Here is a 57,671-nt window from a genome sequence, read left to right on the forward strand (position 1 = left end):
CGGCAAACAGAGTAATATTTTACCTTGTTGATACTGTGAATTTTGTTTTAAAAAGCCGAGTATTTGCAGCTCTTCACCACGCATTACATCAAATAAGCCATTTTGCAGCGTACATTTTGTGCCAGGGAATGCCTTAATAATATGCCCATCGCAATCAAAGCTAATAGCCGCATTAAGGAGTTCTTCGGGATTAATTGGGCATTCTAAATAAGGGGTTTTGTGCCAGCCAATACTTGAGGTAATTTGCCCTGCAATATATATAGGTAAACTGCCATATTGTTGCTTCCACACCGCAACCGTGTCTATTAAGGTTTGTTCAAAATTTTGATTCGCCTTAACCACACCCAGGCCATCACGCTGTGCTAATAATGTAAGTTTTGACTGTGCTTTCACTTCGCACAAATAAGCGCGTAAATGACTTGTGCCCCAGTCAACGGCAATAAAAAGAGATGAAGTAGCCAAACTTTACAGCCTCCCACCGTCAATTTTAATACTTTGCCCGGTAATCATACTGCTTTCGTCGGCGGCTAAAAAGAGTGCCAAATTAGCAACATCTTCAGGTGTTACTAACTTTTTAAGCGCCATGGCTTCCATCCACTTAACTTGCTCTTCTTCGGTAAACCAACTTGCTAGTTGACGGTCGGTGGCAACCCACCCTGGTAAAATAGCGTTAACGCGAATACCAAACTCGCCATAATCGCGTGCAAGTGCCTTAGTCATACCAATTAACCCTGCTTTTGCTGTTACATAACCGGCCATTTGTGGCTGGCCCATAATCGCGTTAATAGAGCTAAAGTTAATGATACTACCCGCCTCATCACCTTTCATAAAAGACATAGCAACTTGAGAAGCAAAAAAAGCAGGGTTTAAGTTTATTTGTAAGCACTGATCCCAGTCTTGCACTGTAACGTCTTCGCTTGCTTGGCGGCGGTCGTTCGCTACATTATTAACTAGTACATTAATGGCACCAAAAGCGGCGCATGCATCTACAAGTGATTGCTGAAGTGCATGCGAATCAGTTACATCTACTTGTCTGTACCATAGTTTTGCATCGGGTAAATCACTAATGAGCGATTGTGCAGCCTTATCATCAATATCAATAAACGCTACTTTTGCATTTTGGTTTACAAAGGATTTAACCATTGCTCTGCCAATGCCTGATGCACCACCGGTAATAAAAACAACTTTGCCAGAAATACTATGATATTGAGCTAGGGTGTCCAAATTAAACTCTCCAAACAACAACTTACAATAGTGTTTTGCTTATTAAAAACGCCAATAGACGTTATAAAGAACTAAAACGCTGTGCTAAAATAATTAGCCAATTAAAACTTTATATCATATCCTCAAGTACATTAATATGATATATGATATATAATAAAGCAATATATCAACTCGGAATCCTGCGCAATGAAAAGCCAACCTCGTCAAAATTTAACACAACAATTAACCCACGATTTGGGTTTTGCTATTGTGCGTGGTGTTTACCCTGTAAGCGAAGGCCTGCCTTCTGAAGCCGATTTATGTATAAAATACGATGTGAGTCGCAGTGCTACTCGCGAAGCCGTAAAAATGCTCTCTGCTAAAGGACTTATTTCATCTCGTCCTAAGCAAGGTATTCGCGTACTACCAGAAAGTAGCTGGAATATGTTTGACACCGACGTACTGCGTTGGATTTTAAGCAGTAAGCCATCTTTATCATTATTAAAAGAGTTTACTCAAGTACGTGTTGCGCTTGAGCCACAAGCAGCCGCGCTTGCAGCAGTAAATGCCACTGCTGAACAGCTCGCTGAAATTGATAACGCCTTAGCTCGTATGGCTGAAGCTGACGAAGGCTTAGACGACCCACTAGAAGCTGACATTGCTTTTCATACCAGCATATTAGTGGCCAGTAATAATCGCTTTTTTGTACAGTTAACTGAGTTTATTAGTACTGCGCTTAGAGTAAGTATTCGCTACACAAACCACATTAAAGGTGTACCGGGCGCAGACGTGGCTAAACATGCTGATATTTTAGAAACCATAAAGTCACGCGACCCTGAACGCGCAAAAAAAGCAGTAGAAACAATTTTAGAAGAAGCACTACAGTTAATTGAATCTAAATTAGTTTAATGCAACTTTAGCTAAGCATATTTTATAAATATTAAGTCCATCAAGTTTACTCTTTGCAGTACATTCGATGGACTTTTTTATTACCTATAAGGCTTAAATTATACCAATTCGCTTAATTAAGTGATCTATTTTGAGGATGAAAAAACGTGTTGATAGCTAGGCAAAAAATTCGCTATTCAGTTGTTCTAAATGAGAATTTTTTAACGCAGGTAGCGACACGTTTAGCCCCTAAAAATGATTAAGTATTATTGCGGATTGGTATTTCAGGCATTAAAAAATCCGATATCAGTCACCTGATATCGGATTTTTAATTATTTAAATCAGATTAATAACTCTGGTTATTAACTGAGATAAAACACCTTTTTAGGCTCGAATTATAATCCTAATTTCTTCTCAAGATAGTGGATGTTAGTACCACCATTTTTGAAGTTTTCATCTGCAAGAATTCTCTTATGCAAAGGAGTATTAGTTTTAATTCCGTCAATTACCAGCTCGTTAAGTGCATTGCGCGCGCGAGCAATAGCTACGTCACGGTTTTCACCGTAAGTAATTAACTTACCAATCATTGAATCGTAATGTGGTGGAACCGTGTAGTCAGCGTAAATATGGCTGTCCCAACGAATACCTAAACCACCAGCAGGATGGAAACGTGTAATTTTACCCGGTGAAGGAATAAACGTTTCAGGATCCTCAGCATTAATACGACACTCAATAGCATGACCACGAATAACAACGTCGTCTTGAGTGAATGATAAAGGCTGACCCGCTGCAATTTTTAATTGCTCTTTTACTAAATCGATACCAGTAACCATTTCAGTTACAGGGTGTTCAACCTGAATACGTGTATTCATTTCGATGAAGTAAAACTCGCCGTTTTCGTATAAAAACTCAAACGTACCCGCACCGCGGTATCCAATTTCGATACATGCACGTGTACAGCGCTCGCCAATGAATTTACGCGTTTCAGCAGTAATTCCTGGTGCAGGAGCTTCTTCAACTACTTTTTGGTGACGACGTTGCATAGAACAATCACGTTCACCTAAATGTACTGCATTACCTTGGCCGTCTGCTAATACTTGAACTTCGATGTGGCGTGGGTTTTCAAGGAATTTTTCCATGTAAACCATGCTATTACCAAAGAATTGCTTAGCTTCTTGCTGTGTTAATGCAATTGAATCAATAAGTTCAGATTCGCTGCGAACAACACGCATACCACGACCACCACCGCCACCAGCGGCTTTGATGATTACCGGGTAACCGATACGCTTAGCGATTTGCATGTTGCGTTCTTTATCATCTGATACCGGGCCGTCAGAGCCAGGAACACATGGAACGCCGGCTTTACGCATTGCTGCAATAGCAGACACTTTATCACCCATAAGGCGAATAGTGTCGCCACGAGGACCGATAAATACAAAACCACTTTGCTCAACTTGGTCGGCAAAATCAGCATTTTCTGCAAGGAAACCGTAACCAGGATGAATCGCTACAGCGTCAGTTATTTCAGCCGCAGCAATAATGCGCGGAATATCTAAATAACTTTCAGTTGCTGATGGTCTACCAATACAGATGGTTTCATCTGCAAGCAATACATGCTTAAGATCGCGATCTGCCGTTGAATGCACAGCAACCGTTTTGATCCCAAGCTCTTTGCAGGCGCGCAATATACGAAGTGCAATTTCACCTCGGTTTGCAATGACTACTTTATCTAACATTAGAGTTGGCCTTTTAGGTTACGCTATTATTCAATGATGAATAGAGGTTGATCAAATTCTATTGGCTCGCCATTTTCAGCTAAGATAGCTCTTACTGTACCGGCTTTATCTGATTCAATTTGGTTCATCATTTTCATAGCTTCGATAATACAAAGTGTATCGCCAACTTTAACTTGCTGACCAACTTCTACATATGCTGGAGCTTCAGGAGACGCAGCTGAGTAAAAAGAACCAACCATTGGTGATTTAACTTGATGACCCGTAGGCTCAGCTGGTGCTGCTGCTTCAACAGCTACAGGAGCCGCTGCAACTGGTGCTGCTGGCGCTGGTGCATATTGCTGTGGAGCAAATTGCGGGTAACCTGGGCCAGCGCTCATGTTGTTGCGGTTAATACGTACTGATTCTTCACCTTCAGTGATTTCTAGCTCAGCAATACCTGATTCTTCTACTAATTCGATAAGCTTCTTTATCTTGCGAATATCCATTACACGACCCGCCTGTTAGTTTGTGTGTTAATTTAAATTAAATTGCGCTTTGCAACCGGCTCACAGCGGCATTCAATGCTGCGTGATAACCCATTGCACCTAATCCACATATCACGCCTTGTGCCACATCAGAAAAATACGAATGATGACGAAAGGCTTCACGTGCGTGCACATTACTTAAGTGCACCTCAAAAAACGGAATATCAACACTCAACAGTGCATCACGTAATGCGACGCTAGTATGCGTAAATGCAGCTGGGTTGATAATTATGTAATCAACCGCTTGCCAAGCATCGTGAATTCGTTCGATGAGTGCTTGCTCACTATTACTTTGAAAATGCGTTAACTCAACATCTAGACTATTAGCAGCACTGGTTAGCTCCTCCATAATCTCACTCAGCGTCTGAAAACCGTATTTATCCGGTTCACGTTTACCAAGCATGTTTAAATTTGGACCATTTATAACTAAAAGGTTAAATTTTGCAGCCATAATACGCGATATATCCTATAAGTAATGAGTTAAGCGGTTACTAACTAGTTTTTCACTTTTAAGTAAGCAGAAAAAGCAATGTAGCAACAATTTCTCACGTTAACCAACTATTATAGTGATTTCGACGTAAATAGCAGCAAAATACTGGTCTTATCAGTGTCGTGGGTACAAATATAAGAAGAATTAAGAAGGTGCCACTTAGTCAATTCAAGTGGCACTATTGCACTATTATTGTGCGCTGGCGCGCACAACTGCTAGGTGTTTAGCAAAGTCCTCAGCATTTAAAAAGCCCGTTACGCGCTGCGTACTAAGCTCTTGTCCTTGAGTATTAAAAAACAAAATACTAGGTAAACCAAACACCGTGTACTCTTCCATTAGCTCAATTGTTTTATTATCACTCTCAGTTAAATCAATTTGAATAAGCTGATAGTGGCTAAACTCACTTTGCACTTTGGCATCAGGAAAGGTGTAATGTTCAAACTCTTTACACGCCACACACCAGTCGGCATACAAATCGACCATAACCATTCGACCTTCGTCGTTTGCTTGTGCAACTGCTTCTTTTAGTTCTGCTAAATCAGCAACCTGTTTAAACTCATTATTTTGCGAGCTTACCTGTACTGTTTGTACTTGAACTGGCCAAAAGTAGTTTTTAGTTAACGTAAAGCCTGTAATAACTAATAGAGTTGCAGCAAACCATAATGCAGTTTTTAACTTGCTTTGTGTTTGGCTACTTTGCCAATGATGTAAGTACAGTGCTGTTGCTAGTGCAAGCACACCTGCCATTAATAATATAATGTCGGCGCTGATTAGTCGCTCAAGTAATATAAGCGGCACAACGAGCATCACAAAACCAAACAAGGTTTTAACTTGCTCCATCCAACCACCCGCTTTAGGAAGCAATTTACCGCCAGATGTACCGAGTAATAACAATGGTAATCCCATACCTAAACTGAGCACGTACAGTGTTAAACCACCTACTAAGTAATCACCACTTTGCGCTACAAATAACAGTGCCGCCGACAGTGGTGCCGTAGTGCAAGGTGATGCAATCAATCCCGAAAGTACACCCATTAAAAATACGCCAACGTAGTTGCCGCCTTTTTGGTTGTTACTTACTTGGGTTAGCTTGCTCATCATACTGCTTGGCAGTTTAATTTCGTACCAACCAAACATCGACATAGCCAATAATACAAACAATAAACTAAAACTGATTAACACAAATGGATGCTGTAAATACCCCTGCACTTGCCCACCAAGCGCCGCAACAACTAAGCCTAGTGCTGCATAGGTAACTGCCATGCCTTGTATATATACAAACGACAACGCAAACGCTTTTTTAGTTGAAAGGTTTTGCTGACCCGCAATTAAGCTCGACAAAATTGGAAACATTGGGAATACGCATGGCGTAAAAGCAAGGCCTACACCAACAGCAAAAAATATGAGTAAATTAGTTATTAAGCTCTGACTGGCTAATTGCTCAGTAAAAGTCAGTTCTTTTTCGGTGTCACCTGAGTTTGTTGTAGGTTCAGTAATTGGATCGTTGAGTGCTGCAAATGTACTTTGCGCTGTTGCCGCTTCATCTGTAGCGCTATTTTGATCTACATTTTTAATCTGTGCGCCACTAATTACACTAAGTGGAATGCTAATCACTTCTGGTGGATAACAAAGCCCCGCTTTTGCACAGCCCTGATAGCGAACTTTAACAACCGCTCCCTCAGTGATATTACTTAACTTACTAACAACGCTCGCGGTATTAAAAAAGACTTCTGTTTTACCAAAAAATTCATCTTCAATAATTTCGCCACTACCCGAGTCACCTACTTGAATGTTTGCGCCCTTGGCAATGATTTCTATTTTCTTTTTATATAAATAATAGTCTGGCGCTATATCCCAACCTACAAACAAGGTGCTGCCTTGCTGATCAAAGTCAAATACAAACGCTTGGTCTACAGGTAAAAAAGTGTGTTGAGGAGGCCCAAGTAGATCACCAAGCACATTATTAGTCGCAGCCTTTACAGGTACGGTTAATAATGTAACCAACAATAAAAAGAAAAAACGCATTAATTCAGTACCTCGTCCATCCAATTAAAATACGCCAAATTTCCCGTAGAAACTTCTAAAACCTGAATCTCTGGCACTTCGTAGCTATGTAACTCTTTTATTGTTAGAAACACATCGTTCATTTTATCTGATTTCGTTTTTATAAGTAGCTTAGCTTCAGTTGCTTCTGCAACTTCGCCTTCCCACATATAAATAGAGCCCATGTTAGGTAAAATATTTACACAAGCAGCTAGTTTTTTTTCTACCAACGCCCTTGCAAGTGTGCGTGCTTCTGCTTCGTCTTTGCAGGTCGTAAAAATCATTTTAAAATGCGTAGTCATTATGAACCTATACTTATTGGACAGTGTCTATCATCATAGTATCTGATAGCCGATACAATGTGTAGACGCTAAAATATCAGTAAAATGACGATACCTATGCCCTAACCTTGAAAAGAGACCTCGTCACCCTCATTTATATTTCATCAACTCTTTTGAGTGTCATTATTTAGAGAGCGCTATGTTTAGATTTTTATTTGTGTTGTTTATTATCATCCCTATTGTCGAAATCGCTTTGCTGATTCAAGTAAGCGACGTGATTGGCGGATTTGCAACAATTGCACTTGTTGTTATTACGGCGATTTTAGGTGCCAAAATGGTTAAAACACAAGGTATGGGGGCGCTGCAAAACGTACAAGCGCAAATGGCGCAAGGGCAAATGCCAGCCAAAGAATTATTTACCGGAATATGCGTTGTAATTGCAGGTGTATTACTCCTTACTCCTGGCATTATGACTGACGTATTTGGGCTACTATTATTAACCCCTGCAATTCGTAACAAATTGGCTGCAGGCCTTGCTAGCCAAGCAACTGTTAGAATGAGCGCAGGCATGCAACAAGGGCCATCGCCGTTTGCTGGGCAGCAACATGCTGAACGAGAGCAAGGGCAAATGGAACGACCAACCACTATTGATGGTGAATATGAGCGAAAAGATTAAAAATTTATCGTTTTTTCTCTTGGAATTTTTCACTCTACCCCCATTAATGAATGCAAATTAGAAAAGCTTTTTTCTGTACTGTTCAGAAACTGTTAGGAGAACTAAAAAACATGAACATTCGTCCTTTACAAGATCGCGTAATCGTTAAACGTCTAGAAGAAGAAACAAAATCTGCTGGCGGTATTGTATTAACTGGCTCTGCAGCTGAAAAATCAACTCGCGGAGAAGTTGTAGCCGTAGGTAATGGTCGCGTTTTAGAAAACGGTGACGTGAGAGCGTTAGAAGTTAAAGCCGGTGACACTGTGTTATTTGGCTCATATGTTGAAAAAGTTGAAAAGATCGAAGGTCAAGAGTACCTGATCATGCGTGAAGATAATATTTTAGGCATTGTAGGCTAAACCTACTTTTCGTTTATAAACATTTAAGAATTTAGAGGAATTTAAAACATGGCAGCAAAAGAAGTACTTTTTGCAGGTGACGCACGCGCTAAAATGCTAACTGGCGTAAACATCCTGGCAAACGCAGTAAAAGTTACATTAGGTCCTAAAGGCCGTAACGTTGTACTAGATAAATCATTTGGCTCACCAGTTATCACTAAAGATGGTGTATCTGTAGCAAAAGAAATCGAACTTGAAGACAAGTTTGAGAACATGGGCGCACAAATGGTTAAAGAAGTTGCATCTAAAGCAAATGATGCAGCCGGCGATGGTACAACTACCGCTACAGTACTTGCACAGTCTATTGTTAATGAAGGCCTTAAAGCTGTTGCAGCGGGCATGAACCCAATGGATCTTAAGCGCGGCATCGACAAAGCAGTTATTGCTGCTGTTGCAGAGCTTAAAGCGTTATCTGTTCCTTGTTCTGATACTAAAGCAATTGCACAAGTAGGTACTATTTCAGCTAACTCTGATAAAGAGATTGGCGACATCATTGCACAAGCAATGGAAAAAGTAGGCCGTAACAGTGGTGTTATTACTGTAGAAGAAGGTCAATCACTTGAAAACGAACTAGATGTTGTTGAAGGCATGCAGTTTGACCGTGGTTACTTATCTCCTTACTTCATCAACAGCCCAGAAAAAGGCACTGTTGAACTAGATAACCCATTTATTCTACTTGTAGATAAAAAGATATCTAACATCCGCGAATTATTGCCAACATTAGAAGCGGTTGCTAAAGCAAGCAAACCACTACTAATCATCGCAGAAGACCTTGAAGGTGAAGCACTAGCTACATTAGTAGTTAATAACATGCGCGGTATTGTTAAAGTATCAGCAGTTAAAGCACCTGGTTTTGGCGACCGTCGTAAAGCAATGCTACAAGATATCGCTGTATTAACTGGCGGTACTGTTATTTCTGAAGAAATCGGCTTAGAGCTTGAAAAAGCAACAGTTGAAGACCTAGGTACAGCTAAGCGCGTAATTATCACTAAAGATGATACAACAATCATTGATGGTGCTGGTGAAGAAGCGGGTATTAGCGGTCGTGTTTCACAAATTAAAGCACAAATCGAAGAAGCAACATCAGACTACGATAAAGAGAAACTACAAGAGCGCATGGCTAAATTAGCTGGCGGTGTTGCAGTAATCAAAGTAGGTGCTGCTACTGAAATGGAAATGAAAGAGAAAAAAGACCGCGTTGAAGATGCATTAAATGCAACTCGTGCAGCGGTTGAAGAAGGCGTAGTACCTGGCGGCGGCGTTGCACTTGTACGTGCAGCTAGCAAGCTGGTAGATTTAGTTGGCGACAACGAAGATCAAAACCACGGTATTAAAGTTGCACTTCGTGCAATGGAAGCACCACTTCGTCAAATCGTAACTAACGCTGGCGAAGAAGCATCAGTTGTAATTAACGCAGTTAAAGGCGGCGAAGGTAACTTTGGTTACAACGCAGCAACTGGCGAATACAACGACATGATTGAAATGGGTATCCTAGATCCAACTAAAGTAACACGCTCTGCATTACAGTTTGCAGGGTCTATTGCGGGTCTAATGATCACTACTGAAGCAATGGTAGCTGAAATCCCAAAAGATGAAGCTGGTGGCGCTGATATGGGTGGCATGGGCGGAATGGGTGGCATGGGCGGCATGATGTAATCATCTAACCCATATACCATAGTATCCTAAGAAGCCCACAAGACTATGTTTTGCGGGCTTTTTTATTGACTTTGCTTCCTATTACATCCGATAATATTTCACTACTTCCAAAAATAACAAGGTATTAATGAAGGGTACCACTGCAAACCTCAGTTTGATTTTATTCATATTTAATATGCATACCCCTCATAAAGTACCCCACACAAGAGATGTAAATGCCATTAACTGCACAAGAAGTAAAAAATATATCCTGTCCTGAAGACAAAGCGCAGATAAAGAAATCAGATGGTAACAATCTGTTTTTACTGGTTAAAAACAATAATTCCAAACTATGGCGGCTCAGATTTAGACATGCAGGAAAGTACCAAGAAATGGCTCTTGGAAAATACCCCTCCATATCTCTCAGCGAAGCTAGAAGATTGGCTGAAGAAGCAAGAGCGTCTTTAATCAATGGTATTAACCCTATGGATGAAAGGCGGGAACGAAAACGCACAAAAGAGGTAACTAAAGACAAGTTATTTTCAACCATTGCAATAAAGTGGTGGGAGCAGCAAAAAGGTTCTTGGTCGGAGGATCACGAAAAAAGAATCAATCGTTGGCTGCTGGTGGACTCTAAAAGCTTAGGTAACCTTCACATTGATAATATTGACGCTGGGCATATTACTGAACTCATGTTAGCAGTTGAAGCAACTGGAAGCCCCAGAAAAGCACCAAATATACTGGCGGTAATCAATCGTGTTTTTGGTTATGCATTAGCGCACAGATTGACACGAAATAATCCTGCACAAGGCCTACCTCTCACCGATATACTAAAACCCTTACCAAAAGTAAAACATAGGGCTGCAATCGTTAAGCCTAATGAACTTGCCCAATTGATTAGAGATATAGATACAACAGAATCAGGCAATTACTGCACTGTTGAAGCACTTAAATTAATACCTAGAGTATTCTTAAGACCAACTGAGATTAGGAACCTGAAGTGGGAATACGTTGACTTTGATGATTCACTAATAAGAATACCAGCCGAAGAAATGAAACGCGGCCGAGAGCATATTGTGCCGATGTCAAAGCAAGTCGTAAAACACTTAAAAGAAGTGAAAACTGTTACAGGCTACTCCAAGTTGGTATTTCCTAACCAAAGAGATGGCAGCAAACCTATGAGTAAAAATGTATTAACTAATCGTTTACGAGATTTAGGGTACCCTGCCGATGTCATGTCAGCACATGGTTTTAGAAGTACAGCATCAACCATACTGCACGAAAAAGGCTGGAACCACGATGTCATTGAAGTGCAACTTGCCCACCTTACTGGCTCGGCTACATCAAGAGCCTACAATCGCTCAATATACTTGGCAGAGAGAACAAAACTAATGCAAGAATGGGCAGACTATTTAGATCAATTGTCTAATATAAAATAACAATGGTACATAAAAGCAATGAAAAAAACAGACAAGTTTAGAGAGTGGCTCTCACTTGAAAATGCAGCTGCGCGTATCTCTAAAGAAATAAATGAAAATATAACTGTAAATGATTTATATCGGCTAGCACTCGATGGTCACTTAAAACTATCTATGTATTTTGTAAATGATGGATATGGTATAGAGGGTGAATTGGGGGGAGTCGATGAAACTGAGAAGCAGTTACCTCAGCAAAAATTTAATACCTTGAACCGCACTGTTCAAAGTATGGCTGGTATTTGGGATTTAACAATGCAAGGCCAAGAGGCTTATGAAATTAAAGAGTATTATGAAGAAAGCAATTCAGGGGTAAGTGTAAAAAACCGTAGTAAAAATGGTATCTTAGTGCAACAAGATGGCGTCACTTGTAAGCTATATAAATACTTTGACTATGAGAAAATATGTAGTCCTGAATACAACGAATCAAAAGAGAGGAAACGTGCCCTTGCGGAAGAACCTGCTAAGATTTTTGAAAATCTTCCCATAGTTCTTGAGCAATTAGTTCGAACTGATAAATATGACATACAATATGTACCTTGTATCAAACTTTCTGATGCTGGTTGCGTTTTGATTATAAAAAATCGTGAAATCACTCGCTTTATCCAATTGATAGAAAATAAGCCGCAAGAAGAAAAACCACTTACATCTAAAGAACGAACTACAAAAAACATTCTAATAGGGGCACTACTGAAAGAGTTAGGTATAACCCCTCCTTATAAAGCTTCTGCCCCCGTTATTAAATTAATCGTTGAAAAATATGGTAAAACTATCGCTGACAACACCGTCCGCGCAACTCTACAAGAACTTGCTGAGCATATAGATTAGCCCCCTTTGTATGAATTAAAAAACGCAATTGAAACTCTACTTTCTTCAATTGCGTTTCAGACCTCTCAAATCAAATAACCTTCTAATCATCCAATAAACGATTAAAAGGTTCCAATGTGTCCCATAAAATAATTCGCTTACCTGAAGTTAAAAATAAAACAGGTCTATCTCGCAGTACCATTTACTTGGGTATGGCTAAAGGCATTTTTCCGAAAACTATTTCACTAAGTGAGCGAGCTGTTGGCTGGCTCGATTCAGACATTGAGCAATGGCTTGATAAGCGCATAGCTGCATCTAAGGTGACTAACAATGAGCCGTCGTAACAACCCCAATCGCATCAAAATTCATCGTAGTTATACAGTGATTGATGTTAGCGAAGCATTAGGAGTTCATCCTAAAACTGTACGTAACTGGATTCGTGTTGGCTTGCCTGTAATTGATGATAGGCGTCCACTTTTGATCCATGGAAGCGACTTAAAAGTTCATTTAAAGCAGAAGCGAAAAACTTACATGTACAAATGTGAAATACATGAAATTTACTGTTTCAAATGCAAAGAGCCTAAAAACCCAACTATAGAATCACTTAAGTTTATATCGAAACCTGCTGGTATGGCGCAGATGTCTGGGCACTGTAAAGAATGTGGCTGCCAAGCAAATAAATATGTTTCTTGGCGCAATGTGAATCAAATTTGGCTTGAACTTGAGGGTAAATTACCGATAGCTGAAAAACACTTAATCCTGAGAGAAGAAGCTCTCTTAAATTGTCCTTTTGATATGGTATTTAATGATGAAAAAAAATAACACTAATAACGCCCGAATTCTTCATGAGTATAGCAAGTATTTGGGGGATGCAAAAAGCTACGACAAATCAACTGTTGACGGTGCCATGAAGTCAATTAATCGCTTTGAAGAATATACAGGGTACCTTGATTTTAATAAGTTTAGGGCAAAGCATGCCATTGGGTTTAAGAAGGATCTTCTTGCTCAAAAATCAACTGTGACTGGAGAGGTATTGAGTAAAGCAACAGTACTTACTGCAATTCGTCACATAAAAATGTTCTTTCACTTTTTAGTTACGCAAAAAGGTTATAGAGCAAAAATCAACTACAGCGATATTGAATATTTCAATTTATCTGAAAAAGATACTCGTATTGCTAATACAAAGCGAAGAAAAAATGTGGCTAAAATTGAGCAAGTTATTCAGACATTAGAAGCAATGCCCTCTAGTACGGAGATTGAGATGCGTGAAAGAGCTTTAATCGCTTTTATTATCTTAACTGGCGCACGAGATAGTGCCGTAGCCTCAGCCAAAATTAAACACATTGATATTACCGAGCAAAGCTTTTATCAAGATGCTAGGGATGTAAATACTAAATATAGTAAAACCTTTACTACTTACTTTTTTCCTGTGGGTGAGCTGCCATCAAAGATTCTGACTCACTGGATTGAATACTTAATAAATGAACTTGGATATAAGCAAAATGATCCATTATTTCCAAAAACCAAATTAGGACACAATAAAAATCAGCAGTTTGAGGCCATTGGGTTACTTAAAGAGCACTGGAGTAATGCTACCCCTATCCGCAAGGTATTCAAACAAGCTTTTGAGGCTGTTGGTTTACCCTACTTTAATCCTCATAGCTTCCGTAACACTTTAGTAAGGCTAGGTGAGAATCTTTGTTTAACACCTGAAGAATTTAAAGCATGGAGTCAAAACTTGGGGCATGAAAGCGTATTAACCAGTTTTTATAGTTATGGTGATGTGCCAGATTATAAACAAGCAGAGTTACTGCGTAAATTAGCCAAGCCAGCTGAAAGTACCTCCCCTGATATGGAAGAGCAATTTAATCAATTTCAAGCCTTTCAGAAAATGATGGCACAAAAGTAAAGTCCATTACATTAACCTGATTATCTGGTATCAAAAAGCAGTTGTATATTGATACCAGTTATCAAGGCAAGTCATAGTATCAATAAAACACGAATCAACATTAACAAAGCGTACATTTTAGGCATAGTCAAAGTGTACATTCATCATTAATGGCAATTGTGTTCATTTTAAGTTGATTTAGATTAAGTGTACGTATATTGTTGTAACATCTAAGACTTAAAGTGAACACTTTCCAAGGAATAAATATGAGTGGCAAACAAATCGGGTATATTCGTGTTTCGACAATAGAACAAAACACCGAACGACAATTAAATGAAACCCCACTAGATGAAACGTTCACCGATAAATGTAGCGGTAAAGATACAAACCGACCTGCTCTAAAGGAGCTTATAAAATTTGTTAGAAAGGATGATACTGTTCATGTGCACGATATCAGTCGAATGGCACGTAATACCGAAAATCTTCTTACACTTGTTAAAGAGTTAACTGATAAAGGCGTAAAGCTTATATTTCACAAGGAATCACTAACGTTCACTGGCGAAGATAACCCAATGCAGCAACTAATGCTGACAATGTTAGGTGGTATCTATCAATTTGAGCGCTCTATGATGCTTGAACGTCAACGTGAAGGTATAGCTATAGCTAAGCTGAAAGGGAAATATAAAGGTAAACCTGTCAATATTGAACTAAATGAAAGTATCTGTGCACTTGCGAATACAGGTATTAATAAATCTCAAATAGCTAAACAGCTCAACTGCTCTCGTACTACTGTTTACAAAGCTCTTTCTAACTAGTTCGACCCCAGCCTAAAACAAAGCACGAATCTTTACTGCTAATTTTGATTTTTCGCATTCTTAGTTAATGCGTGAATTAAATAGGCGACCTTCACCCAAATAGTTTGCTAAATCTCAATTTTTAACAAACTATTTATTTTTTAGAGATGTTCATCATCAATATAACAATATATTCTTACATACTCTGAACTCTTTTTTTGAAAACTCAAGTTCAGCTTTTCATTTCAGATAAAAAATCACTCAATATTAACGATTATAATGGAAAAATAAATGTCAGAAGAGCAAAGAAAACTATTAGAAACTCAATTATGGGGCATTGCTAATTTACTCCGAGGGAAGATAAGTGCTGATGACTACCGAGATTACATTCTGGGTTTTATTTTCTATAAATATCTCAGTGAAAAACAATATATTTACGCCAATGGTTTATTAGAAGGCGAAGACATTACAGACTATGAAGGCGTTGAAGATCTGGAAACTTTATCAGCTATAGAAGAAGAGTCTTTATTAACACTTGGCTATTTTTTAAAACCTCAAGAGTTATTCTCGCAAGTTGCTCGAAAGGGCAAAGCAGATACTGAAACCCAAAGCAACTATATCATTGAAGATTTGCAAAATGTAATGAACCACATAGAGCAAAGTACTATGGGAACAGAGTCTGAAGATGACTTTAATGCTCTATTTGAAGACTTAGATTTATCTTCTACAAAAATAGGTAGAACGGTTGGAGCAAGAAACGAGGTGATAGTAAATATTCTTACTCACCTTGATAAAATAGATTTCCAACTTGATGATATTGAAGCAGATGTATTGGGAGATGCTTACGAATACCTTATTGCAAAATTTGCTGCAGGCGCAGGTAAATCAGCTGGCGAATTTTACACGCCCCAACAAGTATCAAAAATACTCGCTAAAATAGTGACCGTAGGAAAAACCAAATTAAAATCAGTTTACGATCCAACTTGCGGTTCAGGCTCATTGCTATTACGCGTAGCAAGAGAATTTAACAAAGTAACAGATGTTAGCGAATTTTATGGACAAGAGCTTAACCGTACAACTTATAATTTAGCTCGAATGAATATGATTTTACATGACGTTCATTTTGCTAATTTCAACATTCAACAAGAAGACACTTTAGAAAACCCACAGCATTTAGAAAAACGCTTCGAAGCAGTTGTCGCTAATCCACCATTTTCAGCTCACTGGAAAAGCGATCAAAACCCATTAAACAGTACCGACGAGCGTTTTAGTCAATATGGTAAACTAGCACCAAAAACTAAAGCTGACTTTGCTTTTGTTACCCATATGATTCACCACCTAGCTGACAACGGTACAATGGCAACCGTACTACCGCACGGTGTTTTATTTCGTGGTGCTGCTGAAGGTGTTATCCGAAAATATTTGATCAAAGAACTCAATTATTTAGATGCCGTTATCGGTTTACCCGCTAATATTTTTTATGGCACCTCAATTCCTACTTGTATTTTGGTGTTTAAAAAATGTCGTAAGGTTGATGATAATGTCATTTTTATTGACGCTAGTGGTAGCGATAACTTTATTAAAAATGGTAATCAAAATGAGTTACGCGACAGTGATGTTGAAAATATAATAACCACATACACTAATCGCGAAACTCGTGAAAAATATTCTTATGTTGCTACATTAGATGAAATAGCTGAAAACGACTATAACCTCAACATTCCAAGGTATGTTGATACTTTTGAAGAAGAAGATGACATTGATTTAGATGAAATGTCACGTAAGTTAAAACAATTAGATAAAGACTTAGCTATTACGAATGATGAAATTGTTGTTTTCTGTAAAGCGTTAAATATTCCTACGCCATTTTAGAGGACTAATAAGATGACTAAAAATAATCAAGACATTTTACCTATTCTAAGGTTTCCTGAATTTGAAGGTAGCTGGGTTGAAAAATCACTATCTGACTTTTTAACATTTAAAAATGGTATTAATGCAGGAAAAGAAGCCTATGGGACAGGCTATAAATTTATTAATGTGCTAGATATCATTAATAACGACTTCATAACTCATGACGACATTATTGGCTCAGTGAATGTTAGTTTAGATGTTTTTAATAAAAACATCGTCGAATATGGTGATATTTTGTTTCAACGTAGCTCTGAAACAAGGGATGAAGTAGGCCAAGCAAATGTATATTTAGACAAAAACAAGTCTGCGACGTTTGGTGGTTTTGTAATAAGAGGAAAAGCTAAAGAAGAGTACGATCCTCTTTTTATGAATGCTCTTTTAAAAACAACAAATGCAAGAAAAGAAATTACTGCTAAAAGCGGTGGGAGTACTCGGTTTAATGTTGGTCAAGGTACACTAAGTAGTGTCAGAATTTTTACAACTAATATAAACGAACAAATTAAAATATCAGCATTCCTCTCTACTGTTGATAAACGTATTAAGTTATTGCAAACAAAAAAAGAAGAATTAATTAAAAATAAAAAAGGCTTAATGAAAAAACTCTTCTCACAAACTATACGGTTTAAAGATAAAAATGGTAACTGCTTTCCAATATGGAGAAATAAGACCTTAAAAGAAGTTTCAGAGATAAAAATGGGCCAATCTCCAAGTTCAAAGTCATATAATTTAGAACAGATAGGCTTGCCTTTAATTCAAGGAAATGCAGATATAGTAAATAGGCTTTCCAGACCAAGGCAGTGGACAGATAGACCTACTAAAACATGCGACATTGCCGATATACTTCTGACAGTGAGAGCTCCCGTAGGGGCAGTAGCTAAATCAATACACAAAGCTTGTATTGGTAGAGGTATTTGTTCTATTACAAATAATGCTTTTTCAGATTTAGAATTCCTTTATCAATTTTTAATATGGTTTGAGCCCAAATGGGGAAGCCTTGAACAGGGTAGTACTTTCTCTGCAGTAAGTGGTCAAGATATCCGAAATTTAAATATATTGATTCCGGACTCATTAATAGAGCAAAAAAAAATAGCTGACTTTCTCAAATTAATAGATAAATCTATTGAAAATATTAGTCAACAAATTGATAGTTCACTTACCTTTAAACAAGGGTTGTTAAGGAATATGTTCGTATAATGATTAAATTATATAGGGAAATACAAGAAGAAATCGATAGCCATTTTAAACTGTATATTAATGACTTATTTGCGACGTCAGGAGAAGCGCGTAAATACTATTATTGGTCGGTTGAGTTTTTTATAAATGCAGGCGGTTTATCATTTCGTCATTATGATCTTGACGTAAAGCAGAAAGATAAAATTAATGCCTTAGGTAATAGTTATTTTGGTAATAGTGAAATTCAATTTAGCATCAATAAAAACTCTCATCGAAATGACCTTAGCATTAAGAATATTGCTAAACTTTTTCCTGAAAAGGATAAGTCAGGCCAAATGGAAAAATATGAATATATAAAAGAATTCATATTATGGCAGCTCATCGATGAGCTCAAAGATGATGAAGGTTTATCGGAGGCAAAAGAGCTACAGGAACAAAATTTTATAATTACCTATATTTCCTACTTATGTAGTGAACACACCAAGCCTATACACGCTGTTCTTAAAGAAAATTATATTAATTATAATATCACCAGCCAAGGACAAGAATTAGAAAAGAAACTTAGTGATTTAGCGGACAATGATAATTCAGTTTTGGTGAAAAAAATTGAGCGGTTATATATTTTAAAAAAAGAAGAGTCAAAAATTCATTTTGTTTTTTCAAGAGAAGGTGGTGGTGAGAAAGAAGAGCTAAGAGAGCTGCTAGAAGTCATGGGTAAAGAAGAAACGGGTAAGTTATATCGAGGGCAGGCAAACTCAGCTTGGGGTCTAGATTCTAGTATGACTCGACAACCGAAGTATTTAGCATATGAAGCAGAAATGTATTACGAGATACTATCTCTAAAACCTGATGCGTTTCAGAATGATAGCACCATATACGAACGTCTTATTACCATGCAGCACTTCGGTATGCCTACACGCTTATTAGATATAACACGCAATCCATTAGTCGCGATATTTTTTGCCTGTAACAATTTTGAGTGCAAAGATAATGATGGTGTTATTTTTACTTTTTCACCATCAAATAAAGCGGATTTTTTAAACTTTGAAGATGACAGACTAGCGAATAATTTACCAGCCCTGTTTAACCACAATAGTAATGAAAACACTCCTAATACTGATAATTTCTTATCGAAGATTTGGTTTATTAAAGGCATAGCTAAAAACCAGCGTATAAATAACCAAAGTGGTGACTTCATTTTTGTCGGTAAGGGGAAGCAGGTAAAGGAAGAGCTTCATCAGTTACCTAAAATGGCGATTGTTATAGATTTTGAAACAAAGAAAATATTATTAGAGCAGTTGGAGTCGCTAAACATCCATGGTGGCGCGGTTTATCCAGATCTAACGCATATGAGTAACTATATTAGTAATAAATATTTACACGATAAAAAGTCAGTTTCAATTACTGAGCTAGTTAATAATGTAGTAGCAGATAAAAAAGAAGAAGTGGCTAAGCCTGTAATAACAAAACAATCAGCTTCAGAGAAAGCAGTTAAAAAGCAGACAAAAGAAGAAAGCTTTGATTTTGTTGCTATTAAAAACAAAGCTCGAACAGAACAGTTAAGTTCATTTTCTGATTTTTACCAAGTTGAAGAACAGGGCTTGAATAAAATAGTCGAAGATTTTCTTTTTACTGAGAAGAAGCCGTTTAGAGATGAAGTGATTAAAATTATGCATAATAAACCACCACTAAAAAACAGAGCGGAAGTGATAGGTTCATTAACGGATAAAATTATTACATTAGCTAAAATAATTAGTAAAGAATAGTTATGACAACTCAATTTGAGCAGGTTTTAGAAAATAACTTAATCACTCAATTACAAGAATTGGGTTATTTGAATGTTGTTATTAAAGATGAAAAGGACTTATTGATTAATTTAAAGGCACAGTTAGAGACTCATAATAAAACGTCTCTTTCAGAGAATGACTTTAAGCAAATACTTAACTTTATTAACAAAGGCAATATTTTTGAACGGGCTAAAATATTACGTGACCGCGTTCCTTACACTAACGATAAAGGCGAAGCTAAAACAGTTGAATTAATCAATCAAATACATTGGTGCCAAAATCAATTTCAAGTAACACAGCAAGTGAGCATGGACGGCTCATATAAAAATCGTTACGACGTTACTTTGTTAGTGAACGGTTTACCGTTAGTGCAAATAGAATTAAAGCGCAGGGGGTTAGAGTTAAAAGAAGCCTTTAATCAAATAAATCGCTATGAACGACATTCTTATGGTGCGGGTCAGGGGCTATTTCAGTTTATTCAAATTTTTGTTATAAGTAATGGTGTCAATACAAAGTACTATGCAAACAGCTCAATAAAAGCTCGTTCGTTTAAGCAAACGTTTTATTGGACAGATGTAAATAATAAACTCAACACTCAGCTTTCAACGTTTACTGATAGTTTTTTAGAGCCTTGCCATATATCTAAAATGATCACCAAGTATGTGGTACTAAATGAATCACAAAGAATATTAATGGTACTCCGCCCTTATCAATTTTTTGCAGTTGAAGCCATTATTGAACGGGTACAAAAAGGCCTTAACTTTGGTTATGTTTGGCATACGACAGGCTCTGGTAAAACGTTAACGTCATTCAAAGCGGCTCAAATACTCACTAATTTACCTAAGGTAGACAAAGTGATTTTTGTAGTTGACCGTAAAGATTTAGATTATCAAACGACAAAAGAATTCAATAGCTTTAGCAAAGGCAGTATTGATGGAACAAACAATACAAACGCTTTGGTAGAGCAAATGGTAGGTGACAATAAATTAATTGTTACTACCATTCAAAAACTAAATACAGCGATTAGTAAAAAGCGTTATTTAGAGCGCATGACCGCATTAAAAAATAAACGCATTGTTTATATTTTTGATGAATGTCACCGTAGCCAATTTGGTAAAACTCATGAAGAGATAAAAAGCTTTTTTAACCAATGCCAAATGATTGGTTTTACGGGCACGCCTATTTTTGAAAAAAATGCCGCAAAAAATGAATATGGTAAGCGCACAACGTCAATGCTATTTGGTGGTGAGAAACCATTGCATAAATATGTCATTACCGACGCAATTAGAGATGAAAACGTTTTAAAATTTTCGATTGAATATATCAGTACCTTTAAGAAAAAAGAGGATATTGTTGATATTAATGTAGAGGCTATTGATGAAGCTGAGGTTATGAATGCACCACAGCGATTAAATAATATAACCGACTATATTATTAATCATCATAACCGTAAAACTCATAGCAGAGAATTCACCAGTATTTTTGCTGTTTCAAGTGTTGATGTCTTAATCGAATATTACCAATTATTTCATCAGAAAGAAGCCGAAGGTAAACATAACTTACGCGTGGCAACTATTTTTTCATATCAAGCTAATGAAGAAGATAAAGATGCTGTAGGTTTTACCTCAAGCGAGTTTGACGAAGTAGACTTGAATCTGATTGCTGAGCCTAATGCTCAATATAACAATAAGGACAATAATAAATACCAGCATTCAAGAGAGCATCTTGAAGAGTTTATTGGCCATTACAATAAACAATTTAGTACTAATTACACCACCAAAGACAGCCAGAGTTTTTATAATTATTACAATGATATAGCCAAACGAGTAAAGCATAAGCAAATAGATGTTTTGCTGGTGGTGAATATGTTTTTAACGGGCTTTGACAGCAAAAGCCTTAATACACTTTATGTAGATAAAAACTTAAAGCATCATGGTTTAATTCAAGCTTATTCAAGAACAAACAGAATATTAAACGAATTAAAGTCGCAAGGTAATATAGTTTGCTTCAGAAACCTTAAAGATGCTACCGATGAGGCTATTTCATTATTTTCAAATATTAATGCTAAAGATGAAATAATAATAAAGCCTTACGAAGACTATGTAAGCCAATTCAATCAGGCATTTATTGCTTTACTTCAAATAGCGCCAACCGTTAATAGCGTAAATGACTTGCCGAGTGAAAAAGAAGAGTTGGAATTCATCAAAGCGTTTAGAGAGCTGATGCGCTTAAGAACCGTATTAACAACATTTACTGAATTTGATTCTGCAAACTTATCGATGGATGATCAAAGTTTTGCTGATTATAGAAGTAAATATTTAGATCTGTATGACAAGGTAAAAAACCACGTTCAAAAAGAAAAAGTATCGATTTTAAATGACATTGATTTTGAGTTGGAGTTGATTCATAGAGATGAAATTAATGTCGCTTATATTTTAAAGTTACTAGCCAAACTTAAAGATTCTGACGGTGAAGAACAAACGAAGCAGAAAAAAGCGATTATTGAAATGGTTGCTGGTGATGCAGAGATGCGAAGCAAACGGGAATTAATAGAACGTTTTATTAAAGAGAATTTACTTGAAATATCTGACTCAGATAACATTGCCGATGAGTTTGAAACTTTTTGGAATAAAGAAAGCATTTTAGCTTTAGATAGATTAAGTCATGAGGAAAACTTAGATACTGAAAAGTTACAGGACGTTATTGGCAACTATATGTTTACTGAGAAGAAGCCTCTGCGAGATGATATTATTGCAATAATGAATAAAAGACCTAATTTAAAAGAGCGAAAAACAATGGCAGATCGTGTTACTGAAAAGGTTTTGGGATTTGTAGAAACATTTATTAATGGTATGTCTACATAAAAATTAAGAAATGAATTTTAACCTTGGGCTATTTTTATATTCAGGGTGAATTACAATCTGTCTAATGAAACGTGGGAAGTCTAGTTTTTGTTAATACAAAAGAGTTTAAACAGTCTGTAAAGAACCTAAATATTGAAAAACTGTACTTTTGAAGGGCGATTTTTGTTAAATGATTTATCAGCTAATAAGTATTCAATCATAGGTTCTGAGTTTAAAGATAAGCTTGAGTTATCGAATTGTAATTTTGAAAAACTATTTGATGCGTATGAAAGTAAATTTCATTTGTTCAGAGTATCTAGATGTATTTTTGATGATTTTACAGGTTTTGAAAAATATGAATTTGGTATTAAAGGTGATGAAACCAAAGATAAGATAGAATTTGAATATGTCATGTTTATTAACTTTACCAATTTTAGAAAAGCTAAGTTACATAATGGTCTTGACTTTGAGCACACTAATTTAAAAGAACCTGTAAACTTTTTAAACGCTTATGTTGACCCCAAGAATACCAATCGTGAAACCTATCGCATAATCAAACACATTCGATAAAATAGGTAATCAAATCGAAGCTAGTAAGTTCTTCGCTTTTGAAATGAAAAAGTACAAAGAAGAGCTTAAATCTAAAAAGCTTTTTTCAGCAGAAAGAATCGTATTTTGGCTCAAGTGTACCTAAACCATTCTTTTTCATGCTAGGTATAGCATTTTTATATTATTTTGCGGTTTTAGGATATGAAAGCAATTTGCTTTATGAAATATATGAGCCAGCTAATATATATATAAATTATTTTATGTATCAAGCAAACTTGTTTGCTAAAGGAATACTTCCATATGGTAAGCTTTTAAAAGAAGGGGTGGAGTTTGTAACTTTGATTTTTCATATTCTATTTTTAACGTTTACTTGGCATTTTATAGTCGCTGTGAAACCATGTACTAAAAGATAAGTTTGTGAACTGACTCAGGATAGATACTGTAAACTGGAGCTGTATAGTGAAAATTTTGAAGTCCATCTAGCATAAGTTTGATAAGGGTGTAAAGCAGGGTACTTTAAATTTAAAGTTATTTATTTTAAATTAAAACAATACGTTAGCAATCAATGGGCGGAATGATGTAATCATCCCCTAAACACCTAGCTCAAATAAAAACCCAGCTTCGGCTGGGTTTTTAGCTATTGGGCACAAATAAAGTAAAAGCCACAGGTGTGGCTAATTAATAAAATGACTTCGCGTATCCCTTTGCTTCTTAAATGCATGCCAAGCCATACTCAGAGTTAATTTTATTTATTAAAAATTATTAAGGATATTAAGATGAATAAAAAACCTGAACTAATCATCTCATCACTCGATGCAGATAGATTGTATGACTTAATGGAATCATTGCCTGCAGGTAGCTTTGCTAACAAAGAAGAATTGGAAGCTGAACTGGCACGAGCAACAATAGTCGAACCTAAAGATATGCCATCGTCAGTTGTAACGATGAACTCAACTGTAAACTTTATTGTTGAGTCTTCTAAAGAAGAATTTACGTTAACCTTGGTGTACCCAAAGAACAGTGACTCTAGCGGCGATAAAATATCGATATTATCACCCGTTGGTAGCGCATTACTTGGGCTAAACCAAGGCGACGAAATTGAGTGGCCTAAACCGAGTGGCGGCTTAATAAAGGTAAAAATAAAAGAAGTAACCTATCAACCAGAACGTGCTGGTGAATTACACAGATAAACACTTTATGCACTTAGTACTAAAAAATCGATTTAAAGTAAACCCAGCCTCAGCTGGGTTTTGCTTTTTATTATAAAGCAGATTGATACTGTTTAATTTATACCTATAACTAAGTTACATATTGGGGGCATATACCCTGCGTAATCATTTACTAATATGATAAAAAGCACATTTATTTAATAGTACGGAGTGAGCTAAACATGACTAACGTTCAACAGCATATCGGCAGCATTGCATTAGTTGTTAAGGACTACGACGATGCCATTGAGTTTTATACTCAAAAGCTTAACTTTGAGTTAGTGGAGGATACTGATTTAGGAGAGGGTAAACGCTGGGTGTTAATTTCACCTCCAAATTCAAACGGGGCTAGTTCAAACGGAACTTGTTCAAATGGGACTAATTCGAGCAGGACTAATCTACTGCTTGCTAAAGCCACAACACCTGAACAGATTAGCGCTATTGGTAATCAAACGGGTGGTCGCGTGTTTTTATTTTTGTATACTGATGACTTTTGGCGAGATTATAATTTAATGCTTTTTAAAGGCGTTATATTTAACGGAGAGCCTAGAGTAGAACCCTATGGCACCGTAGCGGTTTTTGAAGACTTGTATGGTACAAAATGGGATTTATTACAGCTTAATAATCAGTGAGATAAAATGCTGTTAAATATAAAAGCAAAATTTTTATTAAGCGCAGGAGTTATTGCATCTGCAGCGGCTGTATGGCATTTACTTTGTATATGGGGTGGCACTAGTTGGTTTATATTTGCTCGCGCCCCAATACAAATAATAGAATCATCACAGCAAGGTACATTCCTTGCGCCTTTAGGTAGTATTGCAATAGCTGGACTCATGTTTGCCTGTACTGCATTTGCCTTATCAGCAATTGGCTTAGTGCGTAACATAGTACTTACTAGAACCGCTTTAATTGCTATTGCAACCTTGTGTATCATACGAAGCTTAATAATTATCCCTGCATTAATACGAGCCGATACGTGGAATATTATAGCGAGCAGTGTTTGGCTTTATGTAGGTGTATGCTTTTTAGTGGGTGCAATAACGTTCCACAATTTAAAGCCGAACACTGATAGTTGAGTGACGCTTAAACTCACGTCACTTTATTAACTAACTCTCTTACAATTGCGAATAAATCACTGGGTAGCATTCCCCTTTGCCCGTCTCGCTCACTTGCAATATCACCGGCTTTAGCATGCAGTGTTACACCATAACGTGCTGCTTCATCAATAGTTAAACCTTGGGCAAGCAATGCACCAATAATACCAGTAAGTACATCGCCACTGCCGCCAACGGCCAATGCCGGGTTGCCATCTTCACATACCCACGTGTGCTGGGCATTATCTATTAATGTTCCTGCGCCTTTTAATACACAAGTCGCGTTATAGCGTTTAGCGCAAAGGCGGGCATAATTAAAGCGGTCTGATTCTATGTCGCTGGTGCTAACACTTAGCAGTCGCGAAGCTTCGCCGGGATGTGGAGTAAGTACGCATTGCTCTAACGTGTATGATGAAGCTTTCTTAGCCAGTAAATTAAGGGCATCTGCATCTATAACCAATGGCATTTTATTGTTTTGGCAATATTGCATTACTTCATCGAATGTTTGTTGTGCCCACTCGTCTTGCCCAAGCCCTGGGCCAATAACAACGCAGCTTGCCCACTCTAGCGCTTGATGTAAGTTATTACTGCTTACCATAAGTTCTGGTCTGCCAATACTAATAGGCGTTATTGAGCTTTCGTGTGTATACACTCTTACCATGCCAGCACCCGTTCTAAGAGCTGCTTCACTACTTAACCTAATTGCACCTGCAGTACCTTGATTGCCACCAACACATAAAAGTTTACCGTGGCTTCCTTTGTGACTATTGATTGCCCGCGTGGCTATTCCTTTAAAGCTATTGATATTAACAAGGGTTCCTGAAGATTGAGCGATACAAGTAAACGCATCGCCAATTGCTAAATCATCAAATACTAACTTACCGCTATATTGTTTACCTGCCGTCGTTGCGAGCCCTTGCTTAATGCCCACAAAAGTAACGGTTGAAGTCGCTTGTACTGCACATCCTAAAGGCTGCCCTGTATTCGCCTCAATACCTGACGGTATATCAATGCTTATTACGGGCTTATCACTGTTATTTACAGCTTTTATTATATTCGCAAAATTATCGCGCACTGCGTTTTTAAGGCCAGTACCAAGGAGCGCATCAATAACGATATCGCACCTATTAAGAGTGTCTTTTGTAAAATGAGAAACCACCCCACCCGCTTCAATCCATAACTGCTGCGCTTTTGCTGCATCACCGGTTAATACTTTATTAGGCTCAGCTGCGCATACTGTTACCTCTTTACCTGATTGCATAATAAGCCTAGCTACAATGTAACCGTCTCCAGCGTTGTTACCATGGCCAACAATAACTAATGTATGCTGTGCATCAAATAACTGCCATTGCTTATATACAGCCTCGCCTGCACGCTGCATTAGGGTAAATAAATCACAATGACTATTTTTAGCCGCTAAAGCTTCATTGTCTCTTACTTGTTGTGCGGTAAATAAAGTTTTATTGAGCATAAAAGCTCCTTTACTAGGTGATACTTCACCTTATCAAATACTTATATCTAACGGCTAGTTCCATTGATAATTTTAAACTGCAATTTTATTTAAAATCTAACTTAGCAAAATACTCCCAAGCCAATTTGGACATGACCAACATGAGCACGACTAACTTGAGCAAGGTGAGCTAATTAAAGTACAATGCAGTTAATTAAAGGCTTGGCTTACTTGTAACCCAAGCCTGTTTATTTTTAGGTAGAGAAAAACATGGCACAAACTCGCGGTAACTTATTTATTTTGTCAGCCCCTTCTGGTGCTGGTAAATCAAGCTTAATCAATGCGTTATTAAAAAAACACGCTGACATGAAAGTATCTGTATCACATACAACTCGCGCCCCTCGCCCAGGTGAAGAAAATGGCGTGCATTATCACTTTGTATCTACAGACGAATTTAAAGCGCTTATTGCCAAAGATGACTTTTTTGAATGGGCTCAAGTGTTTGATAATTACTACGGCACATCAAAGCAGGCTATTGAGTCGCAACTTGATGCGGGTATTGATGTGTTTTTAGATATTGATTGGCAAGGCGCTCAGCAAGTGCGCAAAATTATGCCAAGCGTACAAACTATTTTTATCCTACCTCCTTCAAAAGAAGAGTTAGAACAACGCTTAAATAACCGTGGCCAAGATTCGGCTGAGGTTATTGCCTCTCGTATGGCAAAAGCACAATCTGAAACATCACATTATAATGAATACGACTTTGTAATTGTTAATGATGACTTTGAGGACGCACTTGCCGACATAGAAATGATTGTAATGGCTCAGCGCTTAACACTAAAAGCGCAAGAAGATCGTCATCAAGTTTTACTAAATAGTCTGCTTAAATAATTTAAGCCTACTTAAATTAGGCTTAGGCAAGTAAAACTGATAAAAATTGAACACTGGCTATTGGCGAAAGTGGCTCCTTGGAGTAAACTACGTCTTTGCTTTTAAATTATTTTTGGAGTGCTGTGATGGCCCGCGTAACAGTTGAAGATGCAGTAGATGCAGTTGGTAATCGTTTTGACTTAATTTTAGTTGCGGCTCGTCGTGCCCGCCAAATTGCTGTTGGTGGTAAAACTCCACTAGTAGACCCTGAAAACGATAAGCCAACGGTAGTTGCTTTACGTGAAATTGAATTAGGTTTAGTTGATAGCGCTTCAATGGACTTAATTGACCGTGAAGAACAACAACACCAAGAAGCAGCAGAATTAGCTGCTGTTGCTGCCATTGTTGGTGGCAACCAATAATCGACCTCCCGGTCTGATTTAGCCAACGGCGCAGTATTTCTACTATAGCCGTTGGCAATCCTTTCATTTCATCGTATATTCGTAGCTTACCTAATTTGCTTCACTAGGGCCTTTTTATCTTTCGAGGTTAAATTTGCAGCAGTATGCTTGGTATTTAGGCAAGGCAGAGCCTATGTAGTGTGGTTATTTCCCATAAGTAGGCGATAACGCAGCATAAATGCAAAACATGCGCTGCCCAAAGGGTTCTGCCTAGGGGCAATTTACTCTTTGTTGCTCGATTTTTACTTAGCCCGCTAGGCTAAAAACCTCGCGCCGCGATTAAATCGCCCCTAGATTGAACAAATTTTAATCCTGAAAGGTCAACAGGCCCTAGAACATTGGAGTGTGAATGTATCTTTTTGAAGGTCTTAAAAAGAAAATTTCAGAATACTTGCCCGCTGCTGATGTAGAGCTGGTTCAAAAATCTTACGTGGTAGCCCGAGAGGCCCATGAAGGACAAACTCGCTCAAGTGGCGAACCTTACATAACTCATCCAGTAGAAGTAACCCAAATTCTTGCAGGCATGCATCTTGACCATGAAACGCTCATGGCCGCGCTAATGCATGATGTAATTGAAGATACTGATTTTAGCCAACAAGATTTAGCCGAAATTTTTGGCGAAACTGTGGCAGAACTCGTTGAAGGTGTAAGTAAGCTCGATAAGCTCAGCTTTAAAGATAAAAAAGAATTCCAAGCTGAAAACTACCGCAAAATGATTATGGCAATGACTCAGGATATTCGAGTTATTTTAATCAAGCTTGCTGATAGAACGCACAATATGCGTACTTTAGGGGCACTGCGCCCAGATAAGCGCCGCAGAATAGCACGTGAAACGCTTGAGATTTACGCGCCAATAGCAAACCGCTTAGGTATTCACGATATTAAAAATGAGCTTGAAGACTTAGGTTTTCAAGCTTTATATCCTATGCGTCATCGCGCACTTAAATCTGAAGTAGCTAAAGCACGTGGTAATCGCAAAGAAGTTATCACTAATATCCAACATGAAATAGAAGCACGTCTTGAAGAATCAGGCATTAAAGCGACTGTGTCAGGCCGTGAGAAACATTTATATAGTATTTATAAAAAAATGCTTAATAAAGAACTGCTATTTAACGAAGTTATGGATATTTACGCGTTTAGAATTGCAGTTGATTCTATGGATACGTGTTATCGCGTATTAGGTGTGGCTCATAGTCTTTATAAGCCTATAGAAACACGCTTTAAAGATTATATTGCTGTACCAAAAACTAATGGTTACCAATCGCTTCATACTTCATTAGTTGGCCCACACGGAATACCTGTTGAGATTCAGATTCGTACTCACGATATGGATCAGATGGCCGACAAAGGTGTAGCGGCGCACTGGATGTATAAAAAATCAGGTGATGGTGCAGGTAATACTTCGCAGCAACGTGCTCGCCAATGGATGCAAAGCTTATTAGAACTTCAGCAAAGTGCGGGTTCATCGTTTGAATTTATTGAAAACGTAAAAACTGAGCTATTCCCAGAAGAAATTTACGTATTTACACCTGATGGTCGTATTGTTGAGCTACCAATGGGCGCTACCGCAGTCGATTTTGCGTATGCTGTTCATACTGATGTAGGCAACACTTGTGTAGGCGCTCGCGTTAATCGCAAGCCACATCCTTTAAGTAGGCCATTAGATACAGGGCAAACCATAGAGATAATAACAAGCTCAGGTGCCCACCCTAATGCAACATGGCTAAACTTTATTGTTACTGGTAAAGCACGCTTAGGTGTTCGTAATTACCTTAGAAGCCAGCATCATGAAGAGGCTATGCTTTTAGGGCGTCGTTTACTTGATTCGGCATTAGGCGAAAACAAACTAGATAGCATTGCTGATGAAAATATAGCGAGAGTACTTGAAGAGCACGAACTAACTACGCTTCTTGAATTACTTGTAGAAATTGGCTCTGGTAACTTAATGAGTATGTTAATTGCCAAGCGCTTATTGCAAAATGACAATGACGATTTAACTGATATAACAAGCCAAGCTAAAGCGACCATTATTGGTACTGAAGGCATGTTAGTGAATTACTCTAAGTGTTGCCGACCTGTACCAGGCGATGCCATTACGGCTCATATAAGCCAAGGTAAGGGCCTGACCGTTCACCGCCAAGAATGTAAAAATATTCGTGGTTGGGAAAATGAGCGCTCTAAATACTTAGTTGTAAAATGGGACGATAACCCAGAAAAAGAATATATTGCAGCTCTGAGAGTTGAAATTATTAACCATCAAGGCGCGTTAGCTAAGCTAACCAATGTTGTCGCTACAACCCAAGCCAATATTGTCGAAATTGCCACCGATGAAAAAGAAAGTAATTTATACGTGATAGATTTAGGGGTTACCGTTAAAAACCGTATCCACGTTGCTAACATTATGCGCCGCATTCGCGTTATGCCTGATGTACAAAAAGTCTATCGTAAAAAATAAAATAGGAAACACATGAATAAAGCATTTATCTCTACCGACAAAGCACCTGCAGCTATTGGCACTTATAGCCAAGCAGTTAAAGTAGGTACCGCTGTTTATTTATCTGGTCAAATTCCATTAGTTCCAGAAACGATGGAAATGATTTCAGAAGATTTTAGCGAGCAAACGCATCAAGTATTTAAAAATATTGCTGCGGTATGTGAAGAAGCAGGCGGAAAAATTCACGATTTAGTTAAAATCAATATTTACCTAACTGATCTATCTAACTTCGCCACTGTAAATGAAGTGATGAGCCAATACTTTAAACAACCTTACCCAGCTAGAGCTGCATTAGGTGTTCGTGCACTACCAAAAGGTGCACAAGTTGAAATAGACGGAATAATGGAATTACCTTCTACCAATTAAGTATTACAGGCTATAGAGCTTCTCTATAGCCTTTATTCTCCTCTAAGCACTTCGTTTTATCTGACTTCTTGACTCAAATGTAAATTTCTAGCAATCTGTAGTTGTGTTTTAAAAAACAAACTTAACTTAAGTAGTAAAAAAGGATTAACTCGTGTTTAAGCTTGCCAACAATGGAAATGTTTTACTTGATGTAAAAGAACATATTCCTCCCAGCGCTGCATTTATTTTAGAGGCTCTCGAAAAGTCAGCTTTTTGCGACTGTAAAATAGATCATGACGCTATTAATGATTTTTTTAAAAACGAAAACACACAACAAACTCTCGTTGTAGCAACAAAACACAATGCCACTTTAAATGTAACAATTAGCGACGATAAAATGCTGGCCATTGGCGAGCTAACGCTTGCCCAAGGTGGAAAGTTATTAAGCTTAGAAGATGCAAAAAAACAACTCGTTAAAGCAGGTATTGTGCGTGGGTATAAACAAGCTTTTTTAGAACAGCTGCTACAAAAACAATCTGAACACTCTGCAGGATCTGTCGTTAAGGGGATATTAGCTAAAGGTAGGCTCCCAAGCGATGGTTTAGCCACTAAACTAATAACAACCGTAGAGACTTTAAAAGACCGTTTAAAAGCGCCCAAGCTCAAAGAAGATGGCAGTGTGGATATGCGCGACTTTGGCAAGCTTGCAAGCGTAGAACCTGGCTCTGTGCTTATTCGCCAGCAACCTGCAACTCCCGGTAAAGAAGGCTTTACCGTAATAGGTGACATACTGCCCGCAAAACCCGGAGAAAATAAACAATTAGTCGCCGGCGAAGGGACTGAAATATCAAAAATGAATCCGCTTGAGTTAGTCTCTACTATTGCTGGTGTTCCGGTTGAAATTAATAATGGTATGCGTGTCGACGATATTTTTACCATTTCAGATGTAAATGTAAAAAGCGGCCATATTGATTTTCAAGGCAGTGTTATTGTTACTCGCAATATAGACCCAGGGATGAAAGTAACTGCCAAAGGCGATATTACTATATTTGGCACGGTTGAATCTGGCGAGCTTACTGCAGGAGGAAACATCACGGTTAAACAAGGCATTATTGGCCATCAAAAAATGGATAGTAAGTCACTTTCTTGCAAGCTAATTGCGCTAGGTGATATTCATGTATCTCACTCGCAGTATTGCTACCTCGATGCAAATAATATTTTTATTGATCGCCAAACAAGCCATTGTGTAATAAAAGCTAAGCGCTTACTGCAAGTAGGCCAATCCGACTTACCTAAGGGTAAAATATTTGGTGGTGAAATACTTGATGCAACAACTCTCATTGCTGGCGAAATAGGGAATGAATCAGGCGCTAAAATGATTATTAACCTAGCGACTTCTGGCGCTGAAATAACAGCGGATACTGATAATTGCTTTAAAGACTTAGCTAAAACAGATGCACAATTAGATACGCTGCAAGCAGCGCTAGAAAAAACTGATTTAGTGAAGGATGCCGAAAAGAAGAAAATATTAATTACTAAAATTGGAGCTACTCAGAAACATTACTGTGAGCAAGCAGAACTATTAGAAAAACGTCTTTCAAACTTAGATCATGACTTACACGATTTACTTAGCGACGCTAATTTAACGGTGAATTCTGTTTTGCATTCAGGCGTAGAGATTCATATTTTTGATAAAGTACTTAAAACAATCCGCAATTACCCTCCGTGCAACGTTAAACTTTTAAATAATAAAATTGAAATAGAGTTTAAAACACACTAAAAAATTGAGTGCTCTATTGAGCACTCAAATTAACTCACTTTTTTACAATTTAAAGTAAGCCACTTACCGTATCATAAGTTTGACTTGGCCATACACCCACTTGTACTTGGCCAATATGCTGCTTTTGCAGCAATAGCATAGCCAAGCGAGACTGCCCTACTCCACCGCCAATCGTTTGCGGAAATTTACTTTGTAGTAGCGCTTTATGCCAATCAAACTCTAAGCGGTCTTCATCTCCAGTTGTACTTAACTGCGCTTTTAAAACCTCAGGGCTTACACGTATGCCCATTGATGATATTTCAAATGCATCTTCAAGTACTGGGTTCCATACTAAAATGTCACCATTTAAACCCATGTATTGATCGCATGTTGGCGTAGACCAATCATCGTAATCTGGGGCTCTTACATCATGAATTTTGCCATCTCCAAGCGCGCCACCAATACCAATTAAAAATACAGCACCATATTCTTGTGCAATGGCTTTTTCGCGTTGCTTAGCACTAAAGTCAGGATACATTTTACGTAGCTCTTCACTGTGCACAAACTTAATATCGTCCGGTAAAAAAGGCGTCAAACCATAAGACTCACTTACAAAAGCTTCCGTCTCTTTTATCCCTTTATAAATAGATTGAACAGTTTGCTTTAGTGTTGCCAGCGAACGCTCTGTCGTTTCGCTAATTACTTTTTCCCAATCCCACTGATCAACATATACAGAATGAATAGGGCTTAATGAATATTCGTCTGGGCGCAAAGCTTTCATTTGAGTGTAAATACCCTCACCAACACCAAAGCCATAAGTAGCCAGTGTTTTACGTTTCCACTTAGCCAGTGAATGCACCACTTCGTAGCGGCTATCTGTAATCGCTTTCACATTTACAGCAACTGCGTTTTCATGGCCGCTTAAGTTATCTTGCGTGCCGTCGCCAACCTTAGCCAAAATTGGGGCTTGAACCTCAACCAGCCCAAGTTGGGTTTCTAGTTGTTGTGAAAAAAATTGCTTAACTTTACTTATTTGCTGCTGTTGCTGCACATAGTGTGAACTCATAATAATTGGCCTCATTCCCAGTTATTGTTACTTGCTTAATTGATAAAAAGCGCTCTAACTAGCGCCATTAATGAAGTTAATGTAACGATTTAAAGGATTAATTCAATATCCCATAACAAAAATAGCTTTAATATATAAAAATCATTAATTAAGTGGTATAAAAACCATATATTCGATAATTTTATGACAAATATATAATGGAAAATTATTTAATCGATAATCTCGATAAACAGATACTTCATGCGTTAATGGCAAATGCCCGTACTGCGTACGCCGAATTAGCAAAAAGATTTAATGTAAGCGCTGGGACAATTCACGTAAGAATTGAAAAAATGAAGCAAGCTGGGATCATTACAGGCACCCAATTAACGATTAATACTAAACAGCTAGGCTACGATGTGTGTTGCTTTATAGGTATTAATTTAAATAACGCACGTGATTACCCACAAACACTTATAAAGCTAGAAGCATTGGAGGAAGTGGTAGAGGCTTATTACACAACAGGTAACTACAGTATATTTATAAAGGTAATGACAAAGTCCATTGATCACTTACAAGATGTGCTGATTAATAAAATACAGGCAATAGAAGCCATACAATCAACAGAAACACTTATTTCTCTACAAAATCCAATTAGCCGTACGGTAATGCCTTAACTGCAAAAATCTCGTATAATTGCCGAAAAAAGAGGATAACCATGCAGCAAACTCGCTATCAAAGAATCGAAGACGTACTTTCGCGCCGTCAAACAGACCTAACAGTGTGTTTAGAAGACGTGCACAAACACCATAACTTATCTGCAATAGTACGAAGTGCTGATGCGGTTGGTTGCCATCACGTACATGCTGTATGGCCTGAAAAGCAAAAATGGCTAACAAATAATACCTCAGGTGGCAGTAAAAACTGGCTAGAGACGCACTTACATAGAAATATTGATGATGCCGTTACTGCAATGCGTGAACGCAATCCAGAAATACAAATATTAGCGACTCATCTATCAGAAGATGCCGTTGATTTTAGAGAAGTAGATTACACCAAGCCAACGGCTATTATTGTTGGACAAGAAAAAACAGGGATATCAGAAAAAGCCCTAGAATATGCCGATCAAAATATTATTATTCCAATGCAAGGCATGGTGCAATCACTAAATGTTTCGGTTGCTGCTGCGCTAATATTGTTTGAAGCACAGCGCCAACGCGAGCTGGCTGGTTTATATAATAGAGATATGCTGAGCGCCGAAGTTAAACATCCACTTTACTTTGAAGGCTGCCACCCTATTATCGCAAGGCAATGTAAACAAAAAAAATTACCTTATCCTGCACTTGATGAAAACGGCGAAATAGTCGCTGACGAGCAATTTTGGCAAGCTTTAAAACATACTTGATGGACTAAAGCTCTGTAAGTACACTTAGCCTACTCACAAATAATAAGATTGATACACTTTGTCTAAACCTAGCTTAAATCAATACCCAATTACAGAGCTCAAAGGGGTCGGCCCAAAAATGGCTGAGCGTTTGTTAAAGCTAGGTATTTTAACTGTGCAAGATATGCTTTTTCATTTGCCACTTCGCTATGAAGATCGCACTCGCTTATACGCGATTAATGAACTGGCATTGCATAGCCATGTGAGTGTTGAAGCAACAATTGAAACAAGCCAAATTACGTTTGGTAAAAGGCGCATGCTTGTTTGCCAAATCAATGATGGTACTGGCAGGCTAACATTACGATTTTTTAATTTTACCGCCGCACAAAAAAACGCATTTAGTGCTGGTAAAATAATACGTTGTTTTGGTGAAGTGCGCCGTGGCCGTGTTGGCTTTGAAATGAGTCATCCTGAATACAGCATCAGCGATACTTCCAACGAGCAGCCGGTAGCGACCACATTAACACCCGTTTATTCAACAACCGAAGGTTTAAAGCAGCTATCGATTAGAGCTTTAAGCGAACAGGCTATTGATTTACTACATAAATACTCAGTGGAAGAACTACTGCCTTCACAGTGGCAGCCATCAAATATGCCGCTAAGTGACGCCTTATTATTACTGCACCGCCCACCAAATGATGTTGATGTAACTGCATTAGAGCAAGGTACTCACCCTGCTCAACAGCGCCTGGTATTTGAGGAGCTACTTGCTCAAAATCTCAGTTTATTAAAAGTACGAGAGCAAGGGCAACAAGTTAAAGCCGTAGCATTAAATCCGGTAAATACATTAGAAAGCCAATTTTTAGAACAACTTCCTTTTGCACCCACAAATGCACAAAGCCGCGTAGTTGCTGAAATTAAAGGTGATATGCAACACGCATATCCCATGATGCGTTTAGTACAAGGCGATGTAGGTTCAGGTAAAACCCTAGTAGCAGCACTGAGTGCACTAACCGCTATTGCGCAGGGCTTTCAAGTAGCTTTAATGGCGCCAACAGAGATTTTATCAGAGCAACATGGTGTTAATTTTACAACGTGGTTTAATCAACTAGGTATAACAGTTGCTTGGCTTGGCGGTAAAACAAAGGGTAAAGAGCGCGTAGCAACACTTGAAAAAATAGCCTCTGGTGAGGCGCAAATGATTGTAGGTACTCACGCTTTATTTCAAGATGAAGTAAAGTTTAATAACTTAGTGCTTATTGTTATTGATGAACAACATCGCTTTGGTGTCCACCAGCGTTTATCACTGCGTGAAAAAGGTAAATTTGGTGATTGTTACCCTCATCAACTCGTTATGACCGCAACACCTATTCCACGTACGCTCGCGATGACAGCCTATGCCGACTTAGAAACCTCGGTCATTGATGAGCTACCACCTGGGCGTACGCCCATCACAACAGTAGCACTTCCAGATACTCGCAGAGACGATATTATTGCCCGCGTTAAATTAGCGTGTAACGAGCAAGGCCGCCAAGTTTACTGGGTGTGTACTCTTATTGATGAATCTGAAGTACTGCAATGCCAAGCAGCGGAGGACAGCGCACTGCAGTTAAAAGAAGCATTACCAGAGCTAAACGTAGGTTTAGTACATGGGCGAATGAAATCAGCTGAAAAACAAGCCATTATGAGCGAGTTTAAAGCAGGCAATATACATGTTTTAGTTGCCACTACGGTTATTGAAGTTGGTGTAGATGTCCCTAATGCGAGCTTAATCATTATAGAAAACCCTGAGCGCTTAGGCTTAGCACAGCTGCATCAGTTACGTGGGCGAGTTGGCCGTGGCGCTACTGCATCGCATTGCGTGCTTTTATACCACGCACCACTGTCTCATACTGCTCAAAAGCGATTAGGTGTACTACGCGATAGTAACGATGGTTTTGTGATAGCAGAGCGCGATTTAGAAATTCGTGGCCCTGGTGAAGTACTCGGTACAAAACAAACAGGGTTAGCCGAGTTTAAAATTGCAGATCTTACCCGCGATAAGCACATACTTAATCAAGTAAGACCGATTGCACAGCAAATGCTTAAGCAACACCCAGAGGTTGTTGACCCACTAATTCAACGTTGGTTGGGTAACAAGCAAAATTACGCGCAAGCGTAACCACTCTATTTTCGATACTTTTGAGTTTACTAAGTTAATTTACTAAATTAGCTTACTAAGGATATAAAAAAGCCAGCTCTAAACAATATAGAGCTGACTACTGATATCTAAACTGAGCTAAGCTAAGCAGTATAAAAGCGATTAGCGCCTTTTACTGCTCTTAGTTAAATTTAAGCTTTGTTAAGCTCAAATATAAGCGATGTTTGCGGGAATGATATTGGCATTTGTAAACCAAACTGCATTAGCGCTTCACCTGTAAATGTTTGACCATTTACCGCAGCAATAGAAGATGGGCGATACTCTTCAAATTTTACCGGCCACACTAAATTAAGTGTGTACTGCGCATCGGCATCTAGGCCAACAAAACGAAGCTTATTAGGCGCTGTACGCGGTGTTTCGCGAACGCTGTTATAGGCAAATAACGCTTTTGTTTTTTGCTCATCGATTAAACCAAAGTTAATTGATAAATCGTCGCTATCTAGGCGGTATAAATCGGCAGCATGAATAAACTCCCGATGCTCTTTGTGAAGTGCTATTGCCGCTTTAAGTGCATTGTATTCGTGATCGGTCAGCTCACGTGGGTCCATTTCAATGCCCATGTGGCCAAACATTGATACCGCAGCACGCATTTCAATACTTACATTACGCCCTGTAATATGACAATCACGCGGGCCTACATGTGCACCCATAACCGACGATGGAAAGAAGAACGAACATCCACGCTGTATTTCAAGGCGATCAAGCGCATCGTTTGAATCTGACGTCCATACACGGTCTGTGTGTGCAAGTACGCCGTAATCTACACGTGCACCACCTGACGAACAGCTTTCTATTTCAAGACCAGGATGCGCCGCTTTAATACGATTAATTAAACGATAAAGTGCTAATGTTTGCTGATGCACAGCAGGCTTACCGTCAAAATTACCCGCATGGTTAATGTCGCGGTTCATGTCCCATTTAATGTACTTAATGGTTGGGTATTCAACTAAAATATCGTCGATGGCTTTGTACAGGTACTCAACAACCTCAGAGCGTGTTAAATCAAGTACTAGCTGATTTCTAAAGCTTAACTGCTCGTTATTTTCTGAGCCTAAAACCCAATCAGGGTGAGCACGGTATAAATCGCTATCTGGGTTTACCATTTCTGGCTCAAACCAAATACCAAACTCCATACCTAAGCTGTTTACATGATCAATTACTGGCGATAAGCCATCTGGGTAGATTTTATAATCTACTGTCCAATCACCTAAGCCTGCGTTGTCGCCACGGCGGCCTTTAAACCAGCCATCATCAAGTACAAAACGTTCAATACCTAGCGGGGCCACTTTGTCGGCTAGTTGCTTAAGCGTATCTACGTCGTGATCAAAGTAAATGCCTTCCCATGTGTTGTAATGCACAGGGCGCGTTTTTTCACGTTGCGCTTGGCTAAGTAAATTAGCTTTAACAAAACGATGAAAATTACGAGAAAGCGCACTAAAACCTTCACTCGAAAACGAGCCATAAATACTCGGGCTTTGATACGTTTGACCTTTAGCAAGCGTAAGCTCACCAGGAAGTAATAGCTCACCCATTTGTACATAACGACGACCTTCAGCTAAAAGCTCTGCGCGTAGTTTATTGTTGCCGCTCCAACCTAAATGAAAGCCGTAACATTCGCCGTGCTGCTCGCCTGCATTTTCGTTATGCACTAATAAACCAGGGAATACATCGTGTGATGTTTTGCCTTTACGGTTTTCACGAACAAAACTGCCTAAGACTAAATCAACCGATTGACGTTGAAATTCATTTGACCAACGACCTTCAAAGCTCACTATTTTGCTTACGCTATCTGGCAGCTGGAATGTTGGCGCCGCGCAAAAGTTAACACTTAATGGCGAATCGCCTAAATTAGTTAATACGGTATGCGCGCTCAATACGTCAGTGTTTTTATCAAGCGTGATGCTGTGCACTACTTCAATACCACGAAGTTTATCTACACTTACAAATTCAAGTGTTGCAGCTGAAGGCTCACGTACTTCTTGAAGTTGTGGCCCTACTGACCATGCGATTGAATCATTTACTAGCTCAAGCCCTGGCGCACCAGTAAAGCCCTCGCCTAATAACGGAGATAGAGAAATAGGCGCTTCTTCAACCACGGCACATTTTACTTCTTGGCGGGTAGCAAGCTGAGTTAGCATTGTTTCTGTTGTTTGCTCAGATAGGCGTTTACCAAAGTACAGTAACGCCGGTGTTTTGCTCTGGCAGTCGAAAATAACGGTGCTGTTTACACTGTCTAATCGATAAAATGATTTAGTGTCGGCCATGATTTTCCTATCCTCTTGTTCATTGTGTGAGTTATAAATATAACGAAAGTAACTTAGTGATACTAAGTATTAATGTGTCTCTCGTTCTTTGAGGCACAATCTATCAGATGGTGACATTCAATAATAATAGTATATATCATATAAATTGGATTTTGATAGTCTTTACATCGCAAATAGTTAGATAAACTCACTGGAAGTACCACTGTAGCAAAAAGCTATAAACCAACCTTAACTTTAAAGTGCTGTTACTAATTTCTTATACATATAAAAAAATCGGCCAGAGTTGTCCCATGACCGATTTTGTCAGCTTAAATTATTTATACGTTATTTTTGTACTTGTGCTTGTGCTTATGCTTGTCCTGCATCATCAAGTTCAGATGTTTTACCTGCCCATTGTGCATTCAAACCAAACACCACTTTATTTACTATTAATGCAAAAGCCACACATACAATCAGTGTAATTGGCATTAAGTGAATGTAATGAATATCAGTATGTAGTGGTGAGCTTGCAAATGTAAGCATGCCGTACATTACAACACCTAAAATTACTGCTGCAATACCCGCACGTGCATCAACATTTTTAAACAATAATCCCACTACAAAAATAGAGAATATAGGCATACTTAGTAAGCCATTTAATTGCTGTAGTAAGTTAATAATACTATCTGCTTGCTGATAAATTGGTACAAGTACCAGTGTTAAGCTTGTTAGTAGCAATGTTACGTAACCACTTAGCTTTACAACACTTGGCTCTTTATTAAAATATGCTTCGTGAATGTCACATACATACAATGCGGTTGCTGAGTTTAATAAGCTGTTGTAAGTAGACAGTACTGCTGCAGCCATTGCCGCTGCAAATACACCGGTTAACCATGCTGGCATTACATCACCCACAATTCGACCATAAGCGGCGTCGCCAATATCACCATAAAGCTTAAACGAAATAATACCCGGTAATACCACGATTGCAGGGACGATTAAAAAGCGAATACCCGCTGCTGCAAATATACCTTTTTGCGCTTCTTTAACATTAGGCGCTGCCATTGCTCGCTGCGTAATTGTTTGGTTAGTACCCCAGTAATACATTTGAATGAAGATCATACCGGTTAAAAGTGTTGGCCAAGGAATAGGTGAATCAGCATCGCCAATTAATGTTAAACGTTCTTCTGGAATACCCGTAAAGTCATAATCAATTGCATTAAGTGCTAAAAACACCACTAAAACAGCCATACCGAGTACAAGTATACCGTTGTAAGTATCCGATACTGCAACTGCACGCAGACCACCAAAGAAGGCATAAACAGCACCAAGAATGGCAAAGGCGGTGGCAATATACATAAGCGGAATATCAACTTTAAACATGGTTTGCATAAACAGCGCACCAGAGTAGATTACCGCTGGCATATAAATAAGTGCATTACCTAAAAAGAACAACCCACCAATAACAGCGCGAATATGCTTGTTGTTATAGCGCTTTTCTAAAAGCTCTGTGGTGGTTGTACAGTTGTATTTGTAATAAACAGGGATGAATACTTTGGCTAAAATAATCAACCCTATAATAGCGGCAAGCTCCCACCAAACAAGCAAAGCCATTTGGTTACCATTCATACCTACAAGTTGGTCAGTACTTAAATTAGTTAATGTGATTGAACCTGCAACAAACATCCAAGTAAGGCCACCGCCCGCTAAAAAATACTCTTTGGTTTGGCTTTGTCCGTTATTACGATTTTGGCCTCGGCATTTCCAATAAGTAAGGCCACCAATTAAAGCGGTGACAAAAACAAAAACCACCAGCTGTAAAATGTTATCTGACATGTGTGTGTCTCCTGCGCGTTATGCGCAATGTCTGGGTAATAAAAAATGCACGCTACAGCGCGTGCGCATCTCGACTTAGTTCTAACTTAATCTGCTTTAAAGGCATAAGTTCGGGACGTTGGTTGTGCAGCTTTACCAATGCATTTAACTGAAACAGTGAAATGAGCATGCTGTTAAGCACACTTAAGTAACCCTGCTTTTGTAGTTCTGCAATGGTATTGCTATCTAATGTTTGCAGTTTGTCTTCATCAACGGTGCTCAAACCTTGAATGGTTTGGGTTTCGCCTTGTTCAAACTGCAATACAATATCTATGTTTTTAATGAGTCCTAAACGCGCAACTTCTTGGGTAAATTGATACGTTTGGTAATCATTTTTTAAATCGCTTTCTAACAACTTTTGCTGTGCACTTAAAAATAAACTTGGGTTACCTTTAGCATCAAATAGTGACTCACCCTGCTCGGTGTTTACGGCTAAGCTTTGCTCATCAATCGCAATAAAATAATCGCTACTATTTGCTTCTCGAGTCATTAAGTAAAGCGGCTGGGTTTGCATGCATACCGGAGTGTAAAGTGCCTGCCATTGGTTGTTATTTACCAATAGACTTTGCCCAGCACTAAAGCTTGTTAACGCTGATACTGTATAGCTGCCATTTTGTGCGTTACGTGCTAAAAAAACAGGTAAATCGCAGGCTGCTTTTGCTATTTCATTTGCTCTTAAATTAACTAAATGCTGTGTTTTTGCGTATTCAACAGCGGCATTGGGGTTAATTTTTAATGTTTGGTGTTTGGTGTTTACTAGTTCACTAATAGCCATAGTTACACATCCTTAAACTGGGTTAGCTGCTAACCACTGCTCTATAAAAGCACGGTGCGGTGGTAAAGTTTGCAACATCTGCTGTGTAAGCTGGCTGTTACGTTCTATTATTTGTTTAGCTTGCGCGTCTTGTGAATACAAATACGCTTGTTTAGTAAAGTCAGGCTTAAAGCCCATACCGTACAAAACATACTGATAGCTGGCGGCTGGAAATAACTCTAATGCGCCATGAAAATCTTGAATAAGCGGGCCACGGCTTCCCCAAAGAAGTAAGTCTTCTTGCAGGGTTTCTGGAATAGTATCAGGCTGTACATGTGCTTGCCAGTAAGGTTCTGGGCGCTTGGTTAGCATGTAATGTAGCTTTAAAAAGTCGATAATACGCTGCCAACGATAATCCATCTGCTCATTAAAGCGCTTAGCTACAATAGGCATTACTTGGGTATCTGCTGGCATATGTTCAGCAACAAAGCGTGCTGAAATTTCAACAAGCATAATGGCGGTAGCTTCAAGCGGCTCTACAAACCCTGCCGACATACCAATGGCAACACAGTTTTTATGCCAAAACTTCTCACGGTATCCTGATTCAAAGTTGATTTTACGGGCAGTTAAACCGTTTGCTGCATCTCCTAAATAGTCTCTTAGGTTTTGCTCTGCTTCATCGTCTGATAAAAATTTGCTTGAATAAACATGCCCTACACCTCGGCGGTGCGTTAAACCAATATCCCAAATCCATCCAGCGTTTTGCGCTGTTGCTATGGTGTGGCTCGCCAAAGACTCATCGTTTTCATCGTAAGGAACTTGCATAGCCAATGCGCTGTCGTTAAATAGCACGTGGTCCATTTTTTTAAACGGTACGTTAAGCGCTTGGCCTAATAACAATGATGAAAAGCCAGTACAGTCTATGTATAAGTCGGCATTTATGGTGCGGGTTTGATCTTTTAGAGTAAGCTCATTTATTGCACCATCGTCATCAAGCTTTACCTGATCAACAGTACCAATAATATGATCTACACCAAGCTTACTTTTACAATGCTGTTTAAGCATTTCGGCAAAAGCGCCGGCATCTAAGTGATAAGCGTAATTACAATTACCTTGATATTCACCTTGCGCTATACCTCTTGGGGCTAAGCTTGCTTCGCAAATATCATGTTGAAAATTTGTTTGCTGTGCAAAGTCTTCAACATTATCTAAATAAGGGGCTAAATCTATACGGCCGTAGCCTAGTGGTACAGTAAATGGATGGTAGTAAAAGTCATTATTGCCATGAGTCCAATTTACAAACTTTCCACCTTGTTTAAAAGTGGCATTACAGGCTTTAAACACGTCAACTTCACGTAAACCAATTTGCTGAAGCGTGTTTTTCATCGTGGGCCAGGTACCTTCACCTACGCCAATTGTTGGAATGTCTGACGATTCAACCAATATCACTTTTAAGCCGTCACCATTTTGACCTTGGTGATACGAAGCTATAATTGCAGCGCTCAGCCATCCTGCTGTACCACCGCCAACTACCGCTACTGTTTTTATTGCTTTATTCATAATGGACTACTCTTTGAGTATTTTTGATAACGTTTTATACAACAAATGCCCGTTAGGGCATTTTGATTTAATGTAGTTTCATTTTAGCCAATTAGGTTAACTAACATACATTACTGCTAAATCAACCTAATTGGTATTAGCACCAAAGTGCTGCAATGAAACAAGAGGCGAGAAATTCGCCTCAAGCATTAATTAAAACGATCCGCGAATACCAAACGCGTAACGTGAGCCATTATCTTCAACCGAATAGATTTGGTTAGCAAAACGACCCGTTTGTACTAACTCTTCTTCAGTGATGTTGATGCCTTCAGCAAAAATAGTGAAGTTTTCGTTAATATCGTAGCTTGCACTAATATCCCACTGACCGTAAGTTTCTACGTTCACTGGTTCACCGTTAAAACCATTATCAACTAAGCGTAAAAAACCTTCACGGTTGTTAAATGCAACACGTGCTTGCCAGTTATCTTGCTCATAAAATAATATTAAGTTTTGTGAATCGCCTAAACCTTCAAGTGCAAATGTTTGTGTGGTGTCTGCACCTACGCTAATGTCACTATCTACGACAGTCGCATTGGCTATAATACCAAAGCCATTTTCAAATATGTGCGTCACACCTACTTCGTAGCCAGTTACTTTAGCTGACTCACCATTTTGAGGGCGAGTTACTGTGTATATTTCTGAGCTACCATTAAGCTCATCATCTGCTTGACCTGTACAAGTGGTACACGCAAAACCAGGACCTGAGCGGTCAGCCATTTCAAATGTTTCTTCACCTGTTAGCGTAACAATAAAGTCATCGACTTCTTTACTAAATACTGCAAAGCTAAATAAGTTAGCGTCGTTGTAGTACCACTCGTAAGAAATATCCCAGTTTTCTGACTGGAATGGCTTAAGTGCAGGGTTACCACCATTTGCTGTTAAGTTTTGACGGCGTGGCTCGTTAAATGTAGTAGCAGGAGATAATTGAGACATCGTTGGACGAGTAATACTGTCGTACGTTGCAAAACGTAAAATCATATTGTCTTGCAGCTCTAACTTAACATTCAAAGATGGTAGTAAGTTTGAGTAGCTAGTGCCCTGTTCAATGTTCGTTGCTGGGCCAAATACGTTAGCAAATAATGTTGCATCAGTTGTTGGCACTACATCGCTAATAAAGCTTTGTACTGCAGCTACTTCAATATCAGTTTCTGAGTAACGTGCACCTAAATTAACAGTTACTGGCATATCAGCTAGGTCAAAACCAAGCGTAAAGTCCATGTATAAGCTAGTGATATCTTCGTTAATTGTGTAACGGTTATTTTGTAGTGTTGGCTCTACTGGGAAACCTTGATCGGCTAGGTAATCAAGCATTTTATCACCGTCGTAGGTGTAGAATGTATCGATTAAGCCTGGGAAGTAGTTGCTTGCTTGGTAAGCTTCAAAATCAATTGCATCAAGTGGTGCTTCAGTACCGTAACCACAGAACTGACATTGGGTACCATAAACTTGGAAGCTTGATTTTTCACGCTCTTGACGATAAGCACCAAAGTTAATGCGATCTACTGGGCCTTTATCTGGCACGTATTCAAAATCAGCTTTTACTTCAGTAATTTCATCTTCATCAGTAAACTGTAGACCCACTTCGTTATAGTGAAGGCGGGCAAGGCTTGGATCTGGCAATGAACCATTTTCAAAGCCATCATGCTGTACAGTAGGAATACTGCCTGTACCGTCAAAAGTATAACTATTAATAATACCGACAACGTTAAAGCGGTCAGTACCTGCACGGTCATTTTCAGCTGTTGAGCGAGATACATCAAACTTTGCTTTTAATGAATCATTTACTTGCCAATCAACGTTAATACCAAATGCTTTATTAGTTACATCACGTGAGTTACGTGTATGTGATACAAAGTCACTTGCAGGGTCGCCACTTGGCGCACCTAAACCAACGTCTTGAGAGAAAGTTAAAAGAGTACCTGTTTCTGGATCAATCGTTGCGCTACCTACGCGGTCTGGTTCAAACCAAGATGCTAAATCGCGCACTGTTGAATCAACTTCAAATTTTGAAATCATACCATCAACAGTAATCGTAACATCGTCAGATGGTGCGTATTGCAATACTAAACTTGCGTTTGTACGTTCACGGTCTTGCTCATCAACTACTTGGTCCCAGTTACGAGGAATGTATGCATTTTCAAACAATACACCATCTGTTGGGTTAGAAATTGTTTGGCCACCGCGCCAACCTGCCGTTAAAATTTGGTTATTTTGAAGTTTACGTTGTTGATTAGTGATGGCAAAAAGAACGCCTAACTTATCATCGTTAAACGTATTACTTATTAAGAATGATGTTGATGGAGATACTTCTTCAGAAAGGCTTTCATACATACCTTTAACTGAACCTAAAATATGTAAACCACCAAAGTCAAAAGGACGTGCTGTAGTTACGTTAACCGTACCACCAATGCCACCTTCTTGAAGTGTGGCTGTATTACTTTTATAAATATCAGCACCGGTAATTTGATCAGCGGCTAATACATCAAAGTTGAATTCACGACCAGCACTGTCTGTCGCAATTTGACGACCATTAACAAGTACAGTATTAAATTGTGGACCAAAACCACGAATAGTTACCGCTTGGCCTTCACCACCACTACGGTCAATTGCTACACCTGTAATACGTTGCAGAGATTCTGCTACGTTTAAATCAGGAAATTTACCAAGATCTTCTGCTTTAATCCCGTCTGTAACAACATTAGATGCTTTTTTATCTAACATTGATGAACGTAAGCTGCTGCGGATACCCGTTACTGCGATAACTTCAACATCTTCATTTACTACTGTAGGCGTATTGCCTTCAGCGCCTTGAGCTGCAACGTTTCCGCTTGCCAATATGCCTGTGATAGCAATACTGATCGCGGTTTTCTTGTTGAACGATAACTTATTGTTAATTATCATTTTTTAAAAACTCCTGATTGTGTGTAGTCGTTGTGTCGTTGTGGTAGTGCATATAGTTTCAAATACTATTTATATTATAAATACTTTAAACCAGCAAAAAGTGCAACCTTTTCCTGCATTATGGATAGCATTTAATCACTGTATTTTTGCTTTTAATTTTCTTTAAATTAACATTAGAATGCTGTATTCACTCAGAAAAAGAGTAAATAATAACCTGTTCGTAATCCTCTCCCGGCAATAAATTAGCTTTTGGAAAATTTTCACGATTTGGCGCATCTGGCCAATTTTGCGCTTCAAAACACAAAGCTTGTCGTGCTTTAAAAGGCGCACCTACAAAGTTAGCGGTGTATAACTGCATACCTGGCTGAGTGCTTTTGAGCGTTAAATTAACCTTCGTGTGTGGCGAGGTTAATGTAGCCATTGTCTTTAAACTGCTGTCATCATTAAAAATATAGCAGTGATCGAAGCCATTTCCAGCTTCTAACTGAGGATGAACAGCGCTTAAGGCCTTACCAACTTGAGCTGGCTTGGTAAAGTCAAAGCAGGTACCGGTGACTGATGCAGATTCATTAAGTGGAATACTAGTTGTATCAATAGGAAGATAGTAATTGGCATTAACTTGAACAAGGTGCTCATTAATTGATTCGCTGCCATCAAGATTAAAGTAGCAATGGTTAGTAAAGTTAACGAGCGTTTCTTTATTGGTTAGCGCTTTAAAGTGCAGAGTAAGCTCGCCGTTTTTAGCGCTAATCGTTTGCCAAACCTGCAACTCACCGGGGAAACCTTGTTCGCCGTCGGGCGAGCAATAATAAAGTTCAACTTCACTTTCAGTTTGTTTGGTTACTTGCCAAAGTACTTTATTAAAGCCTTTAACGCCGCCGTGCAGGCTATTAGGGCCGTTATTTGCTTCTAGTTGATACTGCGTACCAGATAAGTTAAAACGACCCTTTGCAATGCGATTAGCGTATCGACCTACTGTAGCGCCAAGATAAAATGGGTTTTCAAGATAGTATTGAGGATCATCGACGCTAAGCGTCATTTCTTGTTTTTTAAATTTAATGCTTTTTATGATTGCGCCAAATGGCAAAATTTCAGCTGTTAAGTTTTGACCATCACTGAGCTGAATAACTTGTAAAGGTTGGTTATTGGCAATAGATGTCACACGTATTCTCCAATCAAATTACCGAATTAACATTTCCTGTTATAACGGCGCAACAATATATAATATAAATAGTATATAACTGAAGCCTGTAACTCAATCTAAATACGTTAAAATTTCTCGACAAAAATCACAGCTGCCATCATATATTTACAATAATCCAGCTCAGTATGGGCTTATGTAAAATATAAGCCTCGTAAGGTTAACTGCTTTGGCATATATGCTCGTTAAGCGCTGCTTTTTCGTCGATGCTAAGTGCTTGCTTTGATTTAGCAATAAAGTCGTACCTCACCATAATGGCCTTACCTATTGCGCAGCATTTATCGTGTTGCCACGCTTCTTGTCTCAGCGTAAAAGAGCTAGTGCCTATATGCTCTACAGACGTTTTAACTGTTACCTCATGGCCGTAAAATAATTCACCGACAAATGATACTTCAACTTTGGCGATAATCAATTTCCAATCGTGTGGATTTAAATCTGGCGTAAAAAACTTAAAAATAGGTCCACGTGCGACTTCAAACCATACTGGGAGTACGGTATTGTTAATGTGTCCGAGTGCATCTGTTTCGCTAAAGCGCGGCATCACTTTTTCAATAAACATAAAAATCCAATAATAATTATATAAAGGTAAACCATGACGGACTTTATACGCGTTGTTGATAACGCATTAAGCGATGAATTTTGCGATCAATTTATTACCATATTTGCGCAAAGCCCGCATGTAAAACAAGGGGTAACATCGGGCGGTGTCGACTTAAAGAAAAAAGACAGCCACGACCTACACCTAAACAATCACCCCGAATATGCACAACAATTAAAACACATACAACAAACGACTGCACAGCATGTTTTTAAGTATGTTGAGGAGCATATTTTTATGCTGATTGGGGCATTTGGTTTAAAGGTCTATCACCCAAAAACAGGTGACGTAGTCGATTTAACCCAAGAGAATTTTGAAGAAGTAGGCAAACCGCAATTACCTTTGCTAGTTCAGCAAATTTTTAGACTCGGTAATATTCAAGCGCAAAAATATGAAGTAAACAAAGGTGGCTACCCTTACTGGCACAGTGAGGTTTATCCGCAGCTACAGCACAATGAAGCTTTGCATCGCGTGTTGTTATTTATGTTTTACTTAAACGATGTAGAAGAAGGTGGTGAAACAGAGTTCTATTATCAAAATCGCAAAATAGCCCCAAAAAAAGGCACTATGGTAATAGCCCCAGGCTACTTTACACATACTCATAGAGGTAATAAGCCAGTATCAAACGATAAATATATTTTAACCTCGTGGGTACTGTTTAACCGCGCAGAACAAATATACGGTGCGCCAAAGAGTTAGCGCACCAAAACTTACATGATTAACCGAGTAGTTCATCAAATAAGTCAAATAGCTTATCAAGTTCAGCAATCGTGTTGTAATGCATACAACCAATGCGCACTACACCGCCTTTATCAAGCACACCTAATTGCTTACACAAACCTTGTGCGTAAAAATTACCATCCCACACGCAAATATGCTGCTTACCTAAAAATTCAGACACTTCACGTGGCTCAAGCCCTTCAAACGTTAAAGCAAAAGTAGGTGTGCGCTCGTTTAAGCGATCAAAGTCATCAATACCAAATAATTTAATACGCGGATAATTTACCAAACGCGTTAAAAAGTGCTCACTAAGGGCCATTTCGTGCTGTTTAGTTTTAGCAAAGGCAATACTTAGCTTTTCGCGGCGTGAATGGCTGTCGTCAAGTTCGCTAATTGCTGCAATGTAATCAACTGCCGCAATAAAACCAGCCATAGCTTCAAAGCTTTGTGTGCCGGTTTCCCAGCGTCCTGGCGCTACGTCTTTAGCGGGTTCTACTTTATAAGGTGTAAACCCGTCTAAATGCTCTTTTTTACCGTAAACCATACCTAAGTGCGGACCAAAAAACTTATACGCAGAACACGCTAAAAAGTCGCAATCAAGTGCTTGTACGTCTACTAGTTCGTGTGGTGCGTAATGTACCGCATCAACATAAACAAGTGCGCCTACAGCGTGAGCAAGCTCTACTATACGTTTGATATTGTTAATTGAACCAGTGGTATTTGAAGCGTAAGTTACCGCTACAAGCTTAGTATTGCTGTTTAATAAGCTCTCAAATTGCGCCATGTCTAAGCTACAATCAGCTTCGTTAATAAGTGCGGTGTTAACTTTAACGCCTTTATCTTCAGCTGCTTGTTGCCACGACGACACGTTTGAGAAGTGATCAGCATTGGTTACAATTATTTCATCGCCAGCCTGCCAGTCACGTGAAATAGCACGGCTAAAACTAAACGTAAGGCTGGTCATGTTTGGACCAAACACAATTTGTTGTGAGCTAGGCGCATTTAGTAAATCAGCGGCTGCTTGGCGCGCATTCGCCATCAATTCAACGGTTTTATCGCTTGAGAAAAACGCGCCACCTAGGTTCGAATTATAATGACCTAAATAAGCGGTCATCGCATTAAGCACCGATGTGGGTACTTGCGAGCCACCTGGTCCGTCTAAAAATATTGGCGATTTACCATCAACGTTTTGCATCAATGCAGGAAACTGCTCACGTAATTGCGTTATGTTCATGCTTATTCCTTAAGACGTTAATACAAAGCAATCCAGGTAACCTGGTTTGCTAGCATCAATTTTGTTCATCGGTGTTGCGTTATGCCACACTTGACGGTCATTTATTAATGCAAACATGCCGTCTTTTATTTCCATTTTAAAACACGGTTCAGCTTGCTTGTTTTCATATACAAGTAGCTCGCCGCCTTCTAAATTTTCGTGAGAAACACCGCATATACATACATGGTCAAAACCATCTTGATGCACGCCTTCTGGCGCTGCAGGTGTATCGCTATCAATGGCAAGCATACGGAATTGATGGATTTCAATATCACGTTCTTCATCAATACCGGTAAGTTGGCGAAACTCATTCACAATGCTTTTCATGCCTTCTGACTCAAGTAAACTTTGCGCTAGGTTTTCGTAAGTACGCTCTACATTACCCTGAAAAGTATTAATTGAATCGTCTTGAACAAATGCTTTGGTTTGTTGTAACTTTATTTCACCATTTTGCATTTTAACTACTGAGTAACGACGTTTACGAAAGGCACCATCTGCATAAGGATTAGCAGGCAGGTTATCAAAAGAAGGCTTAACCAAATCAATATTTGCTTGGTTAACAAAACGTAGTTGCAGTAAATTCTGGTTGTTTAATGCTGTCATAAAATCTCGCCTAAAATAATGAGAATATTGGTGAGGATTTTAATGCATATAGAAAGGAATTTTTGCTTTATTATTTATATTTAAATCAATTATTAGCTAAATTCAATGTAATAAACCATAAAATAGAGCATTAACTATCTAATATTTATTTTAGCCAATAAAAAACCCGCCGAAGCGGGTTTTTAAACAAACTCTAAAAATTATACAGCTTGTTGAATAATCACGTTGTCTGCTTTTTTAGTGTAAGCAGGCATACGGTGGAAGTTCAAGTAACGGTATGTATCTGACGCCGTTGCATTGATCTTCGCTGCATATTCTTGGTACTCGGCAGATGTTGGTAATCTACCTAAAATAGCGGCTACTGCAGCAAGCTCAGATGATGCTAAGAATACATTAGCGCCATTACCTAAACGGTTAGGGAAGTTACGTGTAGAAGTAGATACTACAGTCGCTTTATCTGCAACACGTGCTTGGTTACCCATACACAGTGAACAACCTGGAGTTTCGATACGTGCGCCAACACGACCAAAGATACCGTAGTAACCTTCTTCCGTAAGTTGGTCTTTGTCCATCTTAGTAGGTGGAGCAACCCAAAGTTGAGTTGGAAGTTGTCCTTTAAAGCCATCAAGCAACTTACCAGCAGCACGGAAGTGACCAATGTTAGTCATACAAGAACCGATGAATACTTCATCAATTTTCTCGCCAGCAACATCAGAAAGAAGACGCGCATCATCTGGGTCATTTGGAGCACAAAGAACAGGTTCTTTAATCTCAGCTAAATCAATTTCAACGATATGCTTATACTCTGCATCAGCGTCAGCTTCCATTAGTTCTGGGTTAGCTAACCAATCTTGCATTGCAGTAATACGACGTTCAATCGTACGTACATCGCCGTAACCTTCAGAGATCATCCACTTAAGCATAACAATGTTAGACTCAAGGTACTCAGAAATAGACTCTTTAGAAAGTTTAACTGTACAACCAGCAGCAGAACGCTCTGCAGATGCATCTGATAATTCAAATGCTTGCTCAACAGTAAGGTGCTCAACGCCTTCAATTTCTAGTACGCGACCAGAGAATTCGTTAATTTTACCTTTTTTCTCAACTGTTAATAAACCTTGCTTGATACCGTAGTAAGGGATTGCATGAACAAGGTCACGTAACGTGATACCTGGTTGCATTTCGCCTTTAAAACGAACCAAAATAGATTCTGGCATATCAAGTGGCATAACACCCGTTGCTGCTGCGAATGCTACTGCACCCGAACCTGCTGGGAATGAAATACCTAATGGAAAACGTGTATGTGAATCACCACCAGTACCTACGGTATCTGGTAATAACATACGGTTTAACCACGAGTGAATAATACCATCGCCTGGACGAAGTGAAACACCGCCACGGTTCATGATGAAATCAGGAAGCGTATGGTGAGTGCTTACATCGATAGGCTTAGGATAAGCTGATGTATGACAGAAAGACTGCATTGTTAAATCTGCAGAGAAACCTAAACATGCTAGATCTTTAAGTTCATCACGTGTCATAGGACCTGTTGTATCTTGCGAACCAACAGTTGTCATTTTAGGCTCACAGTATTGACCAGGGCGAATACCTGCAACGTTACATGCTTTACCAACCATTTTTTGCGCTAGTGTGAAGCCTTTATCAGAAACTTCTGTTGCTGTTGGTACTTTAAATGTATCAGTTGCACCTAAGCCTAGTGATGTACGCGCTTTATCAGTTAAACCACGACCGATAATTAGTGGAATACGACCACCAGCACGAACTTCATCTAAAATCACATCAGATTTAAGCTCAAAAGTAGAAATCACTTTATCAGTACCATGTTGCTTAACAACACCTTCGTACGGATAAATGTCGATTTGCTCACCCATGTTAAGCTCATCAACATTTAATTCGATTGGTAATGCGCCTGAATCTTCCATTGTGTTAAAGAAGATTGGAGCAATTTTATTACCTAAACATACACCGCCAACACGCTTGTTTGGTACGAACGGGATATCATCGCCCATAAACCAAAGTACAGAGTTAGTTGCAGACTTACGAGAAGAACCCGTACCCACAACATCACCTACGTAAGCAAGTGGTAAACCTTTCGTTTTTAATTCTTCAAGCTGAGTAATTGGACCAACTTCGCCCGCTTTATCAGGTGTAATACCGTCACGTTCAATTTTTAGCATTGCTAAAGCATGAAGTGGGATATCTGGACGAGACCATGCATCTGGTGCAGGTGACAAGTCATCAGTATTTGTTTCGCCAGTTACTTTAAATACAGTCACTGAGATCTTTTCAGCAACAGCTGGTTTATTAGTAAACCATTCTGCATTTGCCCAAGACTCGATAATTTGCTTAGCGAATGTGTTACCCGCTTTTGCTTTTTCTTCTACATCGTAGAACGCATCAAACATAAGTAATGTATTTGAAAGGCCTTTAACTACGATTGGTGCAAGTGTTTCGTCATCAAGTAGGTCAATCATTGGTGCGATATTGTAACCGCCCAACATTGTACCTAATAATTCTGCCGCTTTTTCTTTAGAAACAAGTGGAGAATTAGTTTCACCTTTAGCTACAGCTGCTAAGAAGCCCGCTTTAATGTAAGCAGCATCATCAACACCTGCTGGTATACGCTGAATGAACAAATCTAAAATGAATTCTTCTTCACCTGCAGGTGGAGTTTTGATTAATTCAATAAGATCAGCAGTTTGCTGAGCATCTAATGGCGCTGGTACGATACCTAACGCGGCACGTTCTTCTACGTGTTTACGATATTCTTGTAGCACAATATTGCCCTCTTGGTGACGTGAAAGTATCCGGTAGCGCTTCAAGCGCAAATAAGTTACCCAATACTTATAGTATTCTAACGCGTAATTATAAAGCTTTTATGGATAGATGAAAATCCATCCAGTTACGCAACTGATTATACCGATTATAAATACTATGAATAGTGGTTGTAGTAAAAACTATTTTCATGAATACTTGTTAAGTAAGAATCATTACCATTAACCAATATTAATTTATTACAGGCATAAAAAAACCCAGCACTTGGCTGGGTTTTTATTACAAACTATTTAATTAACGTAAAACTTTAACGTTTTTGATAGTTTTGATATGCGCTTCTACACGACGGTTCTCTGCGTTTGCAGCTTTAGTGTTTGCATCATTTTTAAGACGCTCTTCACCTAAACCAACTGTAGTAATACGGTCTTTAGCAATGCCATCAGAAACTAATTGCTTAGCTACTGCATCAGCACGTTTTTTAGATAACCATTTGTTGTAAGTTGCTTTACCTACAGAAGAAGTGTGACCTTCTAAAAGTACTGTTGTATCTGGGTACTCTTTTAAGAATGCAGATACTTTTTCAATATCGTTTAAGTACTGAGTAGATACTGCTGAAGCATTGTTAGGGAAAGTCACTAATAAGCTTACAGTTACTTCTTTATCTTCATATAAAGTACAACCAGTGCCATCAACTGCATCAGTCATAGGCGTGTTAGCACACTTATCATCTGCATCAGGAATGTTGTCGTTGTCGCTATCTGTAGGAGCTACAGCTACTTCAATTACCTTAGGCTCTGGAGCTGGTTTAACTGGCTCTACAGGAGCTGAATTTTGGCCAAATAAGTAGTTAATACCAATTTTAGCGCCTACATCTGTGTAACCACGGTCAAGACCTTGGTATACAGCTGTTTCAGCATTTACAAATAAGCCATCTGTAATGAAATGTTGGTAACCAACACCTGCATTTAAGAATGTGTTGTCATCTACTACGTCCATTTCTTTAATACCGAAAAGACCGTAGAAAGGACCACCATTTAAATGGTAAAGAGCATCAATACCGTAACGCTCGCCATCAATACTGTTGCGGTTGCCAGCAACTTTATCAAAAGCATTAAAATCCATATCTGCATATTCAAGACGTGCGCTCCAGTAATCACTGAAACGGTAACCGGCTTCAACACCCCAGCCAGTTGATTCATTTACGTCAAGACCAGCTTGAGCACGCATGTTTTTCCAAGATGCGTCATAGTAGTCGCCAAATGCGCCAATGTAGAAACCTTCTTCTTTATCAGCAGCGAATGTAGATGCGCTAGTTGCAGCCAACGCGATTGCAATTGTAAGTGATTTTAATTTCATTGTTTTCTTCCCATTTGAACAATTTTAAATTGTAGCTAATCGATACTAGCTCAATCAGTTTTATATAGACTAACTGAGCCTTTGTTAATCAATACTTAACGAAAAATAAAGTTTATAACTTTTTTCTATGCCCAGTCACAACACACATCCACTTACTATAGGCGAAATTAAAACTTTATTGAAAAATAAATATAGTAGTTTTTTGTAAATTAGTACTTAGCAAGGAATGTAAGAGCAATTAAATTAAATGCACTTATAAATGTAAATGCAAAGAAACATTGCTTGGCTTTAATTCGGCGCATAATACCACCAGAATTAACATTCCCCTAGATATATGCGCATGTTTGATTAAAAAATGACTCTTTTTAATCATGTGGTTATATTTAAAGTTAAGAGTTAAGTACCACAAAAAGTCTGGTAATCATTATCATTTATCGGTGCAGCCTGAAACTCTGATAGCTTTTCATCATCAGAATACGGATTTCCCACTATTTTCATAAAGCGCTCTAGTAACTCACTAGACCCTGCAGCATTATACTCTGCAATTATTTTTTCGATCATATGGTTACGAGGAATTACACGAGGATTTGCCGCTCTCATTACTTCATAACTATTATTGTCAGTTAAGTTTACCCACTTAGCTCTCCATTTGATTAGCGACTCTGGTACTACTGTTTCTCCCTTTAAGGATTCAGTAAGTGCATCAAAGGTATTGGTGTAGTCGAGCTGGTTATCTTTTAATAGCGTTAATAACTCTGCAATTAACTCACTTCCGCTTGCATTTTTTGCACTCAAGCCCAGTTTTTTCTCCCACATAGCCGTAAACTCAGTATTAAACTGCTCAGCAAAACTATTAATAAATGGCGTCATTAACGAAACAGCTTGCTCGTCATCATCACTAATAAGCGGTATTAAGCTCTCAGCTAAGCGTGCGCAGTTCCAGTTAGCTATATTAGGTTGATTACCAAAGGCATAACGACCTTGTTTATCGATAGAGCTAAACACGGTGTCAAAATCAAAATTATTCATCATGGCGCAGGGGCCGTAATCAATGGTTTCTCCACTTACTAGCGTATTATCGGTATTCATTACTCCATGAATAAAACCAACACGCATCCAACTAACCACTAATTCAACTTGGCTTTTAATTACAGCGCCTAAAAAGACTAAATAACGTTGTGGCCCTATATCTGTTATTTCTGGATAATGACGCTCTATAGCTAAATCAGCTAAATTTTTAAGCCCTTCAACATCGCCTTGCGTCGCTAAATATTGAAATGAACCAACACGAATGTGGCTACTTGCTAAACGAGTCACTATTGCACCTGCTTGTGGCGGATTACGATAAACCGTTTCACCACTGCCAACGACGGCTAAACATCGGGTGGTTTTAACACCCAGTGCATGCATTGCTTCGCTCATTACGTATTCACGAATAGCAGGACCAAGTGCACAGCGCCCATCTCCCCCTCTTGAGTAAGGAGTAGCACCAGAGCCCTTTAATTGAATATCCCACAGCTCGTTTTTATCATCATTAATAGCGCCCAATAAATGTGCTCGCCCATCGCCTAAACGCGGCGAAAAATGCCCAAATTGGTGCCCAGAGTAACCAAGTGCTACTGCAGGAATCGCCTGTTTTTCGTTACCGCTAAAAGTGCTAGCACGCAAATCAGCTGCAACGTTAATATTAAACTCTTTTGCTAAGCTCTCGTTCCACAGCAATAACTGAGGAGAGGCAACACTTGCAGGAAAATCTTCTATCGCAAAGTTTTCCGTAATGTCTGTGTATCTTGGCACTAATTTCATGGTAATTCCTATTATTGCTGACTTATACCAACACGGTTGTCACCAACGCCATAAGCAACAATTAAACTTAACTCTTGCATACTTAAGCCGCTTTGCTTTTGCATTTCATTAAAAAAAGCTTGGGCAGCACTCAGTGATTTTTTAGTTTGTAAGCCGCCGTCTATAATTTTATGAGCACGTAAGTAATTCTCTACATCGCGTGATAGTAAAAAGGTATCTTTACCAAGTGCTCGTAGCGCATAAGGTCCTGTATTTCCGCCTAAACGCGAACCATGTTTTTTTAAATACGCCCATAAACCAATAATATCGTCTGCTGGCCAATTAGCGACAAACTGGCTAAAACTGCCATGTTCCCCTGCTATTTCGTGGATCATGTAAGCATTTTCGGTAATTGTTTTTACTTTTTTATAGTTACGAACGATTCGCTCATCCGTTGCTTTTTGTTCCAGCATATCAGGTGGCATCATTAATAACTTATCAACGCTAAAATTCCAAA

General features: G+C 38.7%; 50 protein-coding genes (2 of these 50 cut by a window edge). 28 read left to right on the top strand and 22 right to left on the bottom strand.

The genetic code is table 11. The annotated features are described in order from the left end of the window. Together I6F48_RS10580 and I6F48_RS10585 are read right to left on the bottom strand one after the other, a co-directional pair. Positions 1–462 carry the beginning of a 2-dehydro-3-deoxygalactonokinase gene (locus I6F48_RS10580; RefSeq protein WP_197119376.1) on the bottom strand. 489 nt of this gene lie to the left of the window's left edge, so the window shows 462 of its 951 coding nt (coding positions 1–462); it begins with the start codon at positions 460–462; the stop codon falls past the left edge of the window. Positions 463–465: 3 nt separating this feature from the next. Next, complete coding sequence (locus tag I6F48_RS10585; RefSeq protein ID WP_166378329.1) at positions 466–1,224, bottom strand: SDR family NAD(P)-dependent oxidoreductase; 759 nt, start codon at positions 1,222–1,224, stop codon at positions 466–468. A 186-nt stretch (positions 1,225–1,410) separates the two neighbouring features. Here I6F48_RS10585 and I6F48_RS10590 point away from each other — a divergent pair, with 186 nt between their 5' ends. Then, the gene (locus tag I6F48_RS10590; RefSeq protein WP_165728301.1) at positions 1,411–2,112 is read left to right on the top strand and encodes a FadR/GntR family transcriptional regulator; all 702 of its coding nucleotides are present in this window, start codon (positions 1,411–1,413) and stop codon (positions 2,110–2,112) included. 374 nt (positions 2,113–2,486) lie between these two features. Here I6F48_RS10590 and accC read toward each other — a convergent pair whose 3' ends face one another. From accC to cutA, 5 genes are all read right to left on the bottom strand, one after another. Further along, positions 2,487–3,827 (bottom strand): acetyl-CoA carboxylase biotin carboxylase subunit, encoded by a 1,341-nt coding sequence (accC, locus tag I6F48_RS10595; RefSeq protein ID WP_165728302.1) that lies wholly within the window; start codon positions 3,825–3,827, stop codon positions 2,487–2,489. Between the two features lie 26 nt (positions 3,828–3,853). Next, a complete protein-coding gene (gene accB / locus I6F48_RS10600) occupies positions 3,854–4,312 on the bottom strand; it encodes an acetyl-CoA carboxylase biotin carboxyl carrier protein (RefSeq protein ID WP_007580042.1) in 459 nt (152 codons plus the stop codon). Positions 4,313–4,349: 37 nt separating this feature from the next. Then, complete coding sequence (aroQ, locus tag I6F48_RS10605; protein WP_007580040.1) at positions 4,350–4,802, bottom strand: type II 3-dehydroquinate dehydratase; 453 nt, start codon at positions 4,800–4,802, stop codon at positions 4,350–4,352. Between the two features lie 228 nt (positions 4,803–5,030). Further along, positions 5,031–6,866: a protein-disulfide reductase DsbD gene (locus I6F48_RS10610; RefSeq protein ID WP_197119377.1), complete on the bottom strand. Its 1,836-nt coding sequence runs from the start codon at positions 6,864–6,866 to the stop codon at positions 5,031–5,033. Further along, the gene (cutA, locus tag I6F48_RS10615) at positions 6,866–7,186 is read right to left on the bottom strand and encodes a divalent-cation tolerance protein CutA (RefSeq protein ID WP_007580036.1); all 321 of its coding nucleotides are present in this window, start codon (positions 7,184–7,186) and stop codon (positions 6,866–6,868) included. The genes I6F48_RS10610 and cutA overlap by 1 nt, the downstream gene beginning before the upstream one ends. 178 nt (positions 7,187–7,364) lie before the next feature. Between cutA and I6F48_RS10620 the strand changes: the two genes are divergently transcribed. The 18 genes from I6F48_RS10620 (at position 7,365) to I6F48_RS10705 (ending at position 25,424) form a co-directional block, all read left to right on the top strand. Next, complete coding sequence (locus tag I6F48_RS10620; RefSeq protein WP_165740712.1) at positions 7,365–7,841, top strand: FxsA family protein; 477 nt, start codon at positions 7,365–7,367, stop codon at positions 7,839–7,841. Between the two features lie 110 nt (positions 7,842–7,951). Next, a complete protein-coding gene (locus I6F48_RS10625) occupies positions 7,952–8,239 on the top strand; it encodes a co-chaperone GroES (RefSeq protein WP_007580032.1) in 288 nt (95 codons plus the stop codon). A 48-nt stretch (positions 8,240–8,287) separates the two neighbouring features. After that, positions 8,288–9,934 carry a chaperonin GroEL gene (groL, locus tag I6F48_RS10630; protein ID WP_165728306.1) on the top strand — a complete coding sequence of 549 codons (1,647 nt, stop codon included), beginning with the start codon at positions 8,288–8,290 and terminating at the stop codon, positions 9,932–9,934. Between the two features lie 215 nt (positions 9,935–10,149). Further along, entirely contained in the window at positions 10,150–11,352 is a 1,203-nt protein-coding gene (locus tag I6F48_RS10635) for a tyrosine-type recombinase/integrase (RefSeq protein WP_197119378.1), read from the top strand. Positions 11,353–11,370: 18 nt separating this feature from the next. Next, complete coding sequence (locus tag I6F48_RS10640) at positions 11,371–12,216, top strand: hypothetical protein (protein WP_165740714.1); 846 nt, start codon at positions 11,371–11,373, stop codon at positions 12,214–12,216. A 116-nt stretch (positions 12,217–12,332) separates the two neighbouring features. After that, positions 12,333–12,539 (top strand): helix-turn-helix transcriptional regulator, encoded by a 207-nt coding sequence (locus tag I6F48_RS10645; protein WP_165740715.1) that lies wholly within the window; start codon positions 12,333–12,335, stop codon positions 12,537–12,539. Then, positions 12,526–13,017 (top strand): helix-turn-helix domain-containing protein, encoded by a 492-nt coding sequence (locus I6F48_RS10650; protein ID WP_024593419.1) that lies wholly within the window; start codon positions 12,526–12,528, stop codon positions 13,015–13,017. Before I6F48_RS10645 ends, I6F48_RS10650 begins: the two co-directional genes overlap by 14 nt. Beyond that, complete coding sequence (locus I6F48_RS10655) at positions 13,001–14,104, top strand: tyrosine-type recombinase/integrase (protein ID WP_197119379.1); 1,104 nt, start codon at positions 13,001–13,003, stop codon at positions 14,102–14,104. Before I6F48_RS10650 ends, I6F48_RS10655 begins: the two co-directional genes overlap by 17 nt. A gap of 245 nt (positions 14,105–14,349) precedes the next feature. After that, positions 14,350–14,898, top strand: coding sequence for a recombinase family protein (locus tag I6F48_RS10660; protein ID WP_197119380.1), 549 nt, complete (start codon positions 14,350–14,352; stop codon positions 14,896–14,898). Between the two features lie 270 nt (positions 14,899–15,168). After that, the gene (locus I6F48_RS10665) at positions 15,169–16,749 is read left to right on the top strand and encodes a type I restriction-modification system subunit M (protein WP_197119381.1); all 1,581 of its coding nucleotides are present in this window, start codon (positions 15,169–15,171) and stop codon (positions 16,747–16,749) included. 12 nt (positions 16,750–16,761) lie between these two features. After that, positions 16,762–17,982, top strand: coding sequence for a restriction endonuclease subunit S (locus tag I6F48_RS10670; protein ID WP_197119382.1), 1,221 nt, complete (start codon positions 16,762–16,764; stop codon positions 17,980–17,982). After that, entirely contained in the window at positions 17,982–19,727 is a 1,746-nt protein-coding gene (locus I6F48_RS10675; RefSeq protein ID WP_197119383.1) for an FRG domain-containing protein, read from the top strand. Before I6F48_RS10670 ends, I6F48_RS10675 begins: the two co-directional genes overlap by 1 nt. Positions 19,728–19,729: 2 nt before the next feature. Continuing rightward, positions 19,730–22,612 carry a type I restriction endonuclease subunit R gene (locus I6F48_RS10680; protein WP_197119384.1) on the top strand — a complete coding sequence of 961 codons (2,883 nt, stop codon included), beginning with the start codon at positions 19,730–19,732 and terminating at the stop codon, positions 22,610–22,612. A gap of 162 nt (positions 22,613–22,774) precedes the next feature. Then, the gene (locus I6F48_RS10685; RefSeq protein ID WP_197119385.1) at positions 22,775–23,161 is read left to right on the top strand and encodes a hypothetical protein; all 387 of its coding nucleotides are present in this window, start codon (positions 22,775–22,777) and stop codon (positions 23,159–23,161) included. Positions 23,162–23,298: 137 nt separating this feature from the next. Next, positions 23,299–23,553 (top strand): hypothetical protein, encoded by a 255-nt coding sequence (locus tag I6F48_RS10690; protein ID WP_197119386.1) that lies wholly within the window; start codon positions 23,299–23,301, stop codon positions 23,551–23,553. Positions 23,554–23,916: 363 nt separating this feature from the next. Continuing rightward, positions 23,917–24,330, top strand: coding sequence for a nucleoside diphosphate kinase regulator (gene rnk / locus I6F48_RS10695; RefSeq protein WP_010555031.1), 414 nt, complete (start codon positions 23,917–23,919; stop codon positions 24,328–24,330). A gap of 200 nt (positions 24,331–24,530) precedes the next feature. After that, a complete protein-coding gene (locus tag I6F48_RS10700; protein WP_197119387.1) occupies positions 24,531–24,980 on the top strand; it encodes a VOC family protein in 450 nt (149 codons plus the stop codon). A gap of 6 nt (positions 24,981–24,986) precedes the next feature. After that, entirely contained in the window at positions 24,987–25,424 is a 438-nt protein-coding gene (locus tag I6F48_RS10705) for a hypothetical protein (protein ID WP_007580023.1), read from the top strand. Positions 25,425–25,437: 13 nt separating this feature from the next. Here I6F48_RS10705 and I6F48_RS10710 read toward each other — a convergent pair whose 3' ends face one another. Beyond that, a complete protein-coding gene (locus I6F48_RS10710) occupies positions 25,438–26,913 on the bottom strand; it encodes an NAD(P)H-hydrate dehydratase (protein ID WP_197119388.1) in 1,476 nt (491 codons plus the stop codon). A 249-nt stretch (positions 26,914–27,162) separates the two neighbouring features. Between I6F48_RS10710 and gmk the strand changes: the two genes are divergently transcribed. The 5 genes from gmk (at position 27,163) to I6F48_RS10735 (ending at position 32,842) form a co-directional block, all read left to right on the top strand. Beyond that, on the top strand, positions 27,163–27,783 hold the full coding sequence (gmk, locus tag I6F48_RS10715) for a guanylate kinase (protein ID WP_024593430.1): 621 nt from the start codon (positions 27,163–27,165) through the stop codon (positions 27,781–27,783). 125 nt (positions 27,784–27,908) lie between these two features. After that, the gene (gene rpoZ, locus I6F48_RS10720) at positions 27,909–28,184 is read left to right on the top strand and encodes a DNA-directed RNA polymerase subunit omega (protein WP_007378835.1); all 276 of its coding nucleotides are present in this window, start codon (positions 27,909–27,911) and stop codon (positions 28,182–28,184) included. A 388-nt stretch (positions 28,185–28,572) separates the two neighbouring features. Beyond that, positions 28,573–30,678 (top strand): bifunctional GTP diphosphokinase/guanosine-3',5'-bis pyrophosphate 3'-pyrophosphohydrolase, encoded by a 2,106-nt coding sequence (spoT, locus tag I6F48_RS10725; protein ID WP_007580016.1) that lies wholly within the window; start codon positions 28,573–28,575, stop codon positions 30,676–30,678. 12 nt (positions 30,679–30,690) lie between these two features. Next, on the top strand, positions 30,691–31,083 hold the full coding sequence (locus I6F48_RS10730) for a RidA family protein (protein ID WP_007580015.1): 393 nt from the start codon (positions 30,691–30,693) through the stop codon (positions 31,081–31,083). A 151-nt stretch (positions 31,084–31,234) separates the two neighbouring features. Then, complete coding sequence (locus I6F48_RS10735; RefSeq protein ID WP_197119389.1) at positions 31,235–32,842, top strand: DUF342 domain-containing protein; 1,608 nt, start codon at positions 31,235–31,237, stop codon at positions 32,840–32,842. Positions 32,843–32,891: 49 nt separating this feature from the next. Here I6F48_RS10735 and asnA read toward each other — a convergent pair whose 3' ends face one another. After that, positions 32,892–33,887, bottom strand: a complete 996-nt coding sequence (asnA, locus tag I6F48_RS10740) for an aspartate--ammonia ligase (protein WP_197119390.1) — start codon at positions 33,885–33,887, stop codon at positions 32,892–32,894. A 197-nt stretch (positions 33,888–34,084) separates the two neighbouring features. Between asnA and asnC the strand changes: the two genes are divergently transcribed. From asnC to recG, 3 genes are read left to right on the top strand one after another with little or no spacing between them, the layout of a single operon-like run. After that, on the top strand, positions 34,085–34,543 hold the full coding sequence (gene asnC, locus I6F48_RS10745) for a transcriptional regulator AsnC (protein ID WP_002958822.1): 459 nt from the start codon (positions 34,085–34,087) through the stop codon (positions 34,541–34,543). 41 nt (positions 34,544–34,584) lie between these two features. Next, a complete protein-coding gene (gene trmH, locus I6F48_RS10750) occupies positions 34,585–35,271 on the top strand; it encodes a tRNA (guanosine(18)-2'-O)-methyltransferase TrmH (protein ID WP_007580009.1) in 687 nt (228 codons plus the stop codon). A gap of 58 nt (positions 35,272–35,329) precedes the next feature. Next, positions 35,330–37,411 carry an ATP-dependent DNA helicase RecG gene (recG, locus tag I6F48_RS10755; protein WP_101163262.1) on the top strand — a complete coding sequence of 694 codons (2,082 nt, stop codon included), beginning with the start codon at positions 35,330–35,332 and terminating at the stop codon, positions 37,409–37,411. 170 nt (positions 37,412–37,581) lie between these two features. Here recG and I6F48_RS10760 read toward each other — a convergent pair whose 3' ends face one another. The 7 genes from I6F48_RS10760 to I6F48_RS10790 form a co-directional block, all read right to left on the bottom strand. Further along, positions 37,582–39,714, bottom strand: coding sequence for an alpha-galactosidase (locus tag I6F48_RS10760; RefSeq protein WP_197119391.1), 2,133 nt, complete (start codon positions 39,712–39,714; stop codon positions 37,582–37,584). Positions 39,715–40,062: 348 nt separating this feature from the next. Further along, positions 40,063–41,529 (bottom strand): SLC5 family protein, encoded by a 1,467-nt coding sequence (locus I6F48_RS10765; protein ID WP_197119392.1) that lies wholly within the window; start codon positions 41,527–41,529, stop codon positions 40,063–40,065. Between the two features lie 52 nt (positions 41,530–41,581). Continuing rightward, positions 41,582–42,343, bottom strand: coding sequence for a SapC family protein (locus I6F48_RS10770; RefSeq protein WP_165728312.1), 762 nt, complete (start codon positions 42,341–42,343; stop codon positions 41,582–41,584). 12 nt (positions 42,344–42,355) lie between these two features. After that, the gene (locus I6F48_RS10775; RefSeq protein ID WP_165739435.1) at positions 42,356–43,882 is read right to left on the bottom strand and encodes a tryptophan halogenase family protein; all 1,527 of its coding nucleotides are present in this window, start codon (positions 43,880–43,882) and stop codon (positions 42,356–42,358) included. Between the two features lie 192 nt (positions 43,883–44,074). Beyond that, entirely contained in the window at positions 44,075–46,822 is a 2,748-nt protein-coding gene (locus tag I6F48_RS10780) for a TonB-dependent receptor (protein WP_165728314.1), read from the bottom strand. Positions 46,823–47,009: 187 nt separating this feature from the next. Further along, the gene (locus tag I6F48_RS10785) at positions 47,010–47,984 is read right to left on the bottom strand and encodes an aldose epimerase family protein (protein WP_197119393.1); all 975 of its coding nucleotides are present in this window, start codon (positions 47,982–47,984) and stop codon (positions 47,010–47,012) included. Between the two features lie 199 nt (positions 47,985–48,183). Further along, complete coding sequence (locus I6F48_RS10790; protein ID WP_197119394.1) at positions 48,184–48,582, bottom strand: acyl-CoA thioesterase; 399 nt, start codon at positions 48,580–48,582, stop codon at positions 48,184–48,186. Between the two features lie 33 nt (positions 48,583–48,615). Between I6F48_RS10790 and I6F48_RS10795 the strand changes: the two genes are divergently transcribed. Continuing rightward, complete coding sequence (locus I6F48_RS10795; protein WP_197119395.1) at positions 48,616–49,320, top strand: 2OG-Fe(II) oxygenase; 705 nt, start codon at positions 48,616–48,618, stop codon at positions 49,318–49,320. Between the two features lie 19 nt (positions 49,321–49,339). Here the strand turns inward: I6F48_RS10795 and I6F48_RS10800 are convergent, their stop codons facing one another. From I6F48_RS10800 to I6F48_RS10825, 6 genes are all read right to left on the bottom strand, one after another. Further along, positions 49,340–50,575 (bottom strand): cysteine desulfurase-like protein, encoded by a 1,236-nt coding sequence (locus I6F48_RS10800; protein ID WP_165728318.1) that lies wholly within the window; start codon positions 50,573–50,575, stop codon positions 49,340–49,342. 9 nt (positions 50,576–50,584) lie between these two features. Continuing rightward, the gene (locus I6F48_RS10805; protein ID WP_165728319.1) at positions 50,585–51,217 is read right to left on the bottom strand and encodes a 2OG-Fe dioxygenase family protein; all 633 of its coding nucleotides are present in this window, start codon (positions 51,215–51,217) and stop codon (positions 50,585–50,587) included. Between the two features lie 200 nt (positions 51,218–51,417). Further along, the gene (acnB, locus tag I6F48_RS10810; RefSeq protein ID WP_197119396.1) at positions 51,418–54,015 is read right to left on the bottom strand and encodes a bifunctional aconitate hydratase 2/2-methylisocitrate dehydratase; all 2,598 of its coding nucleotides are present in this window, start codon (positions 54,013–54,015) and stop codon (positions 51,418–51,420) included. A 292-nt stretch (positions 54,016–54,307) separates the two neighbouring features. Beyond that, positions 54,308–55,369, bottom strand: a complete 1,062-nt coding sequence (locus I6F48_RS10815; protein ID WP_007579984.1) for an OmpA family protein — start codon at positions 55,367–55,369, stop codon at positions 54,308–54,310. 396 nt (positions 55,370–55,765) lie between these two features. Then, positions 55,766–57,175 (bottom strand): protein adenylyltransferase SelO, encoded by a 1,410-nt coding sequence (locus I6F48_RS10820; protein WP_197119397.1) that lies wholly within the window; start codon positions 57,173–57,175, stop codon positions 55,766–55,768. An 11-nt stretch (positions 57,176–57,186) separates the two neighbouring features. Then, on the bottom strand, positions 57,187–57,671 hold the 3' portion of the coding sequence (locus I6F48_RS10825) for a DNA-3-methyladenine glycosylase I (RefSeq protein ID WP_197119398.1). The gene runs 211 nt beyond the window's last position; 485 of the gene's 696 nt are visible here — the last part of the coding sequence; its start codon lies beyond the right edge, outside the window; the stop codon is at positions 57,187–57,189.

This window comes from Pseudoalteromonas sp. SWYJ118 (assembly GCF_015864505.1).
Lineage (GTDB): Bacteria > Pseudomonadota > Gammaproteobacteria > Enterobacterales > Alteromonadaceae > Pseudoalteromonas > Pseudoalteromonas arctica.

Bases quoted from the DNA above. Each gene is read 5' to 3' on its own strand.
- rpoZ (WP_007378835.1), top strand. From the start codon at position 27,909: ATGGCCCGCGTAACAGTTGAAGATGCAGTAGATGCAGTTGGTAATCGT.
- I6F48_RS10770 (WP_165728312.1), bottom strand. From the start codon at position 42,343: ATGGCTATTAGTGAACTAGTAAACACCAAACACCAAACATTAAAAATT.
- I6F48_RS10635 (WP_197119378.1), top strand. From the start codon at position 10,150: ATGCCATTAACTGCACAAGAAGTAAAAAATATATCCTGTCCTGAAGAC.
- I6F48_RS10700 (WP_197119387.1), top strand. From the start codon at position 24,531: ATGACTAACGTTCAACAGCATATCGGCAGCATTGCATTAGTTGTTAAG.
- I6F48_RS10625 (WP_007580032.1), top strand. From the start codon at position 7,952: ATGAACATTCGTCCTTTACAAGATCGCGTAATCGTTAAACGTCTAGAA.
- I6F48_RS10660 (WP_197119380.1), top strand. From the start codon at position 14,350: ATGAGTGGCAAACAAATCGGGTATATTCGTGTTTCGACAATAGAACAA.
- I6F48_RS10765 (WP_197119392.1), bottom strand. From the start codon at position 41,529: ATGTCAGATAACATTTTACAGCTGGTGGTTTTTGTTTTTGTCACCGCT.
- I6F48_RS10790 (WP_197119394.1), bottom strand. From the start codon at position 48,582: ATGTTTATTGAAAAAGTGATGCCGCGCTTTAGCGAAACAGATGCACTC.
- asnA (WP_197119390.1), bottom strand. From the start codon at position 33,887: ATGAGTTCACACTATGTGCAGCAACAGCAGCAAATAAGTAAAGTTAAG.
- I6F48_RS10805 (WP_165728319.1), bottom strand. From the start codon at position 51,217: ATGACAGCATTAAACAACCAGAATTTACTGCAACTACGTTTTGTTAAC.
- spoT (WP_007580016.1), top strand. From the start codon at position 28,573: ATGTATCTTTTTGAAGGTCTTAAAAAGAAAATTTCAGAATACTTGCCC.
- asnC (WP_002958822.1), top strand. From the start codon at position 34,085: ATGGAAAATTATTTAATCGATAATCTCGATAAACAGATACTTCATGCG.
- I6F48_RS10705 (WP_007580023.1), top strand. From the start codon at position 24,987: ATGCTGTTAAATATAAAAGCAAAATTTTTATTAAGCGCAGGAGTTATT.
- I6F48_RS10815 (WP_007579984.1), bottom strand. From the start codon at position 55,369: ATGAAATTAAAATCACTTACAATTGCAATCGCGTTGGCTGCAACTAGC.
- I6F48_RS10610 (WP_197119377.1), bottom strand. From the start codon at position 6,866: ATGCGTTTTTTCTTTTTATTGTTGGTTACATTATTAACCGTACCTGTA.
- I6F48_RS10820 (WP_197119397.1), bottom strand. From the start codon at position 57,175: ATGAAATTAGTGCCAAGATACACAGACATTACGGAAAACTTTGCGATA.
- aroQ (WP_007580040.1), bottom strand. From the start codon at position 4,802: ATGGCTGCAAAATTTAACCTTTTAGTTATAAATGGTCCAAATTTAAAC.
- I6F48_RS10710 (WP_197119388.1), bottom strand. From the start codon at position 26,913: ATGCTCAATAAAACTTTATTTACCGCACAACAAGTAAGAGACAATGAA.
- trmH (WP_007580009.1), top strand. From the start codon at position 34,585: ATGCAGCAAACTCGCTATCAAAGAATCGAAGACGTACTTTCGCGCCGT.
- I6F48_RS10680 (WP_197119384.1), top strand. From the start codon at position 19,730: ATGACAACTCAATTTGAGCAGGTTTTAGAAAATAACTTAATCACTCAA.
- cutA (WP_007580036.1), bottom strand. From the start codon at position 7,186: ATGACTACGCATTTTAAAATGATTTTTACGACCTGCAAAGACGAAGCA.
- accC (WP_165728302.1), bottom strand. From the start codon at position 3,827: ATGTTAGATAAAGTAGTCATTGCAAACCGAGGTGAAATTGCACTTCGT.
- groL (WP_165728306.1), top strand. From the start codon at position 8,288: ATGGCAGCAAAAGAAGTACTTTTTGCAGGTGACGCACGCGCTAAAATG.
- I6F48_RS10780 (WP_165728314.1), bottom strand. From the start codon at position 46,822: ATGATAATTAACAATAAGTTATCGTTCAACAAGAAAACCGCGATCAGT.
- I6F48_RS10760 (WP_197119391.1), bottom strand. From the start codon at position 39,714: ATGGCCGACACTAAATCATTTTATCGATTAGACAGTGTAAACAGCACC.
- I6F48_RS10795 (WP_197119395.1), top strand. From the start codon at position 48,616: ATGACGGACTTTATACGCGTTGTTGATAACGCATTAAGCGATGAATTT.
- I6F48_RS10675 (WP_197119383.1), top strand. From the start codon at position 17,982: ATGATTAAATTATATAGGGAAATACAAGAAGAAATCGATAGCCATTTT.
- I6F48_RS10775 (WP_165739435.1), bottom strand. From the start codon at position 43,882: ATGAATAAAGCAATAAAAACAGTAGCGGTAGTTGGCGGTGGTACAGCA.
- I6F48_RS10640 (WP_165740714.1), top strand. From the start codon at position 11,371: ATGAAAAAAACAGACAAGTTTAGAGAGTGGCTCTCACTTGAAAATGCA.
- I6F48_RS10620 (WP_165740712.1), top strand. From the start codon at position 7,365: ATGTTTAGATTTTTATTTGTGTTGTTTATTATCATCCCTATTGTCGAA.
- I6F48_RS10800 (WP_165728318.1), bottom strand. From the start codon at position 50,575: ATGAACATAACGCAATTACGTGAGCAGTTTCCTGCATTGATGCAAAAC.
- rnk (WP_010555031.1), top strand. From the start codon at position 23,917: ATGAATAAAAAACCTGAACTAATCATCTCATCACTCGATGCAGATAGA.
- accB (WP_007580042.1), bottom strand. From the start codon at position 4,312: ATGGATATTCGCAAGATAAAGAAGCTTATCGAATTAGTAGAAGAATCA.
- I6F48_RS10590 (WP_165728301.1), top strand. From the start codon at position 1,411: ATGAAAAGCCAACCTCGTCAAAATTTAACACAACAATTAACCCACGAT.
- I6F48_RS10655 (WP_197119379.1), top strand. From the start codon at position 13,001: ATGATGAAAAAAAATAACACTAATAACGCCCGAATTCTTCATGAGTAT.
- I6F48_RS10690 (WP_197119386.1), top strand. From the start codon at position 23,299: ATGCTAGGTATAGCATTTTTATATTATTTTGCGGTTTTAGGATATGAA.
- I6F48_RS10670 (WP_197119382.1), top strand. From the start codon at position 16,762: ATGACTAAAAATAATCAAGACATTTTACCTATTCTAAGGTTTCCTGAA.
- gmk (WP_024593430.1), top strand. From the start codon at position 27,163: ATGGCACAAACTCGCGGTAACTTATTTATTTTGTCAGCCCCTTCTGGT.
- I6F48_RS10650 (WP_024593419.1), top strand. From the start codon at position 12,526: ATGAGCCGTCGTAACAACCCCAATCGCATCAAAATTCATCGTAGTTAT.
- I6F48_RS10730 (WP_007580015.1), top strand. From the start codon at position 30,691: ATGAATAAAGCATTTATCTCTACCGACAAAGCACCTGCAGCTATTGGC.
- I6F48_RS10665 (WP_197119381.1), top strand. From the start codon at position 15,169: ATGTCAGAAGAGCAAAGAAAACTATTAGAAACTCAATTATGGGGCATT.